The sequence below is a fragment of the Rhizobium sp. NZLR8 genome, from assembly GCF_019685025.1.
In the GTDB taxonomy this organism is placed as follows: Bacteria; Pseudomonadota; Alphaproteobacteria; order Rhizobiales; family Rhizobiaceae; genus Rhizobium.
Genome location: NZ_JABDVY010000011.1, coordinates 178,832 through 233,236, shown reverse-complemented (window position 1 = coordinate 233,236; position 54,405 = coordinate 178,832). Strand labels below are relative to the sequence as shown.

Here is a 54,405-nt window from a genome sequence, read left to right as displayed (position 1 = left end):
GATCTGCTTTTCGGCCCCGATGACATCAGTATTCCATTAAACGCCGAAGACTGCAAATGGGACTGGATCGATGCTTGCTTGATATGCGGAATCAGTGACTTAGATAAAACGCATGGATCGGGACAGGAGCTGAAGCTTGGGGATTGCATCACGCTTGAAAGAAGAGAAGTTTCTGGTCGCGGCACTTGTCGTTGCAGCGATCGCCTATTTCTTGGAACACGCGGTGATCGAGATGGGACGCGGCATCGCCCTGATCGCGGCCGCCGCCCTGGTCGGCACCATCGTTCTCGCCTCGATCCGAGTTGCCCATCACGCCGAGCTGCTCGCCGTCAAGGTTGGCGATCCCTATGGCACGATGATCCTGACGCTGTCGGCCGTCGCCGTCGAGGTCATCATCCTCGCCATCATGATGAGCGGCGAGAGTTCGCCGGCACTGGTGCGCGACACGATCTATTCCGCCCTGATGCTCGATATCAACGGCATTCTGGGTCTCGCCGCCCTGCTCGGCGGCCTCAAGCATGGTGAACAGCCCTACAACGACAATTCGGGCAAGACCTACGGCGTGATGATCCTCACCGCCATCGGCATCTCGATGATCGTGCCGGAATTCGTGCCCGGCGACAAATGGCACTATTATTCCGCCTTCACCATCGTCGCGATGATTGCGCTCTACGGCCTCTTCCTGCGCATGCAGGTCGGCCAGCACAGCTATTTCTTCAGCTACAGCTATCCGCGCTCCGAACGGAAGAAAGAAAGTCCGGACGAGCATGGTCCCGACGAATCGACCGCAATCTCGATCGCCACCATTCTGGTCGGCGTCGTCATCATCGGCCTGCTGGCGGAGTTCATGGCCACACTCATGACCGAGGGTCTGCGCGACAGCGGCGCGCCGATCGCGGTGACCGCCGTCGTCGTCGCGGCGATTTCAGCCGCCCCCGAGATTCTCACCGCCTTGAGGGCAGCCCTCAGGAACCGCATGCAGGCGACGGTCAACATCGCCATGGGCGCCTCGCTCTCGACGGTGATCCTGACGGTGCCGGTCATGGAGGCCATCGCACTCTATACCGGTCAGCCATTCATCATGGCGATGACCCCGGTGCAGACGGTGATGGTGACGATCACCTTGATTGCCGCCGCGATCAATCTTAACGACGGCGAGACCAACGCTATCGAAGGCATGACCCATTTCATCCTCTTCGCCACCTTCGTCATGCTGACGGGGCTGGGGCTTTGACGGCGGCGCGCTGAAACCGATATTCGAACAGCCTTCTTGGCAGCTCACGCCTGTCAGCACGGACCTGCGACCATTATTCCTTCGACTTTTCGAGGAAACGCTGCTTACGGGTTTTCGGCTTGAAGCGCCGGAAGAAACCTTCGACGGCCCGGATGGATTTGGTGACGGACATCAGCCTGTCGATCTGGCTGTTGGCATTGTGAAGTCGCTCCGACAGAACCTCGGCCGCCGTCATCGCAATCTCGATCGGCGGCAGCTGTGGAAATCGTTTGGCGAGCGCCGCATAGGGGCTCGTATCGACACCACCCATCATCGAGATCGTGCCCATCCTGGCAAAGAGACGCAGGAATATCTGCTCGAACGTCCAATCGTGCACGTCGAAGACCTTCCACTTCTCGCTCCTCTTTGCCGAAAAGCCGGCAAGCAGGATCTTGCCCGGCAGTTGCAGCTCGGCGAGCCAGAGCGCCAGCGCAAAGCCGCTCGTCGCGATCTTGCCTGTCGGATAGAGATCCCCGATCATCTGCGTCAGATCAAGGTGACGGGCTCTGGCGCCGTTGAAGCGGCTCTCCTCGCTGAAGTTTTCCTCGGGAGAAACGCGAATATTGACGACGCCCAGAAAATTGTCGCCGGCAAAGAAGCGCAGGACATCCGCAGCCTCGCGCCGGTGGACGATATTGGCGCCCATCACGCCGCTGCGGGCAACCAGCACCGCATGGCCGGCGAAGGGTTCGTCGAGCACCTTGTAGACATTATTGAAGAAGACGTAGAGCGCCGTCTCCGGCAACTCGCTTCGCAGCTGCTCGAAATCGACCGCCTCGCTGTTTGCCACCAGCACGATGTGGGAATAGCGCGACAGCAGCGCTTTCCACGCTTCCGGCGTGAGGAAATGCAATCCGTCATCTGCTGCGGCCACGGTGTTGATATCGCTGGGGATCGATTCCATATCGGCTCACATGCACTTTCCAAGGACGCGCCTTACTAGCTGTTGCTGAAATAGGCGCGCATCCGTGCCAGCCGCGTCAGCCCGCCGATCTGCTTTCCCATATGCGAGAGAAAGCCCGCCACCCGGCCCGTCATCGACGGCTGTCTGCAGAAGGAAGCCCAGGGCGTGTCTCGCAGATCCTCGATATAACGCCTGGCCATCTGCCGGTGCACCCAGGGAACGGTCGCCTGCCACGGTTTTTTCCGGCCGGTGAAATGAAAGATCGCCGGCCGGCCCACGAAAGGCAGGAGGCCCGTCTGCGTGTTCCAGCGCGGATCGAGCGCCAGCCAGTCGCCGTCGAAGCTGACGTTCAGCGCATCCTGGTCGTTATTCTCGAAAAGATGCGACCGCTCCTCGAATATCTCCCGTGTCCTGGCAAAGAGCCCCTTCGCCCGGCAGGCCGACCAATCGAACAGCAGCACGCCGGCATTGAAATACCGGCCGCCCTCGCGCATGCCGATCTTTCGCTGCCGCGCGCCGGCCTTCTCAGGAAAGGCCATGACATAATCGTCGACCGCGGCAAGCGCCTTGCCTCGAAAATCTCTGGTGAAGAGTTCGTCGACGGGTGCCACCGCCAGCACGTCGGCGTCCAGGTAAAGCAGGCGCTCGATATGATCGGGAATATGCAGATCCATGTAGAGCCGCGCCAGTGTCGCGGCCGACCAGCGGCCTCGCGCCTGCTTTGCAGTTTCCGGCGTATTATAGGGCAGCACGGTGATCGCCATATCGTGCAGCCGCGCGAAATTTCCAACCTCGGCGATTTCGCTCGGCTTGAGGTCGATGCCGAGAAGCAGGAACTCCGCTGGCGAAGCCCCCAGATTGCGCTTGACGGAAAGCAGGGTGCAGCAGGCGGCCGGCAGCATGTTGACATCCGAACAGACGATCACCGCACTCTGCTGCAAAATCCCGGCCTCCCAAAGCGGCAACTTAAACTTAATGCCGGATATCTAGTTGGTTTGGCGCCGCCCCGCAACCGCAGATCACCCGCCGAACAGTCACTCTGCGTCACGTTTTGAATCTGAATTCAACGACTTGCGAGGCGAAGCGGAATCAAGGCCGCAAGGCGTTGAATCGGGATATGAGCCTATAATCGCACCGCCAGCGGATGGCCGACGAGCAACCGGTCGACCGTCGCTAGCTGCAGCCCCTCGACCTTGCACTGCGCCAGCAGCATTCGATCGAAGGGATCGCGCGTCTCCGGCTCGGGGTCGGCGGCAGTGATGACGTGCTGAATTTCGATCCGCAGCAGTATCAGCCCTATTTCCTCTAGAGATCGCGCGATGTCTTCGAGCGGCATGCCAGGATCCAGCTTTCCCAGCCGAGCCTTTATCGCCGTCTCCCAAAGACTTGCAACACTGACGAAACCCACGGTCTTGGTGTCACCAAGCAGCGCCGCGATCTCCGGGAACCGATGTCCGACGTCCTTGCGCAGGATCGCGAGAACGATATGGGTATCAAGGAGAAGCTGCATGGTTACGGCAACGGCTTCAGGAGAAAATCCTCGGGCAGCGGATCGTCAAAATCATCTGCGATGAACGGGACGGGATTGGTAATGCCTCGTGAGCGAAGATAGGCCTGACCAGCTTCCAGGTTCAAACCGCCGCGTTTCTGATGTGGCACCAGATCGAACACCGGCCGGCCGTTCCGCGTCACAACAATGGTTTCGCCTTGCTCGACCTCGCGGGCAAGCTCCGTCAGCCGGTTCTTCGCGTCGCGGATCGAAACGGTCTTCATGCTTCAAATGTAGCCACATGCAGCCACATCGTCAACGTCGCCACAAAAAAGGCCCGCCGTCACCGGCAGGCCTTCGATCGATCTTATCGCAGTCCGCTTACCTGCAAGCGGCGCAGAAGCGCTGGATGCGGCGGCAGGCTTCCTCGAGCTGCTCTTCCGACGTTGCATAGGAGATGCGGAAGTTCGGGCCGAGGCCGAAGGCCGAGCCTTGAACGACGGCAACGCCTTCGGATTCCAGGAGCTCGGAAACGAAATCTACGTCCGTCTCGATGACCTTGCCGGAGGGTGCGGTTTTGCCAATCAAGCCCTTGCAGGAAGGATAGACGTAGAAAGCGCCTTCCGGCACCGGGCAGACGATGCCCTTGGCCTGGTTTAGCATCGAAACGACGAGATCGCGACGGCCTTCGAAGATCTTCTTGTTCTCAGGGATGAAGTCTTGCGTGCCGTTCAGCGCTTCGACAGCCGCCCACTGGGCGATCGACGTCGCCCCCGAGGTCTGCTGACCCTGAATCATGTCCATCGCCTTGATGAGCTGGATCGGGCCTGCGGCATAGCCGATACGCCAGCCGGTCATCGCATAGGCCTTGGAGACGCCATTCATCGTCAGCGTGCGGTCGTAGAGTTTCGGCTCGACTTCGACAGGCGTGACGAACTTGAAGTCGCCATAGGTCAGGTGCTCGTACATGTCGTCGGTCAGTACCCAGACATGCGGATGCTTCATCAGTACGTCGGTCAGCGCCTTCAGCTCGTCCTGCGTATAGGCAGCACCCGTCGGGTTGGACGGCGAGTTGAAGATGAACCACTTGGTCTTCGGTGTGATCGCCTTTTCGAGATCTGCCGCCTGGAGCTTGAAGTCATGCTCCTGGGTGGCCGAAACGAAAATTGGCGTGCCGCCGCATAGCGCAACCATCTCCGGATAGGAAACCCAGTAAGGCGCCGGGATGACCACTTCGTCGCCGGGGTTCAGCGTCGCCATGAAGGCGTTGAACAGGATCTGCTTGCCGCCGGTGCCGACGATCGTCTGCTCCCAGGTATATTCCAGGCCGTTTTCACGCTTGAACTTGGCAGCGATCGCCTTGCGCAATTCGGGAATCCCGGAAACCGGCGTGTACTTCGTCTCGCCGCGGTTGATCGCGTCGATGGCGGCCTTCTTGATATTCTCGGGTGTATCGAAATCCGGCTCGCCCGCGCCGAGGCCAATCACGTCACGTCCTTTTGCCTTCAGCTCGCGCGCTTTCTGGGAAACGGCGATGGTGGCTGAAGGCTTCACACGGGAAAGAGCGTCGGCAAGGAAGGCCATGATATCGGTCCTAATGGTTGAAACGGGCAGAAAGCCGGGACCGGAGTTCTGCGCCTAGCTCTATGTCCAATGTATGATGGCATTTCAAGCGCAAAGGCGTGATGGAGGCAATGATTCTTATTGATCGTTTCGCCACATCGGCGAGCGGGTCGCCGCCCTTTTCGGCAAGGCTTGCAGCGCGCAGTCGAAGCGCTACGCGCAACTCTTGAGTCAATCTCTTGAGAACATCGGGATTTATCTGTTTTGGATGCTGCCGCTCGAAGTCATCCGCGAGCATGTCGAGGAGTTCAAGATTATCGCCGGCATCCGACCTGACCTTCGACATCACGCCGGTCCTGAGGAATGGAGTCAATAATCAATCTGGGCGAATTGCTTTTTAAGGCATTGCTGATGAACTGCCGTCATGACAAAGCCGCCCCGCAAGCCTTCCAAACCGCTGCTCGGTGATGGCTACGAGCCGCCCCGCAGCCGACCGCGCCGTCGGCGAGATCCCGCTCAACCCAATCTTCCTCTCGATCCGATGCCGGCGCGTATCGCGCCGTGCCGGGCGTCGGAAGGGACGCGGTTTCAGATGACCGACGACCCGGAAATGAACCAGGCCGAAGGTCAGTACTACCCGCAGCAGATGACCGACCGGGACATGGCTTTTCGCAACTATCTGAGCCTCAACACGGCGATCTTGCTGGGGATCCTGTTTATTGCGATCGTCTTCAGGTTCCACAAGATCACCTTGCCGCTGGTCGACGGCTTCAGCTGGCGCGAGATAAGCACCGCCATGATGGCCGACAATTTCCAGCACCGCAGCTGGAACATCTTCTTTCCGGAGGTCAGTTGGACCGGGCCCGGGCCAAGCTATCAGGGCCGCGAGTTCCAGATCGTCAGCTATCTCACAGCCTTGCTCTATCAACTCTTCGGCTGGCACGACTGGTTCGGCCGCATGGTTGCGGCCTTCTTCGGTCTGGTGACGGTGTTTTCGCTGCACAGACTAACGGCGCTATGCTGGGACGAGATGCACGCCCACGCGGCGGCACTTGCCTAAGCGCTGATGCCGGCGGCGATCATGATCGACAGCTCGTTTCTTCCCGATCCCGCGATGCTGGCCTTGGTGACCGTTGGCATCTGGCTATTCGCCAAATTCTGGGCCGGCGGCAGCGGCTGATTCTTGCCACTCGCCACGGTCAGCTTCTCGCTCGGCGCGCTGTCAAAGCCACCAGGCCTCGCCGCCGGCGCCGTCATCTTCTATCTGATGGTCTGCTGGATTCTGGAGAAGAAGCGAAAGCAGGCGACCTGGGTCTTCCTGTCTGGGCTTTTGAGCCTGGCCGTCGTCGGCGCCTATTTCAGCTGGGCGATTTATCTCGGCCGCAGCTATCCGCCGTTTCATTTCGCCGGCAGTGGCGGTTATATCTGGGATTACGGCTTCTGGACATACGTCAGGGACAGGTTCTACTTCCAATCCTTATGGATCACCTCGGTCTTGTGGTTCTACGGCTATCCGTTCATGGTGCTGCTCGCGGTCGGCTTGTGGATGCCACCCAGGCCCGCCGAAGACCCGAAGCAACGCACCCTTTCGGCCATTCCCTATGTGTCGCTGGCTGCGGCCATGATCCTCTATCTGGCGGCGGCGGGCGAGATCACCAGCGATGTGTGGAACTTCCACATCTTCCATGTGCCGGTCGCGATGTTCTGCGGCCACGGCGCGCTTCTTCTGGCAACGCTTGCCTCCAGAACCGTTCCAACGCCGGCGGTGGTGTTTCGCTCGATCTGCATCGTGGCCGTCGCGCTTGCCTGGTCGACCTTGCCCCTTGTCAGGACGATGAAGAAGCCAATCGCCATGAAGGGCAAGCTGCTTGGCGAGGAACTGGCGCGGTTGGCGCAACCGGGCGACCTCGTAGTCGCCATCGCGCCCGAGGTCGGCGATCCCGTCGCAGTCTACTACAGCGGGGCGCGCGGCTGGGTGTTTCCGCCTGGCGGAGGCGATGTCGAATGGTCGAAATTCGTCGCGGATGACGCCACCGCGATCGCGCAGCTCGAGGAACTGCGCGCGCAGGGCGCCGATCTGTTCGGCGCGGCCAAGAATGCCGTCGACAAGCAGGACCGGCGGTTCGTCGAGCATCATGATGGGGTCATCGACTATCTGGACAAGACCGCAACCAAGCTTGTCGATTCGGACGATTTGCTGGTTTATAGGATCACCCGTCCATGAGAGCCGTGACCGTCTGGGCCATGGGTCTTGGATAGAAATAGCGTCTCGGACGGTTCAGCGGCACTCCGCCTGCGAAGGCCGGCAAGGCGGGGCCAGGCGACCTGATCCCCGAATCGCGTTTTCGTCGCCGATGTCTTTTGAAAACAAAGAGATCGTCGGTTTTCGTCATCGCCACCAATAAGCCGCAACAAATGCCGCACACCGCCGCAATTCGGTCGCGAGCGCGCCGAGATCGAAGCCGCATCATTCCGGTCTGCGAAATTGGTTATTGAGGGTCGCCAATGGTTCTGGAAGATGAGTTTGCCATCGGGCGCATGCGCCGGATCTCCGTTTCATTTCTTGTCGTCGTCACCGCCTTTGTTGCCTGCGTAGCCGCAACATTGGGTATTGCCTCCGCCGCGCGCGCCGCCGAGACGCAGCAGACATCCAGCCAACTTGCAGCACTTGTCCGACCGAACGACGTCAACAGCGGTTCGCTGCTCTTTCCGTCGAAGGAGCCGGGCTTCTATGTCGAAGCGCCATGGCTGAAGGCCGACGTCGCAATCGATGTCTCCGAGCCGATCGCCAGGGCCACCACCATGATCGCGCAGAAGTTCTCGACCGTGAACCTGCCGCAGGCGGCGATGCGCGCCGACGAGCAGATTACGCATGGGCTCACCATGCTGTTCCTGGCGCTGACGGCGGCAAGCGGGCTGGCAGTCTGGCGTCGTCGCCTCAAGGACATCGTCATGATCGGAGCCAAGCGCGATGGTCGATAGGCCCGCTACAGTTGAGAATGAGGGAGCGAGTGAATTCGAGCCGCTTCCGACCTATCTGGAACTTGCCCTAGCCACGACCCACGACATGCCGAAGACGCGGCAAAGGAAAGGTTTTTTCCTCTGGCGTCTTTCCTCGACCGAACGGGCGATCGTCTTTGCTATTGCCGGTCTTGCCGTTTACGGCCTGGCGCTGATCGGCGACGGTTTCCTGCTGAAGGCGAAGGCCGAACTGATCGACGGCCGGGCGACCGGCTCCGTTCAACCGGTAAACACAAAGCCGTTATTGCAGGTCGAATGAGGGTTGAAGCTCTCCCCTGCCCGCTCCACGTTCGGACGGGAGAGATGACCGGGGAAGCAAGATGAAGAGAATATCCGCCTTCCATTTCGCAGCAGCGCTGTTCCTGTTCGGCGCCGTGTCCGCCGATGCGGCCGATACCGTCAATACGCAGGGTCCCGCCGTTCGTGTCGACAATCTCGCCAAGGGCCTCGAGCATCCTTGGGCAGTCGAGGTGTTGCCCGATGGCGCCTATCTCGTCACCGAGCGGCCCGGCCGCATGCGCATCATCCGCGATGGCAATATCTCCGACCCGATCGGCGGCGTGCCCAAGGTCAGCGCCCGTGGCCAGGGCGGCCTGATGGACGTGGCGCTCGCCCCGGACTTTGCGACATCTAGAAGGATCTATTTCACCGCCGCCATCGCCAATGCACAGGGCTCTGGCACTGAAGCCTTCAGCGCCACGCTTTCCGCTGACGAGAAGAGACTGGGCGCCGTAACGCCTGTTTTCACCATGCGGCGCCTCACCTCCGGCAATATCCAGTACGGCTCGCGCATCGCCATAGCCCGTGATGGTTCGCTGTTCATCAGCGTCGGCGACCGTGGCGACCGCGACCGCTCGCAGGACTGGCAGGATGATGCCGGCTCGATCATCCACATCAATGCCGATGGCAGCATCCCGGCCGACAACCCATTCAAGGACGGCGGCAAGGCGCTGCCGGAAATCTGGTCGAAGGGCCACCGCAACCCGCAGGGTATCACCTTCGATACCAAGGACGGCAAGCTCTACACCGTCGAACACGGCGCGCGCGGCGGTGACGAAATCAACCAGCCTGAGGCAGGCAAGAATTACGGCTGGCCGATCATCACCTATGGCCGCGACTATTCGGGTGCGGAAATCGGCGAAGGCACCGCGAGGGAAGGGCTGGAACAGCCGCTGCATTACTGGGATCCGTCGATTGCCCCTGGTGCGCTCACGGTCTACCGCGGCGCCATGTTCCCGGAATGGGACGGCAATTTCCTCGTCGCGGCGCTGAAGTTTCAGCTGCTTTCGCGCATGCAGCGCGACGAAAGCGGCGCCTTCGTCGCCGAAGAGCGCCTGTTCGAGGGTGAATACGGCCGGATCCGCGATGTCGTCGTCGCACCCGACGGCGCGCTGCTGATGGTGACGGACGAGGACAGCGGATCGCTGCTCAGGGTTTCGCGCGCTGAGGCCAATAACGGCTGAAAGATCACAACGCGCCACGTAACTCCTTGCGGATAACAAATTTCAGTCCGGACCAGACCTCATCGACGGCGCAGACCTTGACGTCAACAAGGCCGGTCGGAAGGAGGATCTCTCGTAGCACATCCTCGGTGACGTCCGTCGGCACCCGCGAACTCTTCTTCGGCCAGGAGATCCAGAGGATGCCATCCGGTCTCAGAACACGAAAAAGCGCGGACGCGAAAGCCTCCAACGTCGCTCGCTCGGTCGTAAACAGGTGCATATAGTCAAACGCCCGCCGAGGCGTTTCGGGAAGCGCAAGGGCGACCGAGGCAAAGCCGTCGAAGCCATAGATCTCGCCAATCGTTTCGGGAACGCCGAGAAGAGCAGCCGCCTGGCCGCGCGCGAGGCCGAGCTTCTTGGCGAGCGGCGTGCCAGAATAGCCTGCCGTCCCGGGCATCGCCGCCATTTCGCCGGCCAGCCGGCCTTCGTCGCGTTGCATGCTGTCACCTCCGCCAACCGGCAACATAGTCTGCACCCTTGCCGAAAGGAAACGCAACTGCTAACCGCTGGGGCACATCCCTTCCCCATCGAGGACGACATGACGCGCGCTCAGGCGAACCTTCTGCTGTTGCTTGCAGCCGCCATCTGGGGTGGCGGCTTCGTCGCGCAATCGACGGCGATGAAGGCGATCGGCCCCTTCTGGTTCATTGCCCTGCGTTTCACCGTCGCGACGCTGGCCGTGCTGCCTTTCGTCGTTTTCGAAGCGCTCAACTCCAAGGTGAAGACCAGCGCACGCCATGCGAAACTCTATATTCTGACCGGCCTTGCGCTTTTCGGCGGCGCAGCCACGCAGCAGGTCGGGCTCCAGACGACGACTGTGACGAATTCGAGCTTCATCACCGGCCTCTATGTTGTCTTCGTGCCGCTGATCGCCGTGTTCTTCCTGCGTCGTGCCCCGCATTGGATCATCTGGCCGGGGGGGCTGATGGCTGTCACCGGCATCTATCTCTTGTCAGGCGGTCACCTCTCGGCCCTTACATCAGGCGACCTCCTGATAATGGTCTGCGCCGGCTTCTGGGCAATCCAGATCACCCTTGCCGGCACGACTGTTTCTGCGACCGGACGGCCGCTCGCCCTCTCGGCCACGCAATTCGCCGTCACCGCAATCTGCGCGCTTGTCATTGCCGCAATCGTCGAACCGATCAGCCTCTCTGCGATACGGGCCGCGGCACCTGAGATCGTCTATGTCGGCATCTTCTCCTCGGGCCTGGCCTTCGTGCTGCAGGTGATCGCCCAGCGTTACACCACACCCTCGCAGGCAGCGATCTTCCTCTCCGCCGAAGCGCTCTTCGGCGCCTCGCTCGCAGCCCTGCTGCTGGGCGAGACGATGCCAGTGACCGGCTATGCAGGTTGCGCGCTGATGTTTATCGCTATGCTTGTGGTCGAACTCGTGCCTGGATTTGCCCGGCGACGCCTGCCAGTCACCTGAACACGCGTCCAAATGCGGGTGAGTCACGCGTTGAGAAAAAATTTATCGGATGCGTAAAGACGCGTTCACGTTGCATTATTGGGAAAATCTGCTCCGAACTTATATTGCAGACGATATAAAACGTTAATCATTCCTCTATCTTCGAAGAAAATTTTGCGTTTTTGCGCAAATTGGATATTCGCAGGGGTGCGCGCCGCACGGCACGCTAAAAACTTTTGCTTGCCAAAATCCTTTAACCGCAGCATTCTCAGCGCGTTCGGGCATTTTGCGAGCATGGGAAGTCCTTAAGTATTTGCGCGCCGGGAACGCTAATATTCCGGTCAGCCGGTTCCGAAGATGGCGGGCGAAGTCCTGCCTGGAACAGGCCGAGGTAGAGGGGACCTTTTTCTCACATTTCAAGAATTGCCTGCCTACACCTCCCGCAAGGAGGCAATGCTATGATGCTGCCCGTGTGGATGGCGGGCAGAGAGAAAAGGGACCTGACGCATGGCAGAGACTGGCACTGTAAAATTCTTCAATACCGACAAAGGCTTCGGCTTCATCAAGCCGGACCGGGGCGGCGCCGATATCTTCGTTCACATTTCTGCCGTTCAAGCCTCCGGGCTGGCCGGTCTGACGGAAAACCAGAAGGTAAGCTTCGACACGGAGCCGGATCGCCGCGGCAAGGGCCCCAAGGCCGTCAATCTGCAGATTGCGGGCTGAACCTCTTAACAAGGCTGTCGAATTCGAGTTGATGCCCGGCAGCGATGCCGGGTTTTGTCGTTCAGCCTTCGTTCAGCCACCAATCTATAGGACTGCCACCATCGAGAAAGGAACCGGCGTTCGGTTCCCGCGATTAGGACCTACGCTGATGAACAGGCTCGTAAAAACTCTTATGCTGACGGCAACGGCTGCTGCGCTTACCCTCTCCGCCATTGGCGATGCATCGGCCGGCGACCGTCATTGGCACCATCACAACGGCAACGATGCGCTCGTCGGCGGCGCCCTTGGTCTCGCGACCGGCCTGATCGTCGGTTCGGCCATCGCCAATACCAATAACGGTCCTGCATACGAAGAGCGCCGCTACATCGACCCGGCTTACGAGCCGGATTATTACGAGCCCGCTCCGGTCTATCGCGCCCCGCGTCGCGTCTATGTCGAGCAGCCGCAATATGTCGAGCAGCCGCGATACTATGCACCGGTCCGCACGTCGGTGGAGCCCTGGTCGCCGCAGTGGGAGCGTTACTGCTCTTACCGCTACCGCTCTTTCGATTCGCGTAGCGGCACCTATATCGGCAATGACGGCCGCAGCCATTTCTGTACCGCCGGCTGATCTCTCTAAAGCGCGTCGCTTCAAACTAAATTCACGCGACGCTCTTTTGCTATTGTGCATGCTATCCCGGAACCGCTGCACACTTCCGGGCGACATGCATTATCATCGCTGATGCCAGGCGCCGCTTTCGAGCGGCACTTTCTTTTGTGATCCGTCAGCGGATTTTTCTCAAAGCATATCGGCATCGGGTTCGAAATCGGTCGAGACGCTGACCGCGCGCCATTCCCGATCAGCGTCGATACGCGCGGCATCCGCTTTCTCGACATTGCGGACAGCATCGCTGCCGAGCAGCAGCCGGAGCGGTGCTGCATCGAGGCCGGCGATATGGATGACCACCGCAGCCGCTTTGGCAGGATCTCCGGGCTGGCGACCATTATACTCACGCTGGAAGCGCACGGTAGCGCCGACCGTCTCCGCATAGTCCTGCCGCCCTTCGGCAAGCACCGTCGAGGCGCCGGCGAAATCGGTCCTGAAGCCGCCGGGCTCGATCACCGTCACCCTGATGCCGAATGGCGCGACCTCTTTCGCCAACACCTCGGAAAAGCCCTCGACACCGAATTTCGCTGCCGAATAGGCGCCGCGCCCGGCAGGTCCGATCCGGCCACCGACGGATGAGAACTGGATGATATGCCCTGCCCCCTGTTCGCGCATCAGGGCGATGACCGCCTTGGTCATGATGATCGTGCCGAACAGATTGGCCTCGATCTGCGCCCGGAAATCGGCAAGGCTGGTATCTTCGATCGAGGAGACATTGCCGTAGCCGGCATTGTTGACAAGCACGTCGATGCGTCCGAACCGCTTCACACCGGCCTCGACCGCTGCCGTGGCCGCCGTCTCGTCGGTCACGTCGAGCGCGACCGTCAGCACCTGGCCGCCATATCGCTCGGACAGATCGGCAAGTTGGGCCGGATCGCGCGCCGTCGCCACCAGATTGTCGCCGGAGGCCAAAACCGCCTCCGCCAACGCTCGGCCGAGACCGCGCGAACTCCCTGTAATCAACCAGACCTTGGACATCGGAAACCTTTCCTTCTTTGGTTCCCGGCTCATGTATGGTCTATCGTATCCGATCGAAAGAAGGTACCCTGGCGATCTATACGCACCTTGAGGTAACTGACTTGCCGAGCGACATGTTCAATTTCTGCAGCAGCATGACGGATGAACAGGATGCGCGCGCCCGCGAACTGATCGAGCGGGCGGCGTCGAAATGGCCGCTGCGCATCCTGCACGTGCTCTCCGGTGCGGGCGCACCCCTGCGCTTCTCGCGCCTTATGGTAAGGGTCGAGGGCATCAGCCAAAAGGTGCTGACGCAGACGCTGCGCACCCTCGAAAGAGACGGCCTCATCATCCGCACGCTCTATCCGCAAGTGCCGCCGCGCGTTGAATATGAGTTGACGCCGCTCGGACGCGACCTCCTCATGCAGGTCGCTGGCCTCTGGCGTTGGATCGTCGAACATCTGGATGCATTCGATGCACGCAAAGCCGTGAAGCTGCCGACCGTTGCCGACAACCAAAACCCGTTCTAAGCAGGGATGCGGATCGTTGCCCTCAGTCCGCCGAGCGGGCTGTCGGCGAGGGTGACGTTGCCGCCGTGGCTGCGGGCGATGTCGCGGGCAATCGCAAGGCCAAGGCCGGTGCCCGACGCATCGAGGTTACGCGCCGCGTCCAGTCGGAAGAACGGCTTGAAAACGTCCTCGCGGTTCTTTTCCGGAATACCCGGTCCGTCATCGTCGAAGATGACGGTCAGCCATTTGGCATTGTGCTTGGCTTCGATGTCGAGCCTGCCGGCATAACGGCGGGCATTCGAGGCCAGGTTGGTGACGAGACGCATGAAAGCATTCGGCCTGACGGATATGTCGTCATCGCCTTCGATGGAATAGCTGAATGTCTTGCCGTGCAGAGCGAAATCGGATTCCAGCTTTACGAAGATCTCGCTGAGTTTCAGCTCGCCGACATCCTCTTCGACTTCGCCGCGTGCGAAGGCCGTGTAGGCCTCCAGCATGGCCTGCATATCGTTGACGTCGTCGTTCAGCCCATGCAGGTCGGGATTGTCGCCGGCGAGCGCCAGTTGCAGTTTGAAGCGGGTGAGGATGGTGCGCAGATCATGGCTGACGCCGGAGAGCATCGCGGTGCGCTGCTCGATCTGCCGTTCAATTCGCTCGCGCATCAGGATGAAGGCAAGGCCGGCGCGCCTGACCTCGTCGGCACCGCGCGGATAGAAATTATCGGGCTTCTGCCCCTTGCCGAAGCTTTCGGCCGCTCGCGCCAAGGTCAGGATCGGCCGGATCTGCCCGCGCAGGAAGAGGATAGAGATGCCGATCAGCACCAGCGAGGTGCCGACCATCCAGACGATGAAGATATGTGTGTTCGAGGCATAGGTCTGGCTGCGCTTGGTCAGCACCCTGAGGATCTTGTTGTCGAGCTTGATGCGGATCTCGACGAGGTTCGAGTTGCCGACCGTGTCGATCCAGAAAGGCCGGTGGATCTCGTCGGTGATCTCGTCGCTGAGGATGCCGTCGAGTATCGAGAAGAACGGCTTGACGCGCGGCGGCGGCAGATCGCCGTCCGGCTCGATCGAGATCTGCAGGCTGAGCTGGTCGCGGGCGATGCGGATGATCTCGTTATAGTCCGAATTCTGCGGGTAGGTCTCGATGATCTCGATGATCGCGGCGATGTCGCGGGTGACGGCCAGCGACAGCCGCTCCGTCACCATCTGCCAGTGGCGCTCCATGAAGACGGCGGCGACGACGGATTGCAACAGCACCATCGGAATGATGATGATCAGCAGCGAGCGCGCGTAAAGCCCGGTCGGCAGCCGCCGGCGCAGCCAGCGGGCAATCGAGCGCCAGCCCGGCCCAGAAGTGCGGTCTTCCCGCCGCAAGCTGTCGATCGTCACCATTAGCGCCGGTCCTGGCCTCTATCCTCAGATCTAGTCGATGCTCAGCCTGTATCCGATGCCGCGCACGGTCTGCAACCAGACGGGATTGGCCGGATCATCCTCGATCTTACGCCGCAGCCGGTTGATCTGCACGTCGATCGTGCGCTCGCCGACCTCTGTGTCGTTGCCGATCAGTTCATGGCGGGGGATCGTATCACCGGCGCGCCGTGCAAAGAGCAGCATGATCTCCTGCTCGCGGTCGGTGAGCCGGATCACCTCGCTGGCTTTCTTCAGCTCCTTGCGGGTGAGTGAGAAGGTATAGGGGCCGAACATCACCTGTTCGATCTTCGGTCCCTCGCCGCCGGCATTGCGGCGCAGAATGTTGTTGATGCGCAGCACCAATTCGCGCGGGTCGAAGGGCTTGGAAAGATAGTCGTCGGCGCCCGCCTCGAGGCCTTCGATCCGGTTGCCCGATTCCGCCAGCGCCGTCAGCATGATGATCGGCACGTTCTTGATGGCGCGAAGCCCGCGGGTGACGTCGATGCCGGATTCGCCGGGCATCATCACATCCATGATGATCAGGTCGAAATCGAGACCCGCGAGCTTGCGCTGAGCCTCGGCGCCGTCGGCGGCGACAGTGACGCGGAAACCGTTCTCGGCGAGATAACGATTGAGCAGCGCACGGATGCGCGAGTCGTCGTCGACCACCAGCAGATGCGCCGCATCGTCTGAAATACCTGTCTTGACCGCCATTCAATCCGCCTTCTGTCTGTCCCGCATTCCCCTGAGGAAAGCTCTTACGCCCTCCCGCACCTCCGCAGAAGCCCCATCGAATGCCCGCTCAATGCGGCGCGATTGCGGCTCGGCAAGTGCAAGCGCCAGCTCTCGTCCCGATTTCGTTGGATAGAGCTTGCGCTGCCGCCGGTCCTCGGGGCCCGCCACCTGGCGAATATAGCCTGAATCGATCAGCTGTTTCAGCACCCTTGCAAGGCTCTGCTTGGTAATCCTCAGCGTATCGAGAAGATCGGCAACCGTCATGCCGGGATTGCGGTTGACGAAATGCACGACGCGGTGATGGGCCCGGCCGAAGCCGCTCTTTTCGAGGATGGCGTCAGGATCGGAAACGAAGTCGCGATAGGCGAAGAAGAACTGTTCGATAATCTCGAAATCGATGATGTCAGTATCTTCCATTGGCGTGGCCAGCGGCTCTGGCTTGCCTGCTTTCGGGCCGGTCTGTCGTGACACTCGGCATTCCTTTCTCTCTTCGCACCCCGCGGGAAACTTTCGCCAAGATATGTCAGCTTTATTGACATAAATTTGCGCCGCGGCTAGTTTTCCGACCTCTGGGAGAGCCCCGCACGGACTTTTATTCCTCGGCATTTCCCCGGAAACCAAGGCCCGTCCTGCACTCCGACGCAATACGCAATTTCCCCTTGCGTCTGTGGATAAAACGTAATGGGGACAACAATCAACAGGCATGGCGCTTGAAGCGCCGGAGGAGACTAGGGATGGCCTCAGTTCCTTTCGACCAGCTGGACGGCGAAATATGGTTCAACGGCGAGTTTGTCGCCTGGAAGGACGCCAAGATCCACGTGCTGACCCACGGCCTGCATTATGCCAGCGCCGTCTTCGAGGGCGAGCGCGCCTATGGCGGCCAGGTGTTCAAGCTCACCGAACATAACCAGCGCCTGCACAGATCCGCCGAGATCCTCGGCTTCAATGTGCCCTACTCCGTCGAAGAACTCGACGCGGCGACCGTCGAGCTCTTGAAGCGCCAGGGTTTCCAAGATGCCTATGTCAGGCCGATCGCCTGGCGCGGCAGTGAGATGATGGGCGTTTCGGCGCAGGCCAATCGCATCAATGTCGCCATCGCCATCTGGCAATGGGGCAGCTATTTCAATCCGACCGAGAAGCTGAAGGGCATCCGCCTCGATATCGCCGAATACCGTCGTCCCGATCCGAAGACTGCGCCTTGCGCCTCCAAGGCTGCCGGTCTCTACATGATCTGCACCATTTCCAAGCACGCCGCCGAAGCCAAGGGCTATGCCGATGCAATGATGCTCGATTATCGCGGCCAGGTCGCCGAAGCGACAGGCGCCAACATCTTCTTCATCAAGGATGGCGTCATTCACATGCCGACCCCGGATTGCTTCCTGAACGGCATCACCCGCCAGACCGTCATTGAACTCGCCAAACGCCGCGGCATCGAGGTCATCGAACGCGCGATCCTGCCGGAAGAGCTCCCCGGCTTCAGCGAGTGTTTCCTCACCGGCTCGGCTGCTGAGGTGACCCCAGTTTCCGAGATCGGCCCGCATCGCTTCACGCCGTCGGCGATTTCCGAGACGCTGATGAACGACTACATGAAGGAAGTCTATCCGGCGGCAGTCGCTGCCGGATAAGATCCTTCACGCGATCGCCCGGCAATTCAAAGCGTTACGGCGCCGCACGGCTGAAAAGGCGCGGCGCTGAGCTGAACGCCGGCCGGGCATTTACCGATGCGCCCGTGCCATGACCAGTCCGGCGAGCGTCGAGAGAATGCCGCCGCCAATCAAGCCGCCGATGCCGTCGGCGATCAGGCCGGTCATAGCCGCTTCCCCACCGACCATGCTGAGCAGCATGCCGCCGGCGACACCGCCGATCGCGCCTGCGATCGTACGGGCGACGACGTTAATCGCGTTCTGCTTTAAGGCGGCGCTCGCGGCATTGCCGCCGATGGCGCCGGCAATCAACTGTGTGACGAGCGGAAGTAGGGCTTCCATGACTTTCCTCCTCTGGCGATCTCCCCGATCGCCGTTTATATGCCGAACCTTCGGCATGTTAGCATTTTATCATATTCAGGAGGAAAGCGTTAAGAAAAAATCAACCCATGCGGGAGGCAAGGGATGAAGCAGAAGGGGCTGGAAACGAGGCGGCCAGCCGACCGCCCCGTTGTATTTTGCCGATTACATCACTGATAAACGTAGACGATCCGGCGTGTACCGGGATCGACCAGCACCGGCCGGTCGTTGATCCTCGTATAACGGTACTCATAATCCGGGATCGTCTGGAAGGTGACGTCGCCAGGGACTTCGGCGCCGACGACGACATCGCCGCCGAGCTGCACCGTCTGGCCGGGATTGGTGTCGATATAGGTGCGGACCGTTTCGGGCGGAGTGATAGTCTCGACAGCCCCGACCGGGCCGAGCAACTCGTCGCCCGGCGCCGGCTGCGGATCAACTGGGACGACACTGGCGGTCGACTCGTAGGTCACGACGGGAACGCCGATCTCGGCGCGGTGCTGCTCGACGATGACCTGGCTGCCGCCTTGGTCGACCTGTAGATAATCGGCATAGACCCAGCCGCGCATGCCGTTGACGTCGACACGGCACCAGCGGCTGCCTTCGATGCAGCCATCAAGCACCGCGGTCGAGCCGCGCGTGGCAAGACCAACTGCCGGATATTGCGGGCCGGGGCCGGCGCGGACGTTGAGATCGTTGACGGTCGTCGCCGTCATCTCCGCCTGCGCAAGGCCAGCGGTCGCCAGGAGCACGGCGCCCGCCAGCAGAATGTTTCTCTTCAAGGTCATGTGAGCGTCTCCTTAGTTTCGATGGGCTGACAACGCGCGGCATTCCACGATGTTCCCATGCGCTCCGCAGTGCAAAGCGCTACGCTCAGGCGGCTTCAGGCAAGCAATTGAATTTTCGGGATAAAATTCGATTTTAATGACATCCAGCGACAGGGTGGAGATCCATAAATTCTTGTTTCAGCGCGTCTTTTTGCCGTGAGACGCGCCTCTAAGGCAGAAGATTCCGGCTGTCCTTCGCACGGTTTCGGACTATACCCTGAGCATCCGAGACACCAAGCGAGGCATTTATGGGCATGCTCCAGGCCGGCATTATTCCGGTGACACCCTTCCAACAGAACTGCACGATCTTCTTCGATGCAGACACCAAGGAAGGCGTCGTCGTCGATCCGGGCGGCGATGTGCCGCTCATCCTGCAATCGATCGCGGAGAACGGTTTGGTCATCAAGGAAATCTGGCTGACGCATGGACATCTCGACCATGCCGGCGGTGCCACCGAGTTGAAGGAAGCCCTCGGCATCGACGTTGTCGGCCCGCATCAGGACGACTTGCCGCTGCTGCAGCGGATCGAGACCCAGGCCGAAAAATACGGCATATCGGGATTGCGCAACACCCTGCCCGACCGCTGGCTGAAGGATGGCGACAAGATCGCGTTCGGTGCCCACGAATTCGAGGTCTACCACACGCCCGGCCACGCCCCCGGCCACGTCATCTATTTCAACCGGGCGCAGAATTTCGCCCACCTCGGCGACGTGCTCTTCAACGGTTCGATCGGCCGCACCGACCTGCCGGGCGGCAATCATCAGCAGCTTCTCGATTCGATCCGCGACAAGGTGCTGCCGCTCGGCGACGACGTCGGCTTCATCTGCGGCCACGGCCCCGGCAGCCGCATCGGCGACGAACGGCGAAGCAATCCATTTCTAAAGGGTATTTGAGCCGGTGAAGATCCGGGCGAGCGCATCGGACGAAAAGCCGATAAAACGGTGTGAGCTCACGGTCACATCATCTTGCTACCGTTCGGCACCGGCCGATCGACGGAAGCAAGCACGATCGCGCCGCTCTCGTCCTCGAAGCCCAGTGTCAGCACTTCCGAGCGGAACGGCCCGATCTGGCGTGGCGGGAAATTGACGACGCCGAGCACCTGCCGGCCGATCAGGCTTTCCGGCGTGTAATGCACGGTGATCTGCGCTGAGGATTTTTTCGTGCCGATCTCGGGACCAAAATCGATCGCCAGCTTGAATGCCGGCTTTCGCGCTTCCGGAAAGGGACTGGCCTCGACGATCGTACCGACACGGATGTCGACACGCTCGAAATCGGCGTAGGTGATCTCTTCGGCCATATCGTCTCCGTCAGCCGGCCAGCTCTTCGGCCCGCTTGCGCGCCGCCGCCAGTGCTGCGTCGAACAGAGGCTGCATGCCGTTTTCGGACATCAACACGGCGAGTGCCGCCGCCGTCGTGCCGCCGGGAGAGGTCACATTTTGCCGTAGCCGCGAAGCGTCGTCGGGGGACTGGTGCAAGAGTTCACCAGCCCCCGCGACTGTTTCCCGCGCAAGACGCATGGCGAGGTCCGCCTGCAAGCCGAGTTTACGGCCTGCTTCCGCCATACATTCGACGAGATAGAACACATAGGCAGGACCGCTGCCCGAAAGCGCCGTCACGGCATCGATATCGACCTCTGCAGGCACCCATTCCACAGGACCCGAGACGCTGAGAAGCGAATGAACACGCTCTCGCTGCTGATTGCTGACCCCTGAATTGGCAAAGGCGCCGGTAACGCCGCGCCCGACCATGGCCGGCGTGTTTGGCATAGCTCGCACCATGGCGGCTTTGCCCAGATGCCTTTCGAGGAAACCGAGCGTCTTGCCGGCCGCGACCGAGACCACGACCGTATCCGGTCCGACGGCGCTCTTAACCGCCGGCAACACCGTCTCCATTACCTGCGGCTTGACCGCGAGAAACAGCACGCTTGCCTTCAAATCCGCCGGAGGCGCGATCACATGGGTCGCGCCGGCCTCGTTGATTGTCGCCAGCATCGCCACCGACGGGCCGGGATCGACGACAATGACGGCCGAGCCCGGAACGCCGCTTTTCAGCCAGCCGGAGAGCATTGCCCCGCCCATATTTCCGGCGCCGATCAGGACGACGGGATTTGTCGAGGAGACAAGGTTCGCGGGCATCTTATGCCTCGCCGACTGTTTCGAACAGCACGGCTTCCATCGCTTTCGTCGCTTCCATGCCGGACCATACGACGAACTGGAATGCCTGGAAATAGGCTTCGCAGGTGTCGAGCGCGCTGGAAAGCAGCACCTCGACCTGGCGATTTGTGGGCTCCGCGCCACCGGCAAGCAGCAGCGATTGGCGGAAAATGACGACATCTTCCTGGCGCCAGAGGTCGAAATGCCCCATCAGGACCTGCCCATTGATCGCCGAGAGCAGCTTGACCACCTCGTTGACCCTGATGTCGGGAACTTTGATATCGAAGGCGCAGCCAAGGTGCAGCGCTTCGAATTCCTCCATCCAGGAGAAGGAGACGTGATAGTCCGTCCAGCGCCCCTCGACCGTCATCGCGATCTCGTCCTCGCCGGACCGTTCGAACGACCAGTCGTTGTGGGAGGCAACGTACTCGATCATGTCGACCGGGTTCGACTGACGCTCAACTTCCAATTCCATCAGGTTCATGCAGCACCTTCTTGACCGGAACGAATGCGACCTAACTTGATGTATGAACACAAGAAAGACACACGCAAATACCGGAAACCACCACTCGGATGATCGTTGAACCGCTGCCAGACGTAACGCAGATAACCTGCCCGGAGCTTACCAAGTCGCTTCGAATCATCATTTAAAATCAGTGTATAATGCCACCTGCCCCCTGCCAGCCCCCTGAGGGGAAAATAGGACCGGGCGACTGTGGAAAGCTCTTCGAAACTCAATTCAGAAGGGAGAATAAGCGACTCTGCGAATTGGCTTTTTTGGCAGTGTCCACAGGCGGAAAATTCACCTGATTTTTTTGTGGCACATGCGGCATCTGCAATGAAGGCGGCTGCCGCATCTGCTTCATGTCGGGACTTTGAAGCATGTCGCGCAAAAGTGTTCAGCGGCTTTGCGGTTACGACATGCGAAAAAACAGAGACCTAAAGCGCAGGAAGCGAATCTGAAAGATCGCGACGCCTTAGTGACCCTCGCCGGCAAGCCTCGCCTCGAGTGCCGCGATGCGGGCGGTAAGCGCCTCGTTCTCGTTGCGCGCCTTGATCGCCATCTCGCGCACCGCCTCGAACTCCTCGCGCTTGACGATATCCATGCTATTCAGCCAGCGCTCCGCCTGAGCGTTAAAGGCGGTCTCGATCTCCTTGCGGACGCCCTGGGCGGCGCCAGCCGCATCGGTCATCAGCTTGGCGAATTCGTCCATGATGCGGTTCGTTCCGGTCGTCATGGCGGTTTTTTCCCTTCGCATGAGGTGAATTCAGCCCTTCGGGGCCTCGAAGATTGAGGTAGGGCTTCGCCAGCCGCGATGCAAGCGCTTTGCATGGGATAAGCGTGCCTGAACCGGCTGCGAAAGGGCCATCACGAACAATGGACTTGACCGTCCGGGATCGCAGCGGCATGTTCCGCGCAAACAAACAGGTGGGAAAACCTTGCCGACAGCAGCCAATCTCCTTGCCATCATGCCTTTCCCTGACATCGATCCGATTGCCTTTTCGGTCGGCCCGCTGGCGATTCATTGGTACGGTCTTGCTTATGTCGCCGGCATCCTGCTCGGCTGGGCCTATGCGCGCCGCCTCGCCGCCAATGATGGACTCTGGCTGGGCAATGTCTCGCCGATGTCAAGGACGCAGCTTGACGATTTCATCGTCTGGGCGGCACTTGGCGTCGTCCTCGGCGGTCGTCTCGGCTATATTTTCTTCTATGATCTCCCCGCCGTCCTGCGCAGTCCTATCCGTGCGCTCGAGATTTGGAACGGCGGCATGTCCTTCCATGGCGGCCTCACCGGCACGACGATCGCCATGATCTTGTTTGCCCGCCGCAACGCTATCCCGATCTGGAGCCTGTTCGACATCGTCGCCACCGTCGTTCCCTTCGGCCTCTTCTTCGGCCGCATCGCCAATTTCATCAATGGCGAGCTCTGGGGCCGGTTGACCGACGTGCCCTGGGCTGTTGTCTTCCCGAGCGGCGGTCCATTCGCCCGCCACCCAAGCCAGCTTTACGAAGCCGGCCTCGAAGGCATCGTTCTCCTGCTGGTGCTGGCCGCTCTCGTTTACGGCATGCGCGCGCTGAAAAGCCCCGGCTTCATCACCGGTGTCTTCGTCTGCGGTTATGCGCTGTCGCGCATCTTCGTCGAATTTTTCCGCGAGCCTGACGCCCAGCTCGGTTACCTCCTAGGCACGAACTGGCTGACCATGGGCATGGTGCTCTCGTTCCCGATGATCCTGCTTGGCCTCTGGGCGATGCTGCGGGCACGCCGCCAGGCTGCGCTGCAGCTCTGAAAACGGCAGGACGCGCGACATGACCACCGCTCTAGGCGAAAAGATCAAGGCGATCATCCAGGCCAACGGCCCGATCAGCGTCACCGATTATTTCTCGCTCTGCCTGGCCGATCCCGAACACGGCTATTATCGCACCCGCGAGCCCTTCGGCCGTTCGGGTGATTTCGTTACCGCGCCCGAGGTCAGCCAGATCTTCGGCGAAATGATCGGCGTCTTCATCGTCCATGCCTGGCAACGTCACGGCGCCCCGACGGGCGTCCGCCTCGTCGAGATCGGCCCCGGTCGCGGCACCATGATGGCCGATATGCTGCGCGTCATCTCCCGCATCGCCCCGCCGCTTTTCGACGCGATGACCGTGCATCTCGTCGAAACCAGCGAACGCCTGCGCGACGTCCAGAGCCAGACGCTCGAAGCCTACGCCGAAAAAATCGCCTGGCACGACGGCTTCGACGAAGTGCCATCAGGCTTCACGCTGATAGCCGCCAACGAATTGTTCGACGCTATCCCGATCCGCCAGTTCGTCCGCATGCCGACGGGTTTCCGCGAGCGCATGATCGGCATTGATGCCGATGGCGCGCTGACCTTCGCCGCCGGCGTCGCCGGCCTCGATCCGGCACTTCTCCCCGAACTGGTGCAGAACCTGCCGCTCGGCACGCTCTTCGAGATCTCGCCTGCCCGCCAGGCTGTGATGATGGCAATCTGCGAGCGGCTGCGCGCCTTCGGCGGAACAGCGCTCGCGATCGACTATGGCCATCTCGTAACCGGCTTCGGCGATACGCTGCAGGCCGTGCGTATGCATGAATTCGACCCGCCGCTCGCCCATCCCGGTGAAGCAGATCTGACGAGCCATGTCGACTTTCAACAGCTCGCCGAAACGGCGCTTGCGGTCGGCGTCCATTTGAACGGCGCCCTGCATCAGGGTGATTTTCTGAGCGGCCTCGGCATCCTCGAACGTGCCGCTGCCCTCGGCCACGACCGCGAACCGCAAACCCAGCAAGTCATCCAGACGGCAGTGGAACGGCTCGCCGGAGCCGGTGAAGGCCGGATGGGCGAACTCTTCAAGGTGATGGCGGTCTCTCATCCCGCAGTCGACCTCATGCCCTTTCGTCCGGTGGATTGACAGGGCGCCCGCGGCTGGTTCAACATCCGCGCGAACAAGAACTTGAAGCGCGCCGCCTGTGCGATGCGCTTGGGATAATAACAAACCCCTTAAAAAACCCCGGAATCACAGATGCAGGACGCGGCTTCTCCCGCACCGATCGAAAGCGCGCTGCTGAACGAAGCGGCGGGCGCCACTATTCGCCACGGTTATTTCACCCGGGCCGGCGGCGTTTCCGAAGGGCTTTATCGTGGCCTCAATGTCGGCCTCGGCTCCAGTGACGAACGCGACAAGGTCCTGGAAAACCGCCGCCGCGTCGCCGCCTGGTTCAGCCTGCCGGTCGAGCGGCTGGCGACCGTGCATCAGGTCCATTCCCCAGACGTCGTGACGGTCGACGCCGATTACGACGGCGCCCGCCCCGATGCGGATGCGATGGTGACGCGCACCCCTGGCATCGCGCTTGGCGTGCTTGCCGCCGATTGCGGCCCGATCCTGTTCGCCGACCCGGACAATCGCGTCGTCGGCGCTGCCCATGCCGGCTGGAAGGGCGCGCTGACGGGCGTGCTCGAAAACACCATCGCCGCCATGGAGGCGCTGGGGGCGGACCGCACGCATATTGTCGCCTGCCTCGGCCCCTCGATCAGCCAGACAAGCTATGAGGTCGGCCCGGAATTCATCGAGCGCTTCATCGCCGAGAACCCGGATTACCAACGTTTCTTCGCGCCTTCGGCAACGCCCAGCCACGCCATGTTCGATCTGCCGGCGCTGACCGTCGACCGGTTGACGAAAGCCGGCGTGCGGACCGAAAACCTCGGCCTTTGCACCTATCCGGACAGCGAGCGCTTCTTTTCCTACCGCAGGACGACACATCGCAAGGAGCCGGATTACGGCCGCCAGATTTCCGCGATATCAATCAGGGAGACGTGAGCAGAATGGCACTGCACTTCGAAAAGGCCGAATTCGCAAGCCGGCTTGCGCGCCTCACCGAGAAAATGAAGGAAGAGAAGCTCGACGCCCTGCTGCTCTTCGCTCAGGAAAGCATGTACTGGCTGACCGGCTACGACACCTTCGGCTACTGCTTCTTCCAGACGATGATCGTCAAGAGCGACGGCACCATGGCGCTGATCACCCGCTCGGCCGATCTTCGCCAGGCCAGGCATACCTCGATCCTCGAGGACATCCATATCTGGGTGGACCGGATCAACGCCGATCCGACGCTCGACCTGAAGAACCTGCTGGTCGAGATGGACCTGCTCGGCGCCCGCATCGGTGTCGAATATGATACGCACGGCATGACCGGCCGCGTCGCCCGCCTGCTCGATGCGCAACTGACCACCTTCGGCCAGATTGTCGACGCTTCCTACCTCGTCAGTCGGCTGCGCCTCGTCAAAAGCCCGACTGAGGTCGCCTATGTCGAGCGTGCCGCCATCCTCGCCGACGATGCGCTCGATGCCGCGATCCGGCTGACAAAACCCGGCGCCGACGAGGCTGATATCCTCGCCGCCATGCAGGGCGCGATCTTTTCCGGCGGCGGTGACTATCCCGCCAACGAGTTCATCATCGGCTCCGGCGCCGATGCCCTGCTTTGCCGTTACAAGGCTGGCCGCCGCAAGCTCGACGCCAGCGACCAGCTGACGCTCGAATGGGCAGGCGCTTACGCCCATTACCATGCGGCCATGATGCGCACGATCGTCATCGGCGAGCCGATGCAACGCCACCGCGAGCTCTATAATGCCTGCCGTGAAACCATCGAGGCGATTGAGACCGTCCTGAAGCCCGGCTACACCTTCGGCGATGTCTTCGACATGCATGCCAGGATCATGGACGAGCGCGGCCTCGCCCGCCACCGGCTGAATGCCTGCGGTTATTCGCTCGGCGCCCGCTTCTCGCCCTCCTGGATGGAGCACCAGATGTTCCATGTCGGCAATCCGCAACCGATCGAGCCGAACATGTCGCTCTTCGTGCACATGATCATCGCCGATTCCGACACGGGCACCGCGATGACGCTTGGCCAGACCTATCTGACGACGGCGGATGCGCCGCGCGCGCTGTCCCGCCATCCGCTCGATTTCATCGGTCTTTGACCCTTGAGAATCCGGAATTGACAGACGCCCGCCCCCGCCCGCATAAATTCGGACGGGGCTGATGCGATGGGAAGGACGGATCAAGGGATGACGCGAGCTGCGATTGTGCCCACGCTCCTGGTCGTAACGGCGCTGCTGACCGCCTGCAATACCACCGATGCGCTGACACCGCAGGTCGATATCGGCGATTCTTCCGCGCGCGCGTCGTCGAGTCCGGTGACGCAGAGCGAGGCCGAGGATCTGGCGGGCTCCCGCCAACGGGTCTTCGCCGGAAATTCGCAGCCGCGCACCTACCATCCAGCCTATGATCAGTCGCAGCAGGCCTATCGGGCGGGCACCGGCGCACCGCCGACGACAATGCAGGAGCAGGCAGACGCCCTGTCGCGGAGCAGCTCCTCGCCCGCCGCCTCCGCCCCGATCGAGGGGCAATCGCTGCCACCGCCGGCTTCCAACGGACAACAACTTCCCGCACAGTCGACGCAGCAACCGACCGAGGCTCAACAGCCGCAACAGACCGCCGCTCTCAACACCCGCGCCTCCTCTGGCCGGGGCAACACGGTGCGCTTCCTGCCGATCATCGGCGCACCGGTGCAGGCGGTGACGCCGCTTTCGCGCCAGCTTGGCGCCGAGGCCCGCGCGCACGGCCTTTCCATCAAGAGCTCGACCGATGCGAGCAGCGACTACATTCTAAAAGGCTATCTCTCCGCCTTCAGCGACGACGGCAAGGTCACCGTGGTCTACGTCTGGGACGTCCTCGACAGTGGCGGCGGCCGCCTGCACCGCATTCAGGGGCAGGAAAGCGTGCCGACGGCGGCGGCCGACCCCTGGGCGGGCGTTCCTGCCTCGGTGATGCAGCAGATCGGCTCGAAAACCATCGCGGAATTCTCTTCCTGGCGGCAGGCGCAGGGCGGTTAGTCACAAACTTTTTGCAAATATGAATGCCGGTGGCGCCTTTCCCCTTGCATTCACGGGGAAGCTGGCTAAAAAGCGCGGCTATCAGCGCATAACAGGCGGACCAAAATGAAGGTTTTCGCAGGCAATTCGAACCGGCAACTCGCCGAAGCGATCTGCACCTATCTCAACGTTCCCTTGGGGAGAGCCAGTGTTCGAAGGTTTGCCGATCAGGAAATCTTCGTGGAAATCCAGGAAAATGTGCGCGGCGAGGACGTTTTCCTCGTACAGCCCACCGCCTTCCCCGCTAATGACCACCTGATGGAACTGCTGATCATGATCGACGCGATGCGTCGTTCCTCAGCCCGTCGCATCACCGCAGTGCTTCCCTATTTCGGCTATGCGCGTCAGGACCGTCGTGCTTCAGGCCGCACACCGATCTCCGCCAAGTTGGTTGCAAACCTCATTACCGAAGCCGGCGCCGACCGCGTCATGACGCTCGATCTTCATGCCGGGCAGATCCAGGGCTTCTTCGATATCCCCACCGACAATCTCTTCGCCATGCCCGTGCTGACGCGCGACATCAAGAGCCATTATGACCTCAGCAACGTCATGGTCGTCTCGCCTGATGTCGGCGGCGTGGTTCGCGCCCGCGCGCTTGCCAAGCGGCTAGACTGTCTTCTGGCCATCGTCGACAAGCGTCGCGATCGGCCGGGTGACTCAGAAGTCATGAACATCATCGGCGACATCACCGGCAAGGACTGCCTGCTGATCGACGACATCGTCGATTCCGGCGGCACGCTCTGCAACGCAGCCGACGCGATGTTGGCCAAGGGCGCAGCCAGCGTCACCGCCTATATCACCCACGGCGTGCTTTCCGGCGGCGCGGTCACCCGCGTCGCGTCCTCAAAGCTTCGCGAACTCGTCATCACGGATTCGATCCAGCCGACCACGGCCGTGCTCTCGGCCCACAATATCCGCATCGTGACGACGGCGCCGCTGATCGGCGAAGCCATCAGCCGAACGGCCCAGGAAGAGTCTGTCTCTAGCCTTTTCGACTGAAATTCAGCTATCTGCCGGCACGGGGAAGCCGTCCGCAATGATATGCAGACGGCTTTTCTCGAATTGCGATGCTGCCGCTCAGCGGCTGAAAGCAGCCTTCTGCTGTGAATCGACGAGATTGTCGATGAACCAGTTCGGATAGACCGGCGCCGGCTCGGTCGCCGCGTCAAGGGCTGCGAGTTCCCCTTCATCCAGCACCAGATCCGCCGCGCCGAGATTGTCGGCCAGTTGATGCGGCTTCGAAGCCCCGAGCAGCACGCTGGTGACCGCCTTCGTCGCCAGCAGCCAGGCGATCGCCACCTGCGCGACGCTCGTCCCGTGCGCCGTCGCGATCGCCCGCATGCGCTCGACCAGCGCAAAGCCCCGTTCCTTGTCGAAGGGTAGAATATCGAAACCGGAATAGCGGTTTTCCGGATCGCCGAGCGTTTCGCGAGTGTATTTGCCGGAGAGAAACCCCGAGGCGAGCGGGCTCCAGACGGTCAGCCCAAGACCGTAACGCTGTAGCATTGGAACCATGTCGCGCTCGACATCGCGGCCGAGCAGCGAGTAGTACATTTGTCCATGCGTGAAGGGGGCGAGCCCGTTGGCCTTCTGGATTTCGAGCGCCGCCGCCACCTTCCACGCCGACCAATTGGAAAAGCCGATATAACGCACCTTGCCGGAACGCACCACCGCATCGAGCGCCGAAAGTGTCTCCTCCAGTGGCGTGAACGGGTCTTCCTTATGGACGATATAGACGTCGATCCAGTCCGTTCCGAGCCGTTTCAGGCTCTGCTCGATCGACCAGAGGATGTGACGTCGGGAGAGCCCGGCCTGGCCGAGCAGCGTACCGGTGCGGAAGCCGACCTTGGTGGCGATTACCACCTCGTTGCGCCGCGCCTTCAGAACCTGGCCGAGGATCGTTTCCGACTGACCGGATGCGTAGGCGTCGGCCGTATCGAAGAAGTTGACGCCGGCATCAAGAGCCTGCCCGACCAGCGCATCGGCAACATCGGCATCGGTCTTGTAGATCGAACCGATGCTGCGATCGCCCGATGTGAAGGTCATCGCGCCAAAGGCTAGCCTGGAAACGGCAAGTCCGGTCCGGCCAAGGGTCGTATATCGCATGTCATCTCTCCATTCGTTGGATTGTCGTGATCGGCTGGAAAGACAATGCCAGAAAGGATTATTGCGAAAAATCCGCGAATTCGATAAGGCTTATGAAGCTCAACTTCATAATCGACCGATGGCGCCTGATCCCTTTACCGGACTGACCGAATTCCTGGCGGTCGCAGACGCCAGGAGCTTCACTGCTGCCGCCGCATCGCTCGGCGTCACACCAACCGCCGTCAGCCAGACGATTCGGGCGCTTGAGACGAGGCTCGGCCTGCCGCTCTTTGTCCGCACAACGCGGCGCGTCGCGCTGACTGAAGCAGGTGCGGCACTCTTTCAGCGCGTCCGTCCGGCTGCTGCCGACATCGCCGACGCCTTCGACATGCTTGGCGGCTTCCGCGACCGCCCGCTCGGCCATCTGCGCCTCACGGTGCCGCGCATGGCCGTGCCGCTGATCGTGACGCCGCTATTGCCGCGATTCCGCAAAGCCTATCCTGATATTTCAGTGGAGATCTCGGTCGACGATGCGGCGATCGACATCACCGAACGCGGCTTCGACGCCGGCATCCGCATCGGGGAGGCGATCGAAAAGGACATGATCGCCATGCGGCTGACATCCGATATCACCTGGACGGTCGTCGGCTCGCCCGACTATTTCGCCCGATGCGGCAGGCCGGAAACACCCGAGGATCTTACCCGCCATCAAGCGGTCCGCTACCGCTATCCGACATCGGGCGCCATCTATCGCTGGGAATTCGAGCGCACCGGGCGCGACTTCTCGGTCGATCCGCCCGGCGGTCTGATGGTCAACGATTTCTTGCTGCTGCTCCAGTTCGCCGAAGCCGGGCTCGGCCTTGTCTATTTGCCGGATATCTCGGTCACCGAGGCGGTGGCGTCAGGGCGGCTCGAGCGTGTGCTCGACGCTTTTCTACCGACCTCGCCAGGCCTCTTCGCCTATTTTCCTGCCCGCTCGCAGACGCAGCCGAAGCTGCGCGCCTTTCTCGACATGGCGTCGACGCTGATGCGCCGCAAGGGATGATATCCCAGGCGGCGCGTCTGCTCTTCGAACGAAGACCCAATATCGGTCCGGTAGGATTACGGCTGCTGATCCGCTTCCTTGACCACCTGCCCGTTGACGGCGATCGCGCCGTCGCGGCTGATGCTGATATCCCAGCGCGAGCGTCCATCCGCATCGGTCTTGGCAAAGCCCTTCACCATCATGATGCCGAAGGAGACCTGATTGAGATCGGGATCGGTCTTGGCAAGCTCCTGGACCGCGGCGATCGTCTTGTCGAGATCGCGGGCAAGGATGGTCGCCTCCATCGAATAGTCCTTCTGGCTATCGACGCGTCCTTCGATCTTGCCGGTCATGTCGATATCGTAGACATCCGACTTGGCGCTGATCTTCGGAAATTCGACCGTAAGCTGGCCGTCGCGGAAGAGCTTCTTGCCCATCTCCTCGCCGCTCGTCTCCGGCGCCTTGTCGTTGAAATCCATCGCCATGAAGGCATCGCCAAAACTTGCGAAATCCAGGTTAGGAACCGCAAGCTGCAGATCGAAGCTGGTCGGCATGAAGGCCGAATAGCTTGCCGGCATCAACGGACTGTCGAGGCTGATGTCTTGCGCATTCATGCCGAAGCCGAAACGCATGGCGTCGCTCGGCCCATCCATGGCGACGTTATAGCCGAACGCCTTGACGCCGCCATTGCCCATCTGCGTGTTGACGGTCAGATTGTTGACCCCGATCGTCTCACTGAACGAGGTGAGAAGTGGGAAGGCCCCCTTGAGGATTCCCTTGATCTTGCCGCTGTTTTCGGGGCTCAACTCCTTCTCCTCGACATGATCGAGAATGAAGAAGACCATCTCGCGGATCTGCTTGACCGGCAGACCGTTCACCTTGGCCTCGACATCGATCGAGTCGGCCCGGATTTCAACGGGCGGCATTTGCGCGCCGGAAACCTGCTCGACGAAAGTCGACATCGAGCCGCTGCCCGTAAGATCGATACGCCCGTTGCCGCCTGCGCTGTCCGTCGAACTCAGCTTCTGGTCCATGCTGGCGATGCTGGCGCTGACTTCGTCGGTGTCGGATTTGCTGGTGAGCTTGATGTCCTTGGCCGTAGAGGTGCCGGAGCGCAGATAGCTGATCGCAGGGTCGAAGACACCAGCGTAAACAAGCGACGCGATGGAATAGGAGAAATCCGTCGGCTTCTCGTCCTTGCCCTTGAAATGGCCGGAGACGTTGAATTTGTTGTCACCCTCGATGTTCCAGAGGCCGCTATCGAGCGGTGTGGCAAACGTCGAGAACGGCGCCAGGCCGTTGATCGTGAACGTCGCCGGATCGACCTTGGTCAGCAGCTTCGCCAGATCGTAGATGATCTCGTAGCGCGTGCCGGCCGGATTGACGGTGACCAGGCCGCTCTTCGCCAATTCCTTCGGAAGCAGCTTCGTCAGGTTGCCCTTGAGCGCGTCGGCGCCGTCCTGGTTGATCTCGACGCTCTGCGCCGTAGTGACAAGGCAAAGTGCCAGCAAGCTCGTTGCCGTGACAAGTTTGAGACGCATAGTCCGATTTCTCCTCAGCCGCTTTGAATGCGGCATCCAAAGAGGTGAAGCGCGCCGATGTCAACCTCGACTGTGCCGGGAATGGCGATTTTGCCGCTTCCGGCACCGTCGATACCATCGCCTCGATGTCGAGTGCGGTTTCGGCTTGCCGAAGGGCGGATATCAGCGGAAAACACCCTCAATCCGCAACTTGCGTTTCCGAGCGACTTATAATATAGGCCACCGGTCCGCGTAGACACCCTTGGAGGCAATGCGGATGAGGTTGGGTCATACCCGCCTCCGGTTCGTCGGAGCAAGGCTTCTGCCAGCCGTCGAACTCTCCATATAACCTCGAAAGGAATAGCCATGAGCCAGGAAACTTACGAGCTCAAGGCCGAGGCGCGCGAACGGGTTGGTAAGGGGTCCGCCCGTGAACTTCGCCGCAACGGTTTAATTCCCGCTGTCATCTATGGTGACAAGCAGGCCCCCATTGCCATCGCTCTCAACACCAATGAGGTGACGAAGCGCATTCATGCCGGTGGTTTCATGACCACCGTGGCGACGATCGAAGTCGACGGCAAGACGTACAAGGTTCTGCCGAAGGACTACCAGCTCGATCCGGTCCGTGACTTCACGATGCATGTCGATTTTCTGCGCGTCTCCGGCAACACCCAGGTGACCGTCGAAATCCCCGTTCACTTCATCAATGAAGCGAAGTCCCCGGGCATCAAGGTCGGCGGCGTTCTGAACATCGTTCGCCATGAAGTCGAAGTTCATTGCCCGGCCGATGCGATCCCCGAATTCTTCAACGTTGACCTCAACGGCAAGAAGATCGGCGACAGCATCCATATTTCGGAAGTCACCCTGCCGAAGGGCGTCACCCCGGTCATCGACCGCGACTTCACGATCGCGACCATCATTGCCCCGGCCGGCGGCATTGACGAGACCGCTGCAGAAGGCGGAGCCGAAGGCTGATCGCTTCGACCAATTTGTAAAGCATATGGCCCGCTTTCCCCTGGAAAGCGGGCTTTTCATTGCCCGGCATAGGCCTCCGTTTCAGCAAATTTAATATATTCGTGAAAGCATGCCCCGTCAGCTGCGAAGAAGCCTGCCCGAACACGCAGCAGCAAATTTGGCCGGCCTGGGGAGTAGACGGAACCAATGAACAATTCCGTTGAGAACAGATTTTTTGCGATAGTTTGTGGAGCGCTGCTTGTCTTTGTCGCTCCCCTCTTTGTTCTCTTCCTTTTTCTTTCCTCGGAACGGGCCGACAAGGAAATACGCGATCATATTTCTGTTCTTCTTGTCGCCAATGCCCAGGCGCTGGCAAAGCCGCTCTGGGATCTCGACGAGGAGAGCGTCACCCAGATCAGCGCGACGGTCGTTTCGCAGGGTGCCATCGTCAAAGTCGAGGTGCGCGACCAGTCGGGCCAGCTCGACATCAGTCAGTCCACCATTCCGCGCTCCTTCGACGGCAAGCTCGTCCAGGTGTCGCGCGCCATCATCTACAACACCGTCGACGGTCCGAAGAACCTTGGCAGCATCAGCGTCTATTATCCGGCGCTCGGTCTGTTCTCCGGCCTGAAGCAGGAAGAGGTCGTCTTCATCTCGATCTTCATCTTCGCGGTGCTGACCGTTTTCGGCACCGCGCTGATCGGCAACCGTTTCTTCGTTATCCAGCCGCTGATGCGGCTGACGGCAGCCATCGAGGCCACCCGCCAGCTGGGCTCCCGCCATCATGTCGACTGGCAATCGAACGATGAAATGGGACGGCTTGCCCGCAGCTTCAACGAGATGCAGACCAAGCTTGAAAGCGAGGAGAAGGAGCTGAAGCTCGCCCACCGCCGCGCCACCGACATCTATAATCTGACGCCCGCCATGCTCTTCTCGCTCGACGAGGAAGACCGCATCACCGCCGTCAGCGATTACTGGCTGCTTGCCACAGGATATAACCGCGCCGCCGTCATCGGCCGCAACTTCGCCGATCTGGTCACATCAACCACCCGCGACAAGTTCCTCAAGCGCCGCCAGGCGGATAGCGGCATGACCGTCACCGTCAAGTTCGTCTGCCTGGATGGCCGCATCATGGACGTCCTCATCATGGAATCGGAGGCGGAAGCCGGCGTTCACGACCGCCTCTCGCTATCGGTCATGACCGATGTGACCGAACTCAAGGCCTCCGAAGATCGCAACCACCGCCAGGCGATCACCGACCATTTGACCGGGCTTCTCAATCGCCAGGGCTTCGAAGCCGTCCTCGACAACAAGATCGCCGCCGCCGACGCGGCAGGCCAGGAGCTCGCCTGCCTCTTCGTCGATCTCGATCGCTTCAAATGGATCAACGACAATATGGGCCATGCCGCCGGCGACATGGCGCTGATCGAGCTTGTCGAGCGTCTGAAGACCTATCTTGCCCCCTCCGATGAGGCGGCCCGTCTCGGCGGCGACGAATTTGCCATCCTGCTGCCGGCGAAGGACGCCGAAAAACGCGCCAAGGTGATGTGCGAGCAGATCGCCTCGATCTTCGAAACGCCGTTCGCCCCCGACATGCATCTGAGCGCTTCCGTCGGCATCGCCATCTATCCGCACCATGCCGCAACCGCGGCCGAACTGCTGCAGAAATCCGACCTGGCGATGTATGCCAAGAAACGCGACGGCAAGAATGGCGCGCAGCTCTTCGACAACGCGATGCTCGACCGGGCCCGCAGCCGCGCCGAGATCGAGGCCAATATCGAAGCCGGCCTCGTCGACAACTGGTTCGAGGCCTTCCTGCAGCCGATCGTCAATCTGAACGGTCGCGGTATTGCCGGTTTCGAAGCGCTGATGCGCCTCAACCATCCGCACAAGGGCTTGATGCCGCCGGCCGAGATCATCAGCGTCGCCGAAGAGACGGCAAAGATCGTCCGCGTCGGCAACGTCATCATGGAAAAGGCGATCTGCAATCTCGCGAAAATCTCCCGCATATCAGGCATGCAGGATACCTATCTCGCCATCAACTTCTCGCCGCTGCAGTTCGAGCCGGCGCTGCCGGCCCGCCTCGCTGCCATCGTCGGTCGCCATGGCATCCGCCCCGAGCGAATCGTCGTCGAGATCACCGAAGCCGTTTTGATGCACGACAACCCGCAGATCCGTATGATCGTCACCGAGCTTCGCCGCTTCGGCTGCCGCATCGCGCTTGACGATTTCGGCACCGGTTATTCGTCGCTGAGCTACCTCAACCGCTTCCCTGTCGACATCATCAAGATCGATCAGTCCTTCACCCGCGCCATCAACGACGGTGATGACGACGTGCGCCAGAAGAGCCGCATGCTGATCGAAGGCATTACCACGCTCTCCCACAAGATGAACTGCACCGTCATCGCCGAGGGCATCGAGACCGAAGAGGAATGCCGCACGCTTCACCAGATGGGGCTTGATTATGGCCAGGGCTACCTCTTCCATCGTCCACAGCATGCAGCCATGCTGATCGAGCAACTGATAGCCTCGGAATCGGCCGTCGCACGCGCCTCATGAAGGAGATGATACGATGAAAAAGCTCCTGCTTCTCGCATGCCTGGCGCTGCCCGGCGCTGCCCATGCGCAAACGGTGACTTTCACCACCGAGGATTATGCCCCCTTCAACTATCGCGAAGGCAAGGAGATCAAGGGCGCGACCGTCGAGCAGGTCGAAAAGTTGATGGCCGCGATCGGCGTTGACTACACAATCGAGGTCATGCCGTGGGCGCGCGCCTTCGGCCTTGCCCGCACGGCGCCGATGACCTGTGTGTTCGCCACCGCCCACAATGGCGCCCGCGACCCGTTGTTCAAATGGGTCGAGCCGCTGCTGATCGATCGCAACATCCTGATCACCCGCAAGGGTTCGGGCGTCACCGCCAATAATCTGGACGAGGCGAAGAAATACACGATCGGCACCCAACGCGAGGATTATACCGAGACGATCCTGAAGGAGAAGGGTTTCACCAAGCTCGATGTCGCCAGCGACTTCAACGCGACGCTACGCAAGCTGCTCGGCGGACGCATCGACATGATGCCGATCTCCGAACTCTATTTCGAAAAGCTGAAGGCCGACCAGCCGGTGGAAATGGTGACCGTACTCTCCGCCCAGCCGATGAGCATCGCCTGCGAGAAAAGCTTTCCGGACGATCTGCTCGCCAGGATGCAGGCTGCCCTCGACAAGCTGATCGCCGATGGCGACCAGAAGCAGATCTTCCTGAAATACGGCATGAACCTGTCGGAGTGATTCTGCTCAACTGGCTCATGCCCTTTCCGCTTGACTTTGCCATCGTTTCGCGGTGGTGAACGTCGGGACGTTCTAGCGAAGAAAGACAGGCCATGCTGATCATCGCGGGTCTCGGCAATCCCGGCAGCAAATACGCCGGCAACCGGCACAATATCGGCTTCATGGCCGTCGACGCCATTCAGCGGCGCCACAGCTTCTCGCACTGGTCGAAGAAGTTCAGGGCCGAAATCGCCGAAGGCGAAGTCGGCGGCGAGAAGGTGCTGCTGATCAAGCCGCAGACCTTTATGAATCTTTCCGGTGAGGCCGTCGGCGAGGCGATGCGCTTCTACAAACTCGAGCCCGCCGACCTTGTGGCGATCTACGACGAACTCGACCTTCCCCCCGGTAAGGCGCGGCTGAAGACCGGCGGCGGCCATGGCGGCCACAACGGCATCAAGTCGCTCGACGCCCATTGCGGCAGGGAATACCGGCGGCTGCGCCTCGGCATCGGCCATCCCGGCGTCAAGGACATGGTGCAGAACCACGTGCTCGGCGATTTCGCCAAGGCCGACAAGGCCTGGCTGGAGCCGCTTCTCGACACGCTTGCCGACAATGCCGACATGCTGGTGCGAAACGAGGATTCGCAGCTGATGAACAAGATCGCGCTGGCGCTCGGCGGCAAGGCCGAGGAGGAAAAGCCGCGGAAGGCGAACAAGACGACCGAAAAGAAGCCGGCCGGCCAGTCGCATATCCACCAGGCCCGCAATCACAATCAGCCGAAGCTGCTGACCACTGGTCCGATGGCCGATATTCTGAAGAAGATGTTCGGCAACAAGGGAGAATGAGACTGGTGCCGGAGCGGAATGTCGCCATCCGCGCCGCCGTTGCAAGCGATCTACCGGGACTGACCCTCCTCTATCGGCATTTGAACCCGGCCGATCCGGTTCTCGACAAAGCCATGGCCGAAGAACGCTTCTCCGCCATCCTCGCTCAGCCCGGAATGACTGTTTTCATCGGCTTTGCCGGCGATCTCGCCGCTGCCACCGCCACCCTGATCGTCGTGCCGAATCTGACGCGGAACGGCGCCTCCTATGCGCTGATCGAAAACGTCGTCACCCATGCCGGTCACCGCCAGTGCGGTTATGCCGGCAGCGTCATCGGCCATGCGGTGACTGAGGCCTGGAAGGCCGGCTGTTACAAGGTGATGCTGCTCACCGGCTCGACCAACCCGGCAACGCATCGCTTCTACGAAAACTGCGGCTTCGTGCGAGGTAAGACCGGCTTTCAGATCCGCCGGCCCTGAATCCGAACTTATTCCTCCGGCTCCGTCGTGAACATCAACGGAAAGCCCATTTCCTTCGCAAGGTCTATGCCCTCCTTGGCCTTGGTCTCGGCAATATCCCTGGCGCAGACCACGACCACGCAGGAGCCGAGCTTGTGCGCGGTCATCATCACCCGGTAGCCAGTCTCCTCGCTCATACGGAAGACGGACTTCAGGATCATAATGACCAATTCGCGCGGGGTATAATCGTCATTGACGAGAATGACTTTGTAGAGCTTCGGCTTGTCCAGCTTCAGCTTCACCTTGGTCTTCGGCTTAAGGGCTATGTCATTGTCACTCATCGGAAAAATCCACCCGTTGACATGGGTCAGGAAATGTCAAGACCATTGAATCATTGTCGATGACGAGTTTTCGACAGGCCGTCGCCGCAATTCCCAGTTTGAATGCAGCAGCGCCAGTCTGGCATCGAGAGGGTCAATTGGGTGACCGGCATACTGACGACATCCGCCGAGCGTCGAAATCCCCGTCGCCATCAAGAATAGGTCAGCACCGATCCATCGGCAAGTGAGCAAGGTAAAAGCTCTCTAAGACTTGACCACATTGCTCCTTTATCCCATAGGCACCAGCAACGAATTTAAGAACAGCAGGTATTCGCCATGGGTTTCAAATGCGGCATCGTCGGTCTGCCGAACGTCGGCAAATCAACCCTCTTCAACGCGCTCACCAAGACGGCCGCGGCACAGGCGGCGAACTATCCCTTCTGCACTATCGAGCCGAACACTGGTGAAGTCGCCGTGCCCGATCCGCGCATGCGCAAGCTTGCCGACATCGCCAAGTCGAAGGAGCTGATCCCGACCCGGATCTCCTTCGTCGACATCGCCGGCTTGGTGCGCGGCGCCTCGAAGGGTGAAGGTCTCGGCAACCAGTTCCTCGCCAATATCCGCGAAGTCGATGCCATCGTCCATGTGCTGCGCTGCTTTGAAGACAGCGACATCACCCATGTCGAAGGCCGCATCAATCCTGTCGCCGATGCTGAGACCATCGAGACCGAGTTGATGCTCGCCGACCTCGAAAGCCTGGAGCGCCGGACAGAGCAGACGCGCAAGCGCGCCACCGGCAAGGACAAGGAGTCGATGGCGATGCTGCCGATCATGGAAGCGTCGCTGAAGCTGCTCAACGAAGGCCAGCCGGTGCGCACGCTGCTGTCGACGCTCGATGCCGAGGAAATCGCAATCCTCAAGAGCCTCAACCTTTTGACCTCGCATCCCGTGCTCTACGTCTGCAACGTCGCCGAGGCCGAGGCTTCGACCGGCAACGAATTCACCGAGGCCGTCGCCGTCATGGCTCGCGAACAGGGTGCCGAAACCGTCGTCATCTCGGCGGCGATCGAGGCTGAGGTCGCTCAGCTTCCCGAGGATGAGGCCAAGGAATTCCTCTCCGCCCTCGACCTTGACGAGGCCGGCCTCGACCGGCTGATCCGCGCCGGTTACAAGCTGCTCCACCTCATCACCTATTTCACCGTCGGCCCGAAGGAAACGCGTGCCTGGACGATCGAGCGCGGCACCAAGGCGCCGCAGGCCGCCGGCGTCATCCATTCGGATTTCGAGCGCGGCTTCATCCGCGCCAACACCATCGCCTATGACGACTACATCAAATTCAACGGCGAAGTCGGCGCCAAGGATGCCGGCAAGGCGCGTGACGAAGGCAAGGAATACGTCGTCCAGGACGGCGACGTCATCCACTTCCGCTTCAACACCTAAGTGAAAACGCTGCCGCCTTAGCCTTAACCCGGCGGCAGTCGGTTTGCGATTGCCGGCGGCAGTGCACGCAGCACCAGCCGCCGAAGTGGCATCCAACCGGTGCCGATGATTAATACGATTGCGCCGACGACAATCAGCGTCGAGAAGATATAGGTGTCGGCTGTGGCGCTTCCCTGCCGGAAGACGCTGAAGATCGCCACGCCGAGCGACAGAAGCCCTGATGTCACGAAGGCGCGCCGGTCGATGATGAGACCGATCAGCATCAGCGCCGTCACCGTCGCAACGACTGCAGGTGTCCGCGCCGACATGTTCGCGACGTCGAAGATATGGACGTCTCCCCCGAACGACAGCAGGGAAACCGTGCTGTAGAGCAGCGCCGGCGCGGCGCCGAGATGCAGCCAGAAAGCGATGTCCGAACGCGTCGTCCGTCGCAGCCGGTCGCCGAGATCGAAATAGAGCGCCATGGCAAACAGTCCGAGCGCGCAGATAAGGGCAAGCAGCGCCAACGCGACGGGATGATCGAGGAAAAACGCAGGATTGCTGCTCGCCCATTGCACCAGCCGCAAAAGCAGAGTGAGGACGAAAGCAAGCACCGACATAATGCAGAGCGCAAGCGACAGCGGCACGCGATACCGGACATAATAAGCGCCGAGGATGATCGGGAAGCCGGCGACGAACTGCGTCGCCTCCGCTCCGAAAGATTGGGAGGTCGGCGTCCACGGCGGGAAGAAACGGGACATCAGCAGGCATGTCCAGCAGAACAGCGCGATCGTCAGGCTGACGGCCGGCAGGGCAAGCCGCTGGCGGTTCACCAGGATTTCCGAAAGCACGATGATGGCAGGCAGCACGGCATAAAGTGCGGCAAGCCCCCAGAGGCCGCAAAGCGCCACGATAACGCCGATGGTGATCAGCACGTCGTGGAAGCCGCGCACGAAACGCGGCGTCTCTGTGTCCGACCATGCCTGCCCCTGCGCCGCCACGGCCGGCCGCCCCTCGGCAACGCCGATGGCGTGCCCGACGACGGCGACGCCGCGCTCGCTCAGAAATGGCAAAAGCCGCCCGCCCGCCTCCGGCGAAATCAGCCCTTCGCGCGCTGCCTCGTCGAGTATCGACCTTAGTTCAGTCATGCCGGTTTATCTCCCCGGAATCATTGAGCCCGCGCGGATGCTATTGTAAGCACTAGAGCAAGACGCCGAAAAGTGTAAGCGGTTTTCTTATGACATCATGCTCTAACTCTTTAATTTAGAACAGGAATCAGATTTTAGGCCGACCTGCCTAAAACATCCTGTTCTAGGCGCTGCATATGGCGGAGGTACGAATGACGGCAGAAAAGCTTTCCCTAGAGGATTTCCAGCCCGGCCGCCGCTTCGCCCTCGGTCCAAAGCTGGTGTTGGCCGAGGAAATCATCGAGTTTGCGCGGGAATTCGATCAGCAGCCCATGCATCTCGACGAGGCTGCCGGCCGCGCCAGCATTCTAGGCGGGCTCGCGGCCTCCGGCTGGCATACCTCTTCGATGCTCATGCGCATGATGGCCGACAGCTATATCCTGAACGCGCTCTGCGAGGGTGCGCCGGGCATAGACCTGATGGAATGGCGCAAGCCGGTGCTGGCAGGCGACACGCTGCAAGGCCACTCGACCGTGCTCGAAGCCCGGCCGATGCGCTCGCGCTCCGGAATGGGCATCGTCAAGTTCCGTCACGAGATGGAAAACCAGCGCGGCGAACTCGTTTGTCTCTCGGAGAATTCGGTCATGATCCGAATGCACCCCGGCCTCACTGACATCAGCATCAGCCCGGAGACATCAGCATGAGAATGTCCGAGCTTTGCGCCGTCGGCGAGAAGGCCGAGATCGGCAGCTACACCTTCACCGAGGAAAACATCATCCGCTTCGCGACGCGCTTCGATCCGCAGCGTTTTCACGTCGACAAGGAAGCAGCCAAGGATACCCTCTTCGGCGGCCTTTGCGCTTCGGGATGGCACACCACCGCCGCCTGGATGCGGACCTTCCTCGCCTTCTGGAAAAGCCAGAGCGTCGCCCTCGCACAAAGAGGCATGACGGCTCCGAACCTCGGCCCTTCACCCGGCTTCCAGAAACTGCAATGGCTGCGGCCGATCTTCCCAGGCGACGTCGTGACCTATTCCGTCACCCTCCTTTCCAGCCGGCCGCTCGCGTCGCGGCCGGGCTGGCACCTCAACACCATCCTCTGCGAGGGCGCCAATCAGAACGGCGATCCCGTCATGCGCTTCGAAAGCGGCGTCTTGGAATTCGACTGACGCCGCGTGCGGAATGCCGGGTCAGTGGCCGGAGAATTCGACCAGGGTGTGAACGACGACGCCGAGCTCTTCCAGCTTCTTGCGACCCCCAAGGTCCGGCAGGTCGATAACGAAGCAGGCGCCGACCACTTCCGCGCCGATCTGGCGCAGCAGCTTCGTGGCACCCACCGCCGTGCCGCCGGTTGCAATCAGGTCGTCGACCAGGATCACCTTCTCGCCGGGCTGCACCGCATCGCGGTGCATCTCCATCTCGTCGACGCCATATTCCAGGCTGTAGGCAATGCGCACGGTCTCGTGCGGCAGCTTGCCCTTTTTGCGGATCGGCACGAAGCCGGAGGAAAGCTGATGCGCCACCGCACCGCCGAGAATGAAGCCGCGCGCCTCCATGCCGGCAATCTTGTCGATTTTCGTGCCTGCATAGGGTTGCACGAGTTCGTCGACCGCCCGGCGGAAAGCGCGGGGGTTGCCGAGCAGCGTGGTGATGTCCCGAAAGATGATGCCGGGCTTGGGGTAGTCGTGGATGGAGCGGATGCTGGCGGCCAGCTCCGAAGTCATATTCTTGTCCATCGAAAGTCCATATCTGCGAGCGAAATTCGCCGCACCCTATCAATTGCCAGGGGCGGAACCAACAAAAAAGGCGGCTCGCAAGCCGCCTCTAAGATTCCGGCAAGGAGCGCTCAATGCTCTTTGTTGGCGTAGACCGAACGCTTCGTCAGGTAGATCAGCACCGTGAAGATCGCCAGGAAGATCATGACCATGAAGCCGGTGCGCTTGCGCTCCTCAAGATGCGGCTCGGCGGCCCACATCAGGAAGGAGGAGACGTCCTTGGAATACTGGTCGACGGTCTGCGGTGCGCCGTCGTCATAGGTCACCTGGCCATCGGAGAGCGGCTTCGGCATGGCGAGGACGGCAGCGGCATGGAAATACGGGTTATAATGTCCGCCCTGCGGCACTTGGAAACCGGCCGGCGGCTCTTCATAGCCGGTCAACAGCGCGTGGATATAGTCCGGGCCGTTTTCCTGATACTGCGTGAAGACGTCGAAGACGAATTGCGGGAAGCCGCGCTCGACTTCGCGGGCTTTGGCGATCAGCGAAAAATCAGGCGGAGCCGCACCGTTGTTGGAAGCGGCAGCCGCCTCCGCATTGGCGAAAGGCGCCGGGAAGTGGTCGGAAGGGACCGCCTTGCGGGTAAACATCTCGCCGGCCGCATTCGGGCCGTCCTGGACTTCGTAGTTCGCGGCGAAAGCTTTCACCTGCCCCTCGTTGTAGCCGAGCTCGTCGAGCATGCGGAAAGGCACGAGGTTCATCGAATGGCAGGCGGAACAGACTTCGGTGTAGACCTTGAGGCCGCGCTGAAGCTGAGCCTTGTCGTAATGGCCGAACGGACCGGCGAAAGTCCATTCCTCCTCCTTCGGCTCCTTCAGCGGATAGTGCGGCGTCGCACTTTCCGCGTGATGGGCAGGAGCAGCACCGTTGGCGGGCGTCGCTTCCTGGGCGACGGCGGCGCTGCCGAGAACAGCAGCGACTGCGAGCGAAAGAATGCTTGCAACAAGCGTTTTCATGTTTTTGTTCCCTTCCGCCGCGCGCTTACGCATTGGCCGCCGCACTGGCGGCAGCTGTCTTGTTGCGCTTTTCGAGCACCGCTTCGGTGATCGAGTTCGGGATGCGGCGCGGCGTTTCCACCAGGCCGAGAACTGGCATAGCGACCAGGAAGAAAGCGAAGTAGAGAAGCGTGCAGATCTGCGAAATCGTGGTGAACAGGCCTTCCGCCGGTTGCGAACCCAGCCAGCCGAGGATGATCGCGTTGATCACGAACAGCCAGTAGAACAGCTTGTACCAGGGACGGTAGACCGCCGAGCGGACCTTCGAGGTATCGAGCCAGGGCAGGAAGAACAGCACGATGATCGCACCGAACATCACCAGCACGCCGCCGAGCTTGGAGTCGATCGGGCCGACGTTGAAGGTGATCGAACGCAGCATCGCGTAGAACGGCAGGAAGTACCATTCCGGAACGATGTGGGCCGGTGTCTTCAACGGGTCGGCCGGGATGTAGTTGTCGGCATGGCCGAGGAAGTTCGGCAGGTAGAAGACGAAATAGGCATAGACCAGCAGGAAGATTGAGACGCCGAGCGCATCCTTCATCGTCGCATAGGGCGTGAAGCGCACGGTGTCCGTCTTCGTCTTGACCTCGACGCCCGTCGGGTTGGTCTGGCCGACGACGTGCAGCGCCCAGATATGCAGGACGACGACGCCGGCGATCATGAAGGGCAGCAGGTAATGCAGCGAGAAGAAGCGGTTCAGCGTCGGCTGATCGACGGCGAAGCCGCCCAGCAGAAACTGCTGGATCCATTCGCCGACCAGCGGGAAGGCCGAGAAGAAGCCGGTAATGACGGTCGCGCCCCAGAAGGACATCTGCCCCCACGGCAGAACGTAGCCCATGAAGCCGGTCGCCATCATCAGCAGGTAGATGACCACGCCGAGGATCCAGAGGATTTCGCGCGGTGCCTTGTAGGAACCGTAATAGAGGCCGCGGGCGATGTGCAGATAGACGGCGACGAAGAAGAAGGAGGCGCCGTTGGCATGCATATAGCGCAGCATCCAGCCATGGTTGACGTCACGCATGATCTTTTCAACGGAGTTGAACGCGATCGTCGTGTCGGCGGCATAGTGCATGGCCAGCACCACGCCCGTCAGGATCTGCACGATCAGCATGACGGCGAGCATGGCGCCGAATGTATAGGCGTAGTTCAGGTTCCTGGGAACCGGATAGGCGATGAAGCTGTCATAGACCATGCGCGGCAAAGGCAGGCGCGCATCGACCCATTTCTCAAGGCCGGTTGATGGCTCGTAGCTGGAATGGCCACTCATTAATCAGTCTCCCCTCAACCGATCTTGATCTTGGTATCGGATATAAATGAAAAGGTCGGAATCGCCAGGTTCTGCGGCGCAGGACCCTTACGGATGCGGCCGGCCGTATCGTAGACCGAGCCATGGCAGGGACAGAACCAACCATTGTATTCGCCGGCCTGGCCGAGCGGCACGCAGCCGAGATGGGTGCAGGTGCCGATCATGACGATCCAGTTTTCCTTGTCCTTGCCACCTGAACGGTCGACACCCGTTGCCTGAGCTTCGGGCGGCAGATTGGCATTGCGGGCGATCGGATCCTTGAGGTCCGCCAGCGCAACATCGGCGGCGGCCTTCACTTCTTCAGCCGTGCGGTTGCGGATGAAGATCGGCTTGCCGCGCCACTTGACCGTCAGCGACATGCCGGGCTCGAGGCTCGCAACATCGACTTCGATGGAGGCCAGCGCCAGCGTCGACGCATCCGGGCGCATTTGGTCGACGAACGGCCAGGCAACCGCGACGGCGCCGACAGCACCTGCCATACCAGTGGTGAGATAAAGGAAATCACGGCGAGTAGGCTCTGTTGAAGCCTCGCTTGTCGTTACGTGTTCGCTCACGGCCTAACCATCCTCTGCGCAATTATCGCGGAATTCCGCCCTGCCCCCTCTGCCGGCGAATCGATCCAGACACAATTCGGCCATAGATTCCCCGGCAATCCGGCGCGTTCTAAGCTTGATCGCAAATTATGTCCAGCCTTGGCAAGGGGAAGAGGGCACAATGTCGCGGGAATTTCCGATGAATTTTTTAAGGCAAACACGAGCTTGCGATTATGTTGCATTGCAACAAAAATGCCGCCGTGATAGGCGCAGTCGCAATCACGCCAGCGAGCCGGACCGGAGCGGATGAGAGACACGATTTTCTGCGTATTCAGCGTTCTCACAACCCTGGTTCTCACCATCGTCTCACTGCGATACGTTAGCAACTTCTATCTGCTTTCTCTCTTTTACAGTTTCCAGATCCATCTGGCGGTGGCAGCAGCGGCAGCGTCGATCGCAGCCTTTCTCGTCAAGCGGCACTGGTATGCGCTGCTGACGCTCGCCGTATCCGCGGTCCTTGCCGTCCATGGTGTGGTGATGACGCGCGAATTCGTCGAGCCCGCCGTCGCCGAAGGCCGCCCGGCCCTCTTCAAGCTGATGTCTTTCAATATCGAGAATGATAATTTCGCCAACGGCGCAGCAATCGCCGATATGGCCATCGCCTCGGGTGCCGACGTCGTCAGCATCCTGGAGGCCGAACCGCTGCTGTCGGAACTGCCGCGGTTATTGAAGACCTATCCCTATTACGTCGGCTGTGGTGTCGGCATGCAGGAATGCGATACGCTGGTGCTGTCGAAGCGCCCGCTCATCGAACCTCGCATCCGCAACCTCGGGCTGCTCTGGCGCAACCGGCTGACGATCTCGACGATCGACTTCGACGGCCAGAAGATCAATTTCCTCGCCGCGCACCTGACCAAACCTTATTACGACGAATTCCATGGCCTGGAAATCGAAGATCTCACGGAGATTATTCCCTCACTGCCGGGACCGCTCGTTCTTGCCGGTGATTTCAACACGTCGATTCTGGCGCCCGACGTGCAGTATCTCATGCGCAGCCAAGGCTTGGGCACGGTATCGCTGGAGCCGGCGACATGGCCGATCGCCGCAGGCGCCTTCGGCATTCCGATTGATCACGTCTTCAGCAGGGCGCCCCTGCGGCTGAAATCGGTCCGCCGCATCGGGGACAGTTTCGGTTCAAATCATTTTGGCCTCATGGCGGAATTCGTCGTCGACCCTTGAGCCCACGTCTTCGTCCGCCGCGAGGAAGCCGCCGGACTGGCGCGCCCAGAGCTCGGCATAGAGCCCGCCGCGGCGAAGCAGTTGGTCATGGCTGCCCTCCTCGATGATCCGGCCGAGATCAACAACGATCAGCCGGTCGAGTGCTGCAATCGTCGACAGCCGGTGGGCGATCGCAAGCACCGTTTTGCCTTCCATGATCCGATGGAGATTGGATTGGATCGCTTCCTCCACTTCCGAATCGAGGGCCGACGTCGCTTCGTCGAGGACGAGGATCGGAGCGTCCTTGAGCATGACGCGGGCAATGGCGATGCGCTGCCGCTGTCCGCCTGACAGTTTGACACCGCGTTCGCCGACATGCGCGTCGAAACCTCTACGGCCCTGCTGATCCTGCAGCCGCTCGATAAAGTCGATGGCTTCGGCACGCCTGGCCGCCTCGACCAACCGCTCCTCACCGGCATCCGGCCGTCCGAACAGGATATTGTCGCGCACCGAACGATGCAGCAGCGAGGTGTCCTGGCTGACGACGCCGATCTGCATCCTGAGAGATTCCTGCGTCACGGCCGCAATATCCTGGCCGTCGATGAGAATGCGACCATCCTGAATGTCGTAGAGGCGCAGCAGCAGGTTCATCAGCGTCGATTTTCCCGCCCCCGAACGGCCGACGATCCCGACCTTTTCGCCCGGTTGGATGGTCAGTGAGAAATTCTCGACGACCGGCAGGTGACCCTTGCCGTAGCGGAAGGAAACATTGTCGAAGCGGATGCCGGGCTGCCGGATCAGCAGGCTCTTCGCATCCGGCCGATCGACGAGCCCCAGAGGTTGGGATATCAGCTCGGCGGCGTTCTGAATGGTGCCGAGATTGCGCATGATACCGTTAAACTGCGTCATCAGCCGCCCGAGCAGGAAATTCAGCCTGAGCACCAGCGCCAAAGAAAATGCCACGGCACCGGAGCTGATCAGGCCGCGCAGCCAGAGATCGACGCTCAGCCCCGCCATCGTTACAATCATCAGGCCGGAGAGCAGCGCCATCGAGGCCCTGACGCCGGTGATGAACCGCGTGAAACGCAGAACCGTATCCTGAAAGATATCGAAGCCCTGCCGCATGTATCGGTCGCTTTCCTCGTCGCGCGCAAACAGCTTCAGCGTCTGCATGTTGCTGTAGGAATCGACCATTCGGCCGTTCAGCATCGATCCGGCCTCCGCTGTTTCGCGGGAATGAAGGCGGATCCGCGGAACGAAATGACGGGCAAGCAGGCCGAAGGCGCCAAGCCAGAACAGCACGACGGCGGCAAGGGAAAAGTCCAGCCGGGCGACGAGCACCAGCGTCGTCACGGCATAAATTCCGACGAACCAGACGCTTTCCATCAGCGAAGTGACGAGATCCCCGGTTGCCTGCCCGGCCGACCAGACCTTGGTAACGATGCGTCCGGAGAAATCGCTCTGGAAGAACGATAAAGACTGCCTGGAGACATGGAGATAGGATTGCCAACGTGCTAGATTGTAGAAACCCGGCGTGATCACCTGCTGATCGACGAGCGCGATCAGGAAGGCGACGACGAAACGCACGAGCCCGATGAGCGCGAGCATGCCGAACAGCTCGCCGCCATGGGCTGCGAGAAGACCGCTCCAGCCGGCGCCGGGCCTGATACTGCCAAGGATATCGACGAGCCGGCCGACGAACCAGAAAAGTGCGGCCTCGATGGCCGCCGATGTGCCGCCGAGAATGAGCATGGCGACGAACGGCATCTTCGCCTGGCCGATATAGAACCGGATGAAACCGAGCGTCGAGCCCGGCGGCTGAAGATTGGCGCGCGGACCGAACGGATCGATCCAGGTTTCGAACAGGCGAAGGATGGGGCGCAGGAACATGGAAGCGATATAGGCGGATTGAGCCGAGCGGCAAAGGGAATGAAAAGCGGACGCAACCTTATATTTTGGTAATGAACGATAACATCGGCGGCATCGCCATTGATTACCCCCGAACCCGTCACAATCTGACGATACGATCGCACTTCACCGGAGAGTATCCATGGAAACGAAAATGCTCGATGTGCATATTCCGCTTCCGCTCGCGGAAAGGCTCGATGCCCTGGCTCTCGACCTGGCATTGCCGCGCGACGAAATCGTCACCGAGGCCGTTACCGCCTGGCTCGACCAGGAGGAGCGCCGCCGCATCGTCGCGCTGCGCACCCTCGCCGCCGCCAACACCATCATCCTCGTCGAACATGACCGCGTCATCGACTGGGCCGACAGCCTGTGAATGGACGGGGCGGCCGTCGGCAGTCCCCAATACCGTTGGCAACCACAAAGTAGCCAGGATAGGAATTCAAAAGGCCTTACCCGCTTCCGCCGGGAGGGCCCTTTATCATTCCGCCGCCTCTTCCGCCTCTTCGGCGTGATCGGAGAGGAAGCCGCCGGACTGGCGGTTCCAGAGGTCGGCATAGATGCCGCGTCCTTCGACGAGTTCGGCATGCGAACCGGCCTCGACGATTCGGCCCTTGTCGAGCACGATCAGCCGGTCCATCTCCGTCAACGTCGACAGCCGGTGAGCGATCGCGATTACCGTCTTGCCCTCCATCAGGGCAAACAGGTTTTCCTGGATCGCCGCCTCGACTTCGGAATCGAGCGCCGAGGTCGCCTCGTCGAGCACCAGGATCGGCGCGTCCTTAAGGAAAACGCGGGCGATCGCGACGCGCTGCCGCTGGCCGCCGGAGAGCTTGACGCCGCGTTCGCCGACCTGAGCGTCAAGCCCCTCGCGGCCTTGCATGTCGACGAGCCCTTCGATGAACTCCCAGGCATTGGCGCGCTTGGCGGCCTCGATGATCTCGACGTCCGAGGCATCGGGACGGCCGTAGGCGATGTTGTCGCGGATCGAGCGATGCAGCAGCGAGGTATCCTGCGTCACCACGCCGATCAGCGAGCGCAGGCTTTCTTGCGAGACGCCGGCGATGTCCTGCCCGTCGATAGTGATGCGCCCCCTCTCCAGGTCGTAGAAGCGCAGCAACAGGTTCATCAGCGTCGTCTTGCCGGCGCCGGAGCGGCCGACGAGACCGACCTTCTCGCCCGCCTTGATGTCGAGTGACAGGTTGTCGATGACACCCTTGCTCTTGCCGTAGTGGAAGCGGATGCGGTCGTAGTGGATCGCGCCCTTCTTCGCCGTCAAACTGGGAGCGCCCGGCTTGTCGACGATGTCGTGCTGTTTGCTCATCATCTCCATGCCGTCATAGACCGTGCCGATATTCTCGAACAGCGCCGAGACTTCCCACATGATCCATTGCGACATACCGTTGACGCGCATCGCAAGTCCGATGGCGATGGCGATGGCTCCGACCGAGATCGCGCCGTTCAGCCAGAACCAGATCGACAGACCGGAGATGACGAAGAGCGCGACACAGTTGTTCAGATAGACGCTGATGTGGAAGAGTGTCACCTTGCGCATCTGCTTGTGCACGGTCTGCAGGAACTCGTCCATGCCCTCCTTGGCATAGACCTCCTCGCGGCCGGCATGCGAAAACAGCTTGACGGTGGCGATATTCGTATAGCTGTCGACCACGCGCCCCGTCATCATCGAGCGCGCATCCGCCTGCGTCGCAGCGATCTTGCGAAGCCGCGGCACGAAATAGGCGACGATGCCGATGTAGACGGCGAGCCAGACGAGGATCGGGATCATCAGCCGCCAGTCTGCCGCCGCAATGACGATGATCATCGTCAGGAAGTAGGTCACAACGTAGACGAAGACGTCGAGGATCTTCATCACCGTTTCGCGCACGGCAAGCGAGGTCTGCATGACCTTGGTCGCCACGCGCCCGGCAAACTCATTGGCGAAGAACGTCATGCTGTGGCGCAGCAGGAAGCGGTGCATCTGCCAGCGTGCAATCATCGGATAGTTACCGAGCATCATCTGATGCATGATCAGAGAATCGAGCCCCGCCGTCAGCGGCAGACCGATCAGCACCAGCGCCGCCATCCAGAAAAGCTTGTGGCCCTCCCTGTCCAGGAAGTTGGCGCGATCGGCATTGGTCAGCCAGTCGACGATGTCGCCGAGGAACTGGAAGAGCGCCACTTCGCCGACGGCGATCAGCGCGGTCAACAGGGCCATCAGTCCGAGCCATGGCGCCGCCGGTTTGCTGTAGTGCCAGCAAAAGGCAAAGAGACCCTTCGGCGGAGCAACGGGCTCCTCGCTTGGAAAGGGATTGAGTCGCTGTTCGAACCAGCCAAACATGAAATTGCTCCGAAACGTCAGCGTTCCGGCTCCCGGCTTCGCGCCATCCCAGCGCATGCAAGCACATATGGGAACCGAACGTTCAAGGGGCGAGGCTGAAACAGCCGCACAATGGATCAAAAAGAGGGATTCAAGAAGAAATGCGCCCTAGCGGCGCCGCGTCGCCTTGGACGGCATCACGGCGGGAAAGCGCATATCGAGCAAAATATTCATGACGGCCCTCCCTGCTGGCGACTGAAGACATGCATGGATAACGCGAAAATCGCGAAATTTCCAGCCCAATAATGGCGCAAATTGAACGTTTCCGGGCCAAACTGCGCCCTGTTGCGCCGAAAGCAAGGTTGCATTAGGCCTCTCGCGTGGAAACGGAAACCAAAAAGCGGGCATGATGACGGACCTGAGATTGGCACTCTATCAGCCAGATATTCCCGGCAATACCGGCACGATCCTGCGCCTTGCAGCCTGCCTGGGCTTCGCGGTCGATCTGATCGAGCCCGCCGGCTTCGACGTCTCCGACCGCAACCTGAAACGATCAGGCATGGATTACATCGCCACAGCTAGCCTCACCCGACATATCAGCTGGGACCGCTTCGAGGCGTGGCGTCTGACCACCGGCCGCCGCCTAATCCTTGCCTCGACCAAGGCTGCGGACCGCTACACCGATCTTGCCTTTTGCCCCGACGATATCCTGCTTTTCGGCCGCGAAAGCGCCGGCGTGCCGGATCAGGTCCATGAGAGGGCCGATGCCCGCATCCTGATCCCGATGGTCGAAGGCCAGCGCTCGATCAACGTCGCCGTCTCGGCTGCAATGATCGTCGGCGAAGCGATGCGCCAGACGGTCTGGGCCTGACCGCTGCTGGCGCGCGCAGAGCAAAGGCCCGCAGAATTGCGGATCCGCTGATGAATATGTCGCAAAATAGCGTTGTCTATCCGTCAAACCGGCGTATATTTATTAGCCGAGCAATCAAAAATACTGCGTAGCCTCCATGATTCCAATGGGTTGGACGCCATATGAGGAAAGCACCACTTCTCCAGGCTGTGAAAGAAGAATAAAAACAAGAAATGGATTCCACAATCATCATGATCAACCTGTTCGGTGCCGTGGCCTTGCTGCTGTTCGGCCTCGCGCAGGTGAAGGACGGCGTGTCCAGGGCCTTCGGCGCACGACTGAGAACAGGGCTGGCGAGCGGCACGCGCGGTGGCTTCCGCTCCTTCCTGTCGGGGCTGGTAGCGACCATCGCGCTGCAGAGTTCGACGGCAACGGCGCTGATGACCGCATCCTTCGTCGAACGTGACCTGATCAAGCCGCGCATGGCGCAGATCGTCCTGCTCGGCGCCAATGTCGGCACCGCGATCACCGCCTGGATCGTCGCAACCGGCATCGAATGGCTCTCTCCGCTGCTGATCCTGACCGGCATCGTGCTTTACCGTGGCCGCTCCAGCGCCCGCCAGGGCGGTGGCGCGGCGCTGATCGGCATCGGTCTGATGCTGCTGTCGCTGCATTTGCTCGGCCTCGCCACGGAGCCGATGCGCGCCTCTCCGGCTCTCGCCGCCTTCATCGGCCTGCTGGACGGCGCTCTGCCCGTGGCGCTGCTCTTTTCAGCAGGCCTTGCCTTCCTCTCCTCGTCGAGCCTGGCTGTGGTGGTGCTTATCCTGTCGCTCGCCTCGGCGGGCCTGGTCTCGGCTGAACTCGTCATCGTGCTCGTGCTCGGCGCCAATCTCGGCGGCGCGATCCCACCTGTCATCGCGACATTGTCCGGCCCGGTGTCGGCGCGGCGCGTCACTCTCGGCAATCTCGCGGTGCGCGCGCTCGGCTGCTTCATCGCCCTGCCGCTGGCGGGCTATGGCGCCGAACTCATCCAGATGCTGCCCTTCGGTCCGGCCAAGCTGCCGGTCGACGCGCATCTCGCCTTCAACCTTCTGCTCGCAGCACTCGCCTGGCCGTTCTCCCGGCCGCTCGCCACCCTGATGGCTCGGCTGGTGCCGGATCAGCCGGAGCCTGACAACGCACCGAAATATCTCGATGCGCAGGAGCTTTCGACACCCGTCATTGCCCTTGCGAGCGCCACCCGCGAAGTGCTCGGCGTCGGCGACATCATCGAGCGCATGCTGGTTAGGGTCTCCGAAGCCTTCGAGCAGAATGATGCCAGCAAACTTGCCGAAATCCCGGCTCTCGAAGAGCGCGTCGACCGGCTGCAGCAGGAAGTGAAGATCTATCTCTCGAAGCTCGGCCGCGACGGACTCACCGACGAGAACGCCCGCCGTTCGATCGTCGTCATCGATTATGCGATCAATCTCGAACATATGGGCGACATCATCGAGAAGGGCTTGCGGGAGCAGGTGGCGAAGAAGATCTCGCTTGGCCTGAAATTCTCCGATGACGGTCATCAGGAACTGCGCAAGCTGTTCGACCTGACGATCGACAATCTGCGGGTCGCCCAGACGATCTTCGTCACCCGCGATTTCAATCTCGCGCGGCAGATGATGGAGATAAAGGTTGAGGTGCGCCGGATGGAGAAGCAGTCGGCCGAGCGCCATCTCGAACGCCTGCGCGACGGCCGCGCCGACAGCCTGCAGACCAGCTCGCTGCATCTCGACATGCTGCGCGACCTGAAGCGGGTCAACGCCCACATTGTCTCTGTGGCGCATCCGATCATGGACGAGAGTGGCCTGCTGATTGAAAGCCGTGTTCGGCCCGCCGCGGAGTGAGGATCAGTCTGCCGAAGGCAGGCGGCGCATGGTGAATTCGATCTGGTCGCCGTCGAGCTGGCGCCAGCTCTCCACCTCTGTCCAGTAGGCGGCTTTCGGATATTCGTCGAACCATTCCCGCGCCTTGGCGCGTGCGTCGATCAGGGCGAGGCAATATGTCTCACGCACGAAGTGGTCTTTCCTGCGGGAAGAAGTTTCCGCCCGATGTCTCGCTATCCTGCGCTTCAGGCCGTCGAAGGACGGAGGTCCTGGAACTTTTTTCATCAAACCTACCTCTTCAGAAAAGGTAGTATCGAAATTCGGGATTTGCGAGTCGAATCTTGGAAGCGCTTGGCGGTCCTTGCTTGGCTTGGCGAGATGCGGCGCCACCTGCTAAACGGGGCGGGTAATCGAGAATAAGCGAGTCGCTTCCTATGGAGATGCCGACCGCCGGAGGCGCGAATGGAAAGACCGGAACTGCCGATCGGCTTGCCTGAAGATATCGAAGAGAAGAAGGCGGCCGCCCGCAACTGGTTCGAAGGACTGCGCGATACGATCTGCGCCTCCTTCGAAACCCTTGAAGACGAGTTGGAAGGTCCGCTCTCCGATCAGGAGCCCGGCCGCTTCGTCGCCAAGGATTGGTGGCGCGAAAACGGCGGCGGCGGCCGCATGTCGATGATGGAGGGCCGTGTCTTCGAGAAGGTCGGCGTTCACACCTCCACCGTCCACGGCGAGTTCTCTCCGGACTTCCGGGCGCAGATACCTGGCGCCAAGGACGATCCGCGTTTCTGGGCCTCGGGCATTTCGCTGATTGCCCATCCCGTCAATCCCAACGTCCCGGCCGTGCATATGAACACCCGCATGGTGGTCACCACCAGCCGCTGGTTCGGCGGTGGCGCCGATCTGACGCCGGTGCTGTCGCGCCGCCGCACCCAGGAGGACGAGGATAGCCAGCTCTTCCACAAGGCCATGGAGATCGCCTGCCGCAATCATGCCGTCGCCGATTACGATGCCTATAAGGCCTGGTGCGACGAATATTTCTTCCTGAAACACCGCAGCGAGGCCCGCGGCATTGGCGGCATCTTCTACGACTGGCTGCAT

General features: G+C 60.9%; 57 protein-coding genes and 3 pseudogenes (1 of these 60 running past the window's edge). 31 read left to right on the top strand and 29 right to left on the bottom strand.

What is annotated here, in order from left to right; genetic code table 11:
- The first annotated feature begins 136 nt into the window (after window positions 1-136).
- The gene (locus HJB89_RS23225; protein WP_221115850.1) at window positions 137-1,234 is read left to right on the top strand and encodes a calcium:proton antiporter; all 1,098 of its coding nucleotides are present in this window, start codon (window positions 137-139) and stop codon (window positions 1,232-1,234) included.
- 73 nt (window positions 1,235-1,307) lie between these two features.
- Here the strand turns inward: HJB89_RS23225 and HJB89_RS23220 are convergent, their stop codons facing one another.
- The 6 genes from HJB89_RS23220 to HJB89_RS23195 all read right to left on the bottom strand — a co-directional run bounded on the left by HJB89_RS23220 (window position 1,308) and on the right by HJB89_RS23195 (window position 5,575).
- Window positions 1,308-2,177: a 3-deoxy-manno-octulosonate cytidylyltransferase gene (locus HJB89_RS23220; RefSeq protein WP_221115851.1), complete on the bottom strand. Its 870-nt coding sequence runs from the start codon at window positions 2,175-2,177 to the stop codon at window positions 1,308-1,310.
- Between the two features lie 35 nt (window positions 2,178-2,212).
- Entirely contained in the window at window positions 2,213-3,118 is a 906-nt protein-coding gene (locus HJB89_RS23215; RefSeq protein ID WP_221115852.1) for a glycosyltransferase family 8 protein, read from the bottom strand.
- A 182-nt stretch (window positions 3,119-3,300) separates the two neighbouring features.
- Window positions 3,301-3,687 (bottom strand): type II toxin-antitoxin system VapC family toxin, encoded by a 387-nt coding sequence (locus tag HJB89_RS23210; RefSeq protein WP_221150574.1) that lies wholly within the window; start codon window positions 3,685-3,687, stop codon window positions 3,301-3,303.
- Window positions 3,688-3,689: 2 nt separating this feature from the next.
- Window positions 3,690-3,950: a type II toxin-antitoxin system Phd/YefM family antitoxin gene (locus tag HJB89_RS23205; protein WP_221132502.1), complete on the bottom strand. Its 261-nt coding sequence runs from the start codon at window positions 3,948-3,950 to the stop codon at window positions 3,690-3,692.
- A gap of 97 nt (window positions 3,951-4,047) precedes the next feature.
- Complete coding sequence (locus tag HJB89_RS23200; protein WP_207581256.1) at window positions 4,048-5,250, bottom strand: pyridoxal phosphate-dependent aminotransferase; 1,203 nt, start codon at window positions 5,248-5,250, stop codon at window positions 4,048-4,050.
- A gap of 10 nt (window positions 5,251-5,260) precedes the next feature.
- Window positions 5,261-5,575 carry a hypothetical protein gene (locus HJB89_RS23195; RefSeq protein ID WP_221142073.1) on the bottom strand — a complete coding sequence of 105 codons (315 nt, stop codon included), beginning with the start codon at window positions 5,573-5,575 and terminating at the stop codon, window positions 5,261-5,263.
- A gap of 246 nt (window positions 5,576-5,821) precedes the next feature.
- Between HJB89_RS23195 and HJB89_RS23185 the strand changes: the two are divergent.
- From HJB89_RS23185 to HJB89_RS23170, 4 genes and pseudogenes are all read left to right on the top strand, one after another.
- Window positions 5,822-7,453: pseudogene (locus HJB89_RS23185) on the top strand (ArnT family glycosyltransferase).
- 281 nt (window positions 7,454-7,734) lie between these two features.
- Window positions 7,735-8,049, top strand: a pseudogene (locus HJB89_RS23180) (marine proteobacterial sortase target protein); the annotation flags it as partial.
- 151 nt (window positions 8,050-8,200) lie between these two features.
- Window positions 8,201-8,443 (top strand): annotated as a pseudogene (locus HJB89_RS23175) (class GN sortase); the annotation flags it as partial.
- 127 nt (window positions 8,444-8,570) lie between these two features.
- Window positions 8,571-9,713 carry a PQQ-dependent sugar dehydrogenase gene (locus HJB89_RS23170; protein ID WP_221142077.1) on the top strand — a complete coding sequence of 381 codons (1,143 nt, stop codon included), beginning with the start codon at window positions 8,571-8,573 and terminating at the stop codon, window positions 9,711-9,713.
- A 4-nt stretch (window positions 9,714-9,717) separates the two neighbouring features.
- Here the strand turns inward: HJB89_RS23170 and HJB89_RS23165 are convergent, their stop codons facing one another.
- Complete coding sequence (locus HJB89_RS23165; protein ID WP_207581259.1) at window positions 9,718-10,191, bottom strand: DUF3052 domain-containing protein; 474 nt, start codon at window positions 10,189-10,191, stop codon at window positions 9,718-9,720.
- Window positions 10,192-10,290: 99 nt separating this feature from the next.
- On the opposite strand from HJB89_RS23165, the gene HJB89_RS23160 reads away from it, so the two are divergent.
- On the top strand, window positions 10,291-11,181 hold the full coding sequence (locus HJB89_RS23160; protein WP_221142079.1) for a DMT family transporter: 891 nt from the start codon (window positions 10,291-10,293) through the stop codon (window positions 11,179-11,181).
- Between the two features lie 65 nt (window positions 11,182-11,246).
- On the opposite strand, the gene HJB89_RS23155 is transcribed toward HJB89_RS23160, so the two are convergent.
- Window positions 11,247-11,456 carry a hypothetical protein gene (locus HJB89_RS23155; protein WP_207581261.1) on the bottom strand — a complete coding sequence of 70 codons (210 nt, stop codon included), beginning with the start codon at window positions 11,454-11,456 and terminating at the stop codon, window positions 11,247-11,249.
- Between the two features lie 211 nt (window positions 11,457-11,667).
- Between HJB89_RS23155 and HJB89_RS23150 the strand changes: the two genes are divergently transcribed.
- Together HJB89_RS23150 and HJB89_RS23145 are read left to right on the top strand one after the other, a co-directional pair.
- Window positions 11,668-11,883 (top strand): cold-shock protein, encoded by a 216-nt coding sequence (locus HJB89_RS23150; RefSeq protein WP_003561293.1) that lies wholly within the window; start codon window positions 11,668-11,670, stop codon window positions 11,881-11,883.
- A gap of 148 nt (window positions 11,884-12,031) precedes the next feature.
- Window positions 12,032-12,493: a BA14K family protein gene (locus HJB89_RS23145; RefSeq protein WP_207581262.1), complete on the top strand. Its 462-nt coding sequence runs from the start codon at window positions 12,032-12,034 to the stop codon at window positions 12,491-12,493.
- A gap of 168 nt (window positions 12,494-12,661) precedes the next feature.
- On the opposite strand, the gene HJB89_RS23140 is transcribed toward HJB89_RS23145, so the two are convergent.
- The gene (locus tag HJB89_RS23140; protein ID WP_207581263.1) at window positions 12,662-13,507 is read right to left on the bottom strand and encodes an oxidoreductase; all 846 of its coding nucleotides are present in this window, start codon (window positions 13,505-13,507) and stop codon (window positions 12,662-12,664) included.
- Between the two features lie 35 nt (window positions 13,508-13,542).
- On the opposite strand from HJB89_RS23140, the gene HJB89_RS23135 reads away from it, so the two are divergent.
- Window positions 13,543-14,016, top strand: a complete 474-nt coding sequence (locus HJB89_RS23135) for a helix-turn-helix domain-containing protein (RefSeq protein WP_221150573.1) — start codon at window positions 13,543-13,545, stop codon at window positions 14,014-14,016.
- Here HJB89_RS23135 and HJB89_RS23130 read toward each other — a convergent pair.
- The 3 genes from HJB89_RS23130 to HJB89_RS23120 are packed head-to-tail and all read right to left on the bottom strand — an operon-like array spanning window position 14,013 to window position 16,613.
- Entirely contained in the window at window positions 14,013-15,389 is a 1,377-nt protein-coding gene (locus HJB89_RS23130; protein WP_207581265.1) for an ATP-binding protein, read from the bottom strand. The genes HJB89_RS23135 and HJB89_RS23130 overlap by 4 nt on opposite strands.
- 30 nt (window positions 15,390-15,419) lie before the next feature.
- Window positions 15,420-16,121 carry a response regulator gene (locus tag HJB89_RS23125; RefSeq protein WP_003581129.1) on the bottom strand — a complete coding sequence of 234 codons (702 nt, stop codon included), beginning with the start codon at window positions 16,119-16,121 and terminating at the stop codon, window positions 15,420-15,422.
- Window positions 16,122-16,613 carry a MarR family winged helix-turn-helix transcriptional regulator gene (locus HJB89_RS23120; protein ID WP_221150572.1) on the bottom strand — a complete coding sequence of 164 codons (492 nt, stop codon included), beginning with the start codon at window positions 16,611-16,613 and terminating at the stop codon, window positions 16,122-16,124. It abuts the gene before it with no gap.
- Between the two features lie 263 nt (window positions 16,614-16,876).
- Here HJB89_RS23120 and HJB89_RS23115 point away from each other — a divergent pair, with 263 nt between their 5' ends.
- Window positions 16,877-17,767 carry a branched-chain amino acid aminotransferase gene (locus tag HJB89_RS23115; protein ID WP_221150571.1) on the top strand — a complete coding sequence of 297 codons (891 nt, stop codon included), beginning with the start codon at window positions 16,877-16,879 and terminating at the stop codon, window positions 17,765-17,767.
- Between the two features lie 90 nt (window positions 17,768-17,857).
- Here the strand turns inward: HJB89_RS23115 and HJB89_RS23110 are convergent, their stop codons facing one another.
- Window positions 17,858-18,127 (bottom strand): hypothetical protein, encoded by a 270-nt coding sequence (locus HJB89_RS23110; protein WP_207581268.1) that lies wholly within the window; start codon window positions 18,125-18,127, stop codon window positions 17,858-17,860.
- A 188-nt stretch (window positions 18,128-18,315) separates the two neighbouring features.
- Window positions 18,316-18,933: a DUF1236 domain-containing protein gene (locus tag HJB89_RS23105; RefSeq protein WP_221150570.1), complete on the bottom strand. Its 618-nt coding sequence runs from the start codon at window positions 18,931-18,933 to the stop codon at window positions 18,316-18,318.
- Window positions 18,934-19,220: 287 nt separating this feature from the next.
- Here HJB89_RS23105 and HJB89_RS23100 point away from each other — a divergent pair, with 287 nt between their 5' ends.
- Window positions 19,221-19,865 carry an MBL fold metallo-hydrolase gene (locus tag HJB89_RS23100; protein ID WP_221150569.1) on the top strand — a complete coding sequence of 215 codons (645 nt, stop codon included), beginning with the start codon at window positions 19,221-19,223 and terminating at the stop codon, window positions 19,863-19,865.
- Between the two features lie 62 nt (window positions 19,866-19,927).
- Here HJB89_RS23100 and HJB89_RS23095 read toward each other — a convergent pair whose 3' ends face one another.
- From HJB89_RS23095 to HJB89_RS23080, 4 genes are all read right to left on the bottom strand, one after another.
- Window positions 19,928-20,269 carry a tRNA-binding protein gene (locus HJB89_RS23095; protein ID WP_221150568.1) on the bottom strand — a complete coding sequence of 114 codons (342 nt, stop codon included), beginning with the start codon at window positions 20,267-20,269 and terminating at the stop codon, window positions 19,928-19,930.
- A 10-nt stretch (window positions 20,270-20,279) separates the two neighbouring features.
- Complete coding sequence (proC, locus tag HJB89_RS23090; RefSeq protein ID WP_221150567.1) at window positions 20,280-21,107, bottom strand: pyrroline-5-carboxylate reductase; 828 nt, start codon at window positions 21,105-21,107, stop codon at window positions 20,280-20,282.
- Between the two features lies 1 nt (window position 21,108).
- The gene (locus HJB89_RS23085; protein ID WP_207581273.1) at window positions 21,109-21,609 is read right to left on the bottom strand and encodes a YbjN domain-containing protein; all 501 of its coding nucleotides are present in this window, start codon (window positions 21,607-21,609) and stop codon (window positions 21,109-21,111) included.
- A gap of 493 nt (window positions 21,610-22,102) precedes the next feature.
- Complete coding sequence (locus tag HJB89_RS23080; RefSeq protein WP_221142086.1) at window positions 22,103-22,363, bottom strand: accessory factor UbiK family protein; 261 nt, start codon at window positions 22,361-22,363, stop codon at window positions 22,103-22,105.
- 202 nt (window positions 22,364-22,565) lie between these two features.
- On the opposite strand from HJB89_RS23080, the gene lgt reads away from it, so the two are divergent.
- The 6 genes from lgt (at window position 22,566) to HJB89_RS23050 (ending at window position 28,550) form a co-directional block, all read left to right on the top strand.
- Window positions 22,566-23,414, top strand: coding sequence for a prolipoprotein diacylglyceryl transferase (gene lgt / locus HJB89_RS23075; RefSeq protein WP_207581275.1), 849 nt, complete (start codon window positions 22,566-22,568; stop codon window positions 23,412-23,414).
- Between the two features lie 19 nt (window positions 23,415-23,433).
- Window positions 23,434-24,534, top strand: a complete 1,101-nt coding sequence (locus tag HJB89_RS23070; protein WP_221150566.1) for a class I SAM-dependent methyltransferase — start codon at window positions 23,434-23,436, stop codon at window positions 24,532-24,534.
- A 111-nt stretch (window positions 24,535-24,645) separates the two neighbouring features.
- A complete protein-coding gene (gene pgeF / locus HJB89_RS23065; RefSeq protein WP_207581277.1) occupies window positions 24,646-25,440 on the top strand; it encodes a peptidoglycan editing factor PgeF in 795 nt (264 codons plus the stop codon).
- 5 nt (window positions 25,441-25,445) lie between these two features.
- Complete coding sequence (locus HJB89_RS23060; protein ID WP_207581278.1) at window positions 25,446-26,597, top strand: Xaa-Pro peptidase family protein; 1,152 nt, start codon at window positions 25,446-25,448, stop codon at window positions 26,595-26,597.
- 87 nt (window positions 26,598-26,684) lie between these two features.
- Window positions 26,685-27,512 (top strand): hypothetical protein, encoded by an 828-nt coding sequence (locus tag HJB89_RS23055; RefSeq protein ID WP_221150565.1) that lies wholly within the window; start codon window positions 26,685-26,687, stop codon window positions 27,510-27,512.
- Between the two features lie 105 nt (window positions 27,513-27,617).
- On the top strand, window positions 27,618-28,550 hold the full coding sequence (locus HJB89_RS23050) for a ribose-phosphate pyrophosphokinase (RefSeq protein WP_207581280.1): 933 nt from the start codon (window positions 27,618-27,620) through the stop codon (window positions 28,548-28,550).
- Window positions 28,551-28,628: 78 nt separating this feature from the next.
- On the opposite strand, the gene HJB89_RS23045 is transcribed toward HJB89_RS23050, so the two are convergent.
- Complete coding sequence (locus HJB89_RS23045; RefSeq protein ID WP_207581281.1) at window positions 28,629-29,657, bottom strand: aldo/keto reductase; 1,029 nt, start codon at window positions 29,655-29,657, stop codon at window positions 28,629-28,631.
- 118 nt (window positions 29,658-29,775) lie between these two features.
- On the opposite strand from HJB89_RS23045, the gene HJB89_RS23040 reads away from it, so the two are divergent.
- Window positions 29,776-30,681, top strand: coding sequence for a LysR family transcriptional regulator (locus tag HJB89_RS23040; protein ID WP_221150564.1), 906 nt, complete (start codon window positions 29,776-29,778; stop codon window positions 30,679-30,681).
- A gap of 56 nt (window positions 30,682-30,737) precedes the next feature.
- On the opposite strand, the gene HJB89_RS23035 is transcribed toward HJB89_RS23040, so the two are convergent.
- Window positions 30,738-32,201 (bottom strand): hypothetical protein, encoded by a 1,464-nt coding sequence (locus HJB89_RS23035; RefSeq protein ID WP_221115857.1) that lies wholly within the window; start codon window positions 32,199-32,201, stop codon window positions 30,738-30,740.
- A gap of 345 nt (window positions 32,202-32,546) precedes the next feature.
- Between HJB89_RS23035 and HJB89_RS23030 the strand changes: the two genes are divergently transcribed.
- From HJB89_RS23030 to HJB89_RS23010, 5 genes are all read left to right on the top strand, one after another.
- Window positions 32,547-33,155, top strand: coding sequence for a 50S ribosomal protein L25/general stress protein Ctc (locus HJB89_RS23030; protein WP_221150563.1), 609 nt, complete (start codon window positions 32,547-32,549; stop codon window positions 33,153-33,155).
- Between the two features lie 186 nt (window positions 33,156-33,341).
- The gene (locus HJB89_RS23025; protein ID WP_207581285.1) at window positions 33,342-35,693 is read left to right on the top strand and encodes an EAL domain-containing protein; all 2,352 of its coding nucleotides are present in this window, start codon (window positions 33,342-33,344) and stop codon (window positions 35,691-35,693) included.
- Between the two features lie 13 nt (window positions 35,694-35,706).
- Window positions 35,707-36,420: an ABC transporter substrate-binding protein gene (locus tag HJB89_RS23020; protein ID WP_207581286.1), complete on the top strand. Its 714-nt coding sequence runs from the start codon at window positions 35,707-35,709 to the stop codon at window positions 36,418-36,420.
- A gap of 92 nt (window positions 36,421-36,512) precedes the next feature.
- Window positions 36,513-37,244, top strand: coding sequence for an aminoacyl-tRNA hydrolase (pth, locus tag HJB89_RS23015; RefSeq protein WP_221115858.1), 732 nt, complete (start codon window positions 36,513-36,515; stop codon window positions 37,242-37,244).
- Window positions 37,241-37,702, top strand: a complete 462-nt coding sequence (locus HJB89_RS23010) for a GNAT family N-acetyltransferase (RefSeq protein WP_207581288.1) — start codon at window positions 37,241-37,243, stop codon at window positions 37,700-37,702. Before pth ends, HJB89_RS23010 begins: the two co-directional genes overlap by 4 nt.
- Before the next feature lie 8 nt (window positions 37,703-37,710).
- Here HJB89_RS23010 and clpS read toward each other — a convergent pair whose 3' ends face one another.
- On the bottom strand, window positions 37,711-38,022 hold the full coding sequence (gene clpS, locus HJB89_RS23005) for an ATP-dependent Clp protease adapter ClpS (RefSeq protein WP_207581289.1): 312 nt from the start codon (window positions 38,020-38,022) through the stop codon (window positions 37,711-37,713).
- A gap of 315 nt (window positions 38,023-38,337) precedes the next feature.
- On the opposite strand from clpS, the gene ychF reads away from it, so the two are divergent.
- Window positions 38,338-39,441 carry a redox-regulated ATPase YchF gene (gene ychF / locus HJB89_RS23000; protein ID WP_207581290.1) on the top strand — a complete coding sequence of 368 codons (1,104 nt, stop codon included), beginning with the start codon at window positions 38,338-38,340 and terminating at the stop codon, window positions 39,439-39,441.
- 23 nt (window positions 39,442-39,464) lie between these two features.
- Here ychF and HJB89_RS22995 read toward each other — a convergent pair whose 3' ends face one another.
- Entirely contained in the window at window positions 39,465-40,568 is a 1,104-nt protein-coding gene (locus HJB89_RS22995) for a hypothetical protein (RefSeq protein WP_207581291.1), read from the bottom strand.
- Window positions 40,569-40,759: 191 nt separating this feature from the next.
- On the opposite strand from HJB89_RS22995, the gene HJB89_RS22990 reads away from it, so the two are divergent.
- Window positions 40,760-41,251: a MaoC family dehydratase gene (locus HJB89_RS22990; RefSeq protein ID WP_207581292.1), complete on the top strand. Its 492-nt coding sequence runs from the start codon at window positions 40,760-40,762 to the stop codon at window positions 41,249-41,251.
- Window positions 41,248-41,715: a MaoC family dehydratase gene (locus HJB89_RS22985; RefSeq protein ID WP_207581293.1), complete on the top strand. Its 468-nt coding sequence runs from the start codon at window positions 41,248-41,250 to the stop codon at window positions 41,713-41,715. Before HJB89_RS22990 ends, HJB89_RS22985 begins: the two co-directional genes overlap by 4 nt.
- Before the next feature lie 21 nt (window positions 41,716-41,736).
- On the opposite strand, the gene HJB89_RS22980 is transcribed toward HJB89_RS22985, so the two are convergent.
- The 4 genes from HJB89_RS22980 to petA all read right to left on the bottom strand — a co-directional run bounded on the left by HJB89_RS22980 (window position 41,737) and on the right by petA (window position 45,176).
- Window positions 41,737-42,282: an adenine phosphoribosyltransferase gene (locus HJB89_RS22980; RefSeq protein WP_207581294.1), complete on the bottom strand. Its 546-nt coding sequence runs from the start codon at window positions 42,280-42,282 to the stop codon at window positions 41,737-41,739.
- A 110-nt stretch (window positions 42,283-42,392) separates the two neighbouring features.
- Entirely contained in the window at window positions 42,393-43,277 is an 885-nt protein-coding gene (locus tag HJB89_RS22975; RefSeq protein ID WP_207581295.1) for a cytochrome c1, read from the bottom strand.
- Window positions 43,278-43,302: 25 nt separating this feature from the next.
- Window positions 43,303-44,583 (bottom strand): cytochrome b N-terminal domain-containing protein, encoded by a 1,281-nt coding sequence (locus HJB89_RS22970; protein WP_207581296.1) that lies wholly within the window; start codon window positions 44,581-44,583, stop codon window positions 43,303-43,305.
- A 14-nt stretch (window positions 44,584-44,597) separates the two neighbouring features.
- Window positions 44,598-45,176, bottom strand: coding sequence for a ubiquinol-cytochrome c reductase iron-sulfur subunit (petA, locus tag HJB89_RS22965; protein WP_207581297.1), 579 nt, complete (start codon window positions 45,174-45,176; stop codon window positions 44,598-44,600).
- A gap of 285 nt (window positions 45,177-45,461) precedes the next feature.
- On the opposite strand from petA, the gene HJB89_RS22960 reads away from it, so the two are divergent.
- Window positions 45,462-46,394, top strand: coding sequence for an endonuclease/exonuclease/phosphatase family protein (locus HJB89_RS22960; protein WP_207581298.1), 933 nt, complete (start codon window positions 45,462-45,464; stop codon window positions 46,392-46,394).
- Here the strand turns inward: HJB89_RS22960 and HJB89_RS22955 are convergent.
- Window positions 46,350-48,263: an ABC transporter ATP-binding protein gene (locus HJB89_RS22955; protein ID WP_207581299.1), complete on the bottom strand. Its 1,914-nt coding sequence runs from the start codon at window positions 48,261-48,263 to the stop codon at window positions 46,350-46,352. The genes HJB89_RS22960 and HJB89_RS22955 overlap by 45 nt on opposite strands.
- Before the next feature lie 160 nt (window positions 48,264-48,423).
- On the opposite strand from HJB89_RS22955, the gene HJB89_RS22950 reads away from it, so the two are divergent.
- Complete coding sequence (locus HJB89_RS22950; RefSeq protein WP_207581300.1) at window positions 48,424-48,654, top strand: ribbon-helix-helix protein, CopG family; 231 nt, start codon at window positions 48,424-48,426, stop codon at window positions 48,652-48,654.
- A gap of 105 nt (window positions 48,655-48,759) precedes the next feature.
- On the opposite strand, the gene HJB89_RS22945 is transcribed toward HJB89_RS22950, so the two are convergent.
- On the bottom strand, window positions 48,760-50,616 hold the full coding sequence (locus HJB89_RS22945) for an ABC transporter ATP-binding protein (protein WP_221150562.1): 1,857 nt from the start codon (window positions 50,614-50,616) through the stop codon (window positions 48,760-48,762).
- A gap of 388 nt (window positions 50,617-51,004) precedes the next feature.
- Here HJB89_RS22945 and HJB89_RS22940 point away from each other — a divergent pair, with 388 nt between their 5' ends.
- Entirely contained in the window at window positions 51,005-51,466 is a 462-nt protein-coding gene (locus HJB89_RS22940) for a tRNA (cytidine(34)-2'-O)-methyltransferase (RefSeq protein ID WP_207584349.1), read from the top strand.
- Window positions 51,467-51,678: 212 nt separating this feature from the next.
- The gene (locus HJB89_RS22935; RefSeq protein WP_207581302.1) at window positions 51,679-53,325 is read left to right on the top strand and encodes a Na/Pi cotransporter family protein; all 1,647 of its coding nucleotides are present in this window, start codon (window positions 51,679-51,681) and stop codon (window positions 53,323-53,325) included.
- A 3-nt stretch (window positions 53,326-53,328) separates the two neighbouring features.
- Here HJB89_RS22935 and HJB89_RS22930 read toward each other — a convergent pair whose 3' ends face one another.
- Window positions 53,329-53,589 carry a hypothetical protein gene (locus HJB89_RS22930; protein WP_207581303.1) on the bottom strand — a complete coding sequence of 87 codons (261 nt, stop codon included), beginning with the start codon at window positions 53,587-53,589 and terminating at the stop codon, window positions 53,329-53,331.
- A gap of 177 nt (window positions 53,590-53,766) precedes the next feature.
- Here HJB89_RS22930 and hemF point away from each other — a divergent pair, with 177 nt between their 5' ends.
- Window positions 53,767-54,405, top strand: the 5' portion of a protein-coding gene (hemF, locus tag HJB89_RS22925; RefSeq protein ID WP_207581304.1) for an oxygen-dependent coproporphyrinogen oxidase. 267 nt of this gene lie beyond the right edge of the window; the window shows 639 of its 906 coding nt (coding positions 1-639); its start codon is at window positions 53,767-53,769; its stop codon lies beyond the right edge, outside the window.

Bases quoted from the DNA above. Each gene is read 5' to 3' on its own strand.
- HJB89_RS23220 (WP_221115851.1), bottom strand. From the start codon at position 2,177: ATGGAATCGATCCCCAGCGATATCAACACCGTGGCCGCAGCAGATGAC.
- HJB89_RS23210 (WP_221150574.1), bottom strand. From the start codon at position 3,687: ATGCAGCTTCTCCTTGATACCCATATCGTTCTCGCGATCCTGCGCAAG.
- HJB89_RS23205 (WP_221132502.1), bottom strand. From the start codon at position 3,950: ATGAAGACCGTTTCGATCCGCGACGCGAAGAACCGGCTGACGGAGCTT.
- HJB89_RS23200 (WP_207581256.1), bottom strand. From the start codon at position 5,250: ATGGCCTTCCTTGCCGACGCTCTTTCCCGTGTGAAGCCTTCAGCCACC.
- HJB89_RS23195 (WP_221142073.1), bottom strand. From the start codon at position 5,575: ATGTCGAAGGTCAGGTCGGATGCCGGCGATAATCTTGAACTCCTCGAC.
- HJB89_RS23170 (WP_221142077.1), top strand. From the start codon at position 8,571: ATGAAGAGAATATCCGCCTTCCATTTCGCAGCAGCGCTGTTCCTGTTC.
- HJB89_RS23165 (WP_207581259.1), bottom strand. From the start codon at position 10,191: ATGCAACGCGACGAAGGCCGGCTGGCCGGCGAAATGGCGGCGATGCCC.
- HJB89_RS23160 (WP_221142079.1), top strand. From the start codon at position 10,291: ATGACGCGCGCTCAGGCGAACCTTCTGCTGTTGCTTGCAGCCGCCATC.
- HJB89_RS23155 (WP_207581261.1), bottom strand. From the start codon at position 11,456: ATGCTCGCAAAATGCCCGAACGCGCTGAGAATGCTGCGGTTAAAGGAT.
- HJB89_RS23150 (WP_003561293.1), top strand. From the start codon at position 11,668: ATGGCAGAGACTGGCACTGTAAAATTCTTCAATACCGACAAAGGCTTC.
- HJB89_RS23145 (WP_207581262.1), top strand. From the start codon at position 12,032: ATGAACAGGCTCGTAAAAACTCTTATGCTGACGGCAACGGCTGCTGCG.
- HJB89_RS23140 (WP_207581263.1), bottom strand. From the start codon at position 13,507: ATGTCCAAGGTCTGGTTGATTACAGGGAGTTCGCGCGGTCTCGGCCGA.
- HJB89_RS23135 (WP_221150573.1), top strand. From the start codon at position 13,543: ATGGTCTATCGTATCCGATCGAAAGAAGGTACCCTGGCGATCTATACG.
- HJB89_RS23130 (WP_207581265.1), bottom strand. From the start codon at position 15,389: ATGGTGACGATCGACAGCTTGCGGCGGGAAGACCGCACTTCTGGGCCG.
- HJB89_RS23125 (WP_003581129.1), bottom strand. From the start codon at position 16,121: ATGGCGGTCAAGACAGGTATTTCAGACGATGCGGCGCATCTGCTGGTG.
- HJB89_RS23115 (WP_221150571.1), top strand. From the start codon at position 16,877: ATGGCCTCAGTTCCTTTCGACCAGCTGGACGGCGAAATATGGTTCAAC.
- HJB89_RS23110 (WP_207581268.1), bottom strand. From the start codon at position 18,127: ATGGAAGCCCTACTTCCGCTCGTCACACAGTTGATTGCCGGCGCCATC.
- HJB89_RS23105 (WP_221150570.1), bottom strand. From the start codon at position 18,933: ATGACCTTGAAGAGAAACATTCTGCTGGCGGGCGCCGTGCTCCTGGCG.
- HJB89_RS23100 (WP_221150569.1), top strand. From the start codon at position 19,221: ATGGGCATGCTCCAGGCCGGCATTATTCCGGTGACACCCTTCCAACAG.
- HJB89_RS23095 (WP_221150568.1), bottom strand. From the start codon at position 20,269: ATGGCCGAAGAGATCACCTACGCCGATTTCGAGCGTGTCGACATCCGT.
- proC (WP_221150567.1), bottom strand. From the start codon at position 21,107: ATGCCCGCGAACCTTGTCTCCTCGACAAATCCCGTCGTCCTGATCGGC.
- HJB89_RS23085 (WP_207581273.1), bottom strand. From the start codon at position 21,609: ATGAACCTGATGGAATTGGAAGTTGAGCGTCAGTCGAACCCGGTCGAC.
- HJB89_RS23080 (WP_221142086.1), bottom strand. From the start codon at position 22,363: ATGACGACCGGAACGAACCGCATCATGGACGAATTCGCCAAGCTGATG.
- HJB89_RS23070 (WP_221150566.1), top strand. From the start codon at position 23,434: ATGACCACCGCTCTAGGCGAAAAGATCAAGGCGATCATCCAGGCCAAC.
- pgeF (WP_207581277.1), top strand. From the start codon at position 24,646: ATGCAGGACGCGGCTTCTCCCGCACCGATCGAAAGCGCGCTGCTGAAC.
- HJB89_RS23060 (WP_207581278.1), top strand. From the start codon at position 25,446: ATGGCACTGCACTTCGAAAAGGCCGAATTCGCAAGCCGGCTTGCGCGC.
- HJB89_RS23055 (WP_221150565.1), top strand. From the start codon at position 26,685: ATGACGCGAGCTGCGATTGTGCCCACGCTCCTGGTCGTAACGGCGCTG.
- HJB89_RS23050 (WP_207581280.1), top strand. From the start codon at position 27,618: ATGAAGGTTTTCGCAGGCAATTCGAACCGGCAACTCGCCGAAGCGATC.
- HJB89_RS23045 (WP_207581281.1), bottom strand. From the start codon at position 29,657: ATGCGATATACGACCCTTGGCCGGACCGGACTTGCCGTTTCCAGGCTA.
- HJB89_RS23040 (WP_221150564.1), top strand. From the start codon at position 29,776: ATGGCGCCTGATCCCTTTACCGGACTGACCGAATTCCTGGCGGTCGCA.
- HJB89_RS23035 (WP_221115857.1), bottom strand. From the start codon at position 32,201: ATGCGTCTCAAACTTGTCACGGCAACGAGCTTGCTGGCACTTTGCCTT.
- HJB89_RS23030 (WP_221150563.1), top strand. From the start codon at position 32,547: ATGAGCCAGGAAACTTACGAGCTCAAGGCCGAGGCGCGCGAACGGGTT.
- HJB89_RS23025 (WP_207581285.1), top strand. From the start codon at position 33,342: ATGAACAATTCCGTTGAGAACAGATTTTTTGCGATAGTTTGTGGAGCG.
- HJB89_RS23020 (WP_207581286.1), top strand. From the start codon at position 35,707: ATGAAAAAGCTCCTGCTTCTCGCATGCCTGGCGCTGCCCGGCGCTGCC.
- pth (WP_221115858.1), top strand. From the start codon at position 36,513: ATGCTGATCATCGCGGGTCTCGGCAATCCCGGCAGCAAATACGCCGGC.
- HJB89_RS23010 (WP_207581288.1), top strand. From the start codon at position 37,241: ATGAGACTGGTGCCGGAGCGGAATGTCGCCATCCGCGCCGCCGTTGCA.
- clpS (WP_207581289.1), bottom strand. From the start codon at position 38,022: ATGAGTGACAATGACATAGCCCTTAAGCCGAAGACCAAGGTGAAGCTG.
- ychF (WP_207581290.1), top strand. From the start codon at position 38,338: ATGGGTTTCAAATGCGGCATCGTCGGTCTGCCGAACGTCGGCAAATCA.
- HJB89_RS22995 (WP_207581291.1), bottom strand. From the start codon at position 40,568: ATGACTGAACTAAGGTCGATACTCGACGAGGCAGCGCGCGAAGGGCTG.
- HJB89_RS22990 (WP_207581292.1), top strand. From the start codon at position 40,760: ATGACGGCAGAAAAGCTTTCCCTAGAGGATTTCCAGCCCGGCCGCCGC.
- HJB89_RS22985 (WP_207581293.1), top strand. From the start codon at position 41,248: ATGAGAATGTCCGAGCTTTGCGCCGTCGGCGAGAAGGCCGAGATCGGC.
- HJB89_RS22980 (WP_207581294.1), bottom strand. From the start codon at position 42,282: ATGGACAAGAATATGACTTCGGAGCTGGCCGCCAGCATCCGCTCCATC.
- HJB89_RS22975 (WP_207581295.1), bottom strand. From the start codon at position 43,277: ATGAAAACGCTTGTTGCAAGCATTCTTTCGCTCGCAGTCGCTGCTGTT.
- HJB89_RS22970 (WP_207581296.1), bottom strand. From the start codon at position 44,583: ATGAGTGGCCATTCCAGCTACGAGCCATCAACCGGCCTTGAGAAATGG.
- HJB89_RS22960 (WP_207581298.1), top strand. From the start codon at position 45,462: ATGAGAGACACGATTTTCTGCGTATTCAGCGTTCTCACAACCCTGGTT.
- HJB89_RS22955 (WP_207581299.1), bottom strand. From the start codon at position 48,263: ATGTTCCTGCGCCCCATCCTTCGCCTGTTCGAAACCTGGATCGATCCG.
- HJB89_RS22950 (WP_207581300.1), top strand. From the start codon at position 48,424: ATGGAAACGAAAATGCTCGATGTGCATATTCCGCTTCCGCTCGCGGAA.
- HJB89_RS22945 (WP_221150562.1), bottom strand. From the start codon at position 50,616: ATGTTTGGCTGGTTCGAACAGCGACTCAATCCCTTTCCAAGCGAGGAG.
- HJB89_RS22940 (WP_207584349.1), top strand. From the start codon at position 51,005: ATGACGGACCTGAGATTGGCACTCTATCAGCCAGATATTCCCGGCAAT.
- HJB89_RS22935 (WP_207581302.1), top strand. From the start codon at position 51,679: ATGGATTCCACAATCATCATGATCAACCTGTTCGGTGCCGTGGCCTTG.
- HJB89_RS22930 (WP_207581303.1), bottom strand. From the start codon at position 53,589: ATGAAAAAAGTTCCAGGACCTCCGTCCTTCGACGGCCTGAAGCGCAGG.